The organism is Streptomyces sp. NPDC055955, from assembly GCF_042270245.1.
GTDB lineage: Bacteria > Actinomycetota > Actinomycetes > Streptomycetales > Streptomycetaceae > Streptomyces.
In genome coordinates, this window is the sequence record NZ_JBHJYS010000006.1 from 1 (window position 1) to 55841 (window position 55841).

At 68.0% G+C, this 55841-nt stretch carries 54 protein-coding genes (1 of these 54 running past the window's edge); 28 read left to right on the plus strand and 26 right to left on the minus strand.

The annotated features are described in order from the left end of the window. Window positions 1–173 precede the first annotated feature (173 nt). Window positions 174–1760: a methylmalonyl-CoA mutase gene (locus ACFC96_RS13665; RefSeq protein ID WP_376612318.1), complete on the minus strand. Its 1587-nt coding sequence runs from the start codon at window positions 1758–1760 to the stop codon at window positions 174–176. Between the two features lie 121 nt (window positions 1761–1881). On the opposite strand from ACFC96_RS13665, the gene ACFC96_RS13670 reads away from it, so the two are divergent. The 4 genes from ACFC96_RS13670 (at window position 1882) to ACFC96_RS13685 (ending at window position 6363) form a co-directional block, all read left to right on the plus strand. Continuing rightward, on the plus strand, window positions 1882–2568 hold the full coding sequence (locus ACFC96_RS13670) for a TetR/AcrR family transcriptional regulator (RefSeq protein ID WP_376266718.1): 687 nt from the start codon (window positions 1882–1884) through the stop codon (window positions 2566–2568). Between the two features lie 88 nt (window positions 2569–2656). Then, the gene (locus ACFC96_RS13675; RefSeq protein WP_376612319.1) at window positions 2657–3928 is read left to right on the plus strand and encodes an alpha/beta hydrolase family protein; all 1272 of its coding nucleotides are present in this window, start codon (window positions 2657–2659) and stop codon (window positions 3926–3928) included. Window positions 3929–4330: 402 nt separating this feature from the next. Further along, the gene (locus ACFC96_RS13680; RefSeq protein WP_376612321.1) at window positions 4331–4993 is read left to right on the plus strand and encodes a response regulator transcription factor; all 663 of its coding nucleotides are present in this window, start codon (window positions 4331–4333) and stop codon (window positions 4991–4993) included. After that, window positions 4990–6363, plus strand: a complete 1374-nt coding sequence (locus tag ACFC96_RS13685) for a sensor histidine kinase (protein ID WP_376612322.1) — start codon at window positions 4990–4992, stop codon at window positions 6361–6363. Before ACFC96_RS13680 ends, ACFC96_RS13685 begins: the two co-directional genes overlap by 4 nt. Before the next feature lie 6 nt (window positions 6364–6369). Here the strand turns inward: ACFC96_RS13685 and ACFC96_RS13690 are convergent, their stop codons facing one another. Further along, window positions 6370–7260: a hypothetical protein gene (locus ACFC96_RS13690; RefSeq protein ID WP_376612324.1), complete on the minus strand. Its 891-nt coding sequence runs from the start codon at window positions 7258–7260 to the stop codon at window positions 6370–6372. A gap of 152 nt (window positions 7261–7412) precedes the next feature. Beyond that, on the minus strand, window positions 7413–8252 hold the full coding sequence (locus ACFC96_RS13695; protein ID WP_376612326.1) for a hypothetical protein: 840 nt from the start codon (window positions 8250–8252) through the stop codon (window positions 7413–7415). 250 nt (window positions 8253–8502) lie between these two features. Between ACFC96_RS13695 and ACFC96_RS13700 the strand changes: the two genes are divergently transcribed. Next, the gene (locus tag ACFC96_RS13700; RefSeq protein WP_376612328.1) at window positions 8503–9300 is read left to right on the plus strand and encodes a hypothetical protein; all 798 of its coding nucleotides are present in this window, start codon (window positions 8503–8505) and stop codon (window positions 9298–9300) included. A gap of 76 nt (window positions 9301–9376) precedes the next feature. On the opposite strand, the gene ACFC96_RS13705 is transcribed toward ACFC96_RS13700, so the two are convergent. Then, window positions 9377–10534, minus strand: coding sequence for an RNA-guided endonuclease InsQ/TnpB family protein (locus tag ACFC96_RS13705; protein ID WP_376612330.1), 1158 nt, complete (start codon window positions 10532–10534; stop codon window positions 9377–9379). A 635-nt stretch (window positions 10535–11169) separates the two neighbouring features. Next, window positions 11170–11604, minus strand: coding sequence for a hypothetical protein (locus tag ACFC96_RS13710; protein WP_376612332.1), 435 nt, complete (start codon window positions 11602–11604; stop codon window positions 11170–11172). A gap of 562 nt (window positions 11605–12166) precedes the next feature. Between ACFC96_RS13710 and ACFC96_RS13715 the strand changes: the two genes are divergently transcribed. Beyond that, complete coding sequence (locus ACFC96_RS13715; RefSeq protein ID WP_376612333.1) at window positions 12167–12634, plus strand: hypothetical protein; 468 nt, start codon at window positions 12167–12169, stop codon at window positions 12632–12634. A 255-nt stretch (window positions 12635–12889) separates the two neighbouring features. On the opposite strand, the gene ACFC96_RS13720 is transcribed toward ACFC96_RS13715, so the two are convergent. Next, complete coding sequence (locus ACFC96_RS13720) at window positions 12890–14077, minus strand: PP2C family protein-serine/threonine phosphatase (protein WP_376612335.1); 1188 nt, start codon at window positions 14075–14077, stop codon at window positions 12890–12892. 510 nt (window positions 14078–14587) lie between these two features. Between ACFC96_RS13720 and ACFC96_RS13725 the strand changes: the two genes are divergently transcribed. From ACFC96_RS13725 to ACFC96_RS13745, 5 genes are all read left to right on the plus strand, one after another. Beyond that, complete coding sequence (locus ACFC96_RS13725; protein ID WP_340457928.1) at window positions 14588–14761, plus strand: CsbD family protein; 174 nt, start codon at window positions 14588–14590, stop codon at window positions 14759–14761. A 901-nt stretch (window positions 14762–15662) separates the two neighbouring features. After that, the gene (locus ACFC96_RS13730; protein ID WP_376226719.1) at window positions 15663–16067 is read left to right on the plus strand and encodes a YidB family protein; all 405 of its coding nucleotides are present in this window, start codon (window positions 15663–15665) and stop codon (window positions 16065–16067) included. Between the two features lie 512 nt (window positions 16068–16579). After that, on the plus strand, window positions 16580–16735 hold the full coding sequence (locus ACFC96_RS13735) for a DUF6131 family protein (RefSeq protein ID WP_326708308.1): 156 nt from the start codon (window positions 16580–16582) through the stop codon (window positions 16733–16735). A gap of 729 nt (window positions 16736–17464) precedes the next feature. Further along, window positions 17465–17791: a plasmid stabilization protein gene (locus ACFC96_RS13740; RefSeq protein ID WP_376226971.1), complete on the plus strand. Its 327-nt coding sequence runs from the start codon at window positions 17465–17467 to the stop codon at window positions 17789–17791. Between the two features lie 327 nt (window positions 17792–18118). Continuing rightward, the gene (locus ACFC96_RS13745; protein WP_376226969.1) at window positions 18119–18790 is read left to right on the plus strand and encodes an HAD family hydrolase; all 672 of its coding nucleotides are present in this window, start codon (window positions 18119–18121) and stop codon (window positions 18788–18790) included. A 50-nt stretch (window positions 18791–18840) separates the two neighbouring features. Here ACFC96_RS13745 and ACFC96_RS13750 read toward each other — a convergent pair whose 3' ends face one another. The 3 genes from ACFC96_RS13750 to ACFC96_RS13760 are packed head-to-tail and all read right to left on the minus strand — an operon-like array spanning window position 18841 to window position 20912. Further along, window positions 18841–19938 (minus strand): iron-containing redox enzyme family protein, encoded by a 1098-nt coding sequence (locus ACFC96_RS13750; protein WP_376612337.1) that lies wholly within the window; start codon window positions 19936–19938, stop codon window positions 18841–18843. Further along, complete coding sequence (locus ACFC96_RS13755) at window positions 19928–20281, minus strand: CDGSH iron-sulfur domain-containing protein (protein WP_376612339.1); 354 nt, start codon at window positions 20279–20281, stop codon at window positions 19928–19930. The genes ACFC96_RS13750 and ACFC96_RS13755 overlap by 11 nt, the downstream gene beginning before the upstream one ends. Continuing rightward, entirely contained in the window at window positions 20220–20912 is a 693-nt protein-coding gene (locus ACFC96_RS13760; protein WP_376612341.1) for a HemK2/MTQ2 family protein methyltransferase, read from the minus strand. The genes ACFC96_RS13755 and ACFC96_RS13760 overlap by 62 nt, the downstream gene beginning before the upstream one ends. A gap of 269 nt (window positions 20913–21181) precedes the next feature. On the opposite strand from ACFC96_RS13760, the gene ACFC96_RS13765 reads away from it, so the two are divergent. Beyond that, on the plus strand, window positions 21182–22234 hold the full coding sequence (locus tag ACFC96_RS13765) for a Ku protein (RefSeq protein ID WP_340457920.1): 1053 nt from the start codon (window positions 21182–21184) through the stop codon (window positions 22232–22234). 272 nt (window positions 22235–22506) lie between these two features. On the opposite strand, the gene ACFC96_RS13770 is transcribed toward ACFC96_RS13765, so the two are convergent. Continuing rightward, window positions 22507–23043 carry an isochorismatase family cysteine hydrolase gene (locus ACFC96_RS13770; RefSeq protein ID WP_340457919.1) on the minus strand — a complete coding sequence of 179 codons (537 nt, stop codon included), beginning with the start codon at window positions 23041–23043 and terminating at the stop codon, window positions 22507–22509. A 971-nt stretch (window positions 23044–24014) separates the two neighbouring features. Here ACFC96_RS13770 and ACFC96_RS13775 point away from each other — a divergent pair. Further along, entirely contained in the window at window positions 24015–24320 is a 306-nt protein-coding gene (locus ACFC96_RS13775; protein ID WP_340457918.1) for a 4a-hydroxytetrahydrobiopterin dehydratase, read from the plus strand. A 466-nt stretch (window positions 24321–24786) separates the two neighbouring features. Here ACFC96_RS13775 and ACFC96_RS13780 read toward each other — a convergent pair whose 3' ends face one another. The 8 genes from ACFC96_RS13780 to ACFC96_RS13815 are packed head-to-tail and all read right to left on the minus strand — an operon-like array spanning window position 24787 to window position 28624. Next, the gene (locus tag ACFC96_RS13780; protein WP_340457917.1) at window positions 24787–25194 is read right to left on the minus strand and encodes a gas vesicle protein K; all 408 of its coding nucleotides are present in this window, start codon (window positions 25192–25194) and stop codon (window positions 24787–24789) included. Then, window positions 25184–25426, minus strand: a complete 243-nt coding sequence (locus tag ACFC96_RS13785) for a gas vesicle protein (protein ID WP_340457916.1) — start codon at window positions 25424–25426, stop codon at window positions 25184–25186. Before ACFC96_RS13785 ends, ACFC96_RS13780 begins: the two co-directional genes overlap by 11 nt. Next, entirely contained in the window at window positions 25423–26238 is an 816-nt protein-coding gene (locus tag ACFC96_RS13790; protein WP_376266756.1) for a GvpL/GvpF family gas vesicle protein, read from the minus strand. Before ACFC96_RS13790 ends, ACFC96_RS13785 begins: the two co-directional genes overlap by 4 nt. Beyond that, entirely contained in the window at window positions 26231–26716 is a 486-nt protein-coding gene (locus ACFC96_RS13795; protein ID WP_340457914.1) for a gas vesicle protein, read from the minus strand. Before ACFC96_RS13795 ends, ACFC96_RS13790 begins: the two co-directional genes overlap by 8 nt. Window positions 26717–26749: 33 nt before the next feature. Further along, window positions 26750–27001, minus strand: a complete 252-nt coding sequence (locus ACFC96_RS13800) for a gas vesicle protein GvpG (RefSeq protein ID WP_340457913.1) — start codon at window positions 26999–27001, stop codon at window positions 26750–26752. 9 nt (window positions 27002–27010) lie between these two features. Then, a complete protein-coding gene (locus ACFC96_RS13805) occupies window positions 27011–27724 on the minus strand; it encodes a GvpL/GvpF family gas vesicle protein (RefSeq protein WP_376266765.1) in 714 nt (237 codons plus the stop codon). A gap of 21 nt (window positions 27725–27745) precedes the next feature. Beyond that, window positions 27746–28231, minus strand: coding sequence for a gas vesicle structural protein GvpA (locus ACFC96_RS13810; RefSeq protein ID WP_340457911.1), 486 nt, complete (start codon window positions 28229–28231; stop codon window positions 27746–27748). 33 nt (window positions 28232–28264) lie between these two features. Further along, window positions 28265–28624, minus strand: coding sequence for a gas vesicle protein (locus tag ACFC96_RS13815; protein WP_376227350.1), 360 nt, complete (start codon window positions 28622–28624; stop codon window positions 28265–28267). A 262-nt stretch (window positions 28625–28886) separates the two neighbouring features. Here ACFC96_RS13815 and ACFC96_RS13820 point away from each other — a divergent pair, with 262 nt between their 5' ends. The 3 genes from ACFC96_RS13820 (at window position 28887) to ACFC96_RS13830 (ending at window position 32245) form a co-directional block, all read left to right on the plus strand. After that, window positions 28887–29708 carry a histone H1-like repetitive region-containing protein gene (locus tag ACFC96_RS13820; protein WP_376266768.1) on the plus strand — a complete coding sequence of 274 codons (822 nt, stop codon included), beginning with the start codon at window positions 28887–28889 and terminating at the stop codon, window positions 29706–29708. Between the two features lie 3 nt (window positions 29709–29711). Beyond that, window positions 29712–30719 (plus strand): SRPBCC family protein, encoded by a 1008-nt coding sequence (locus ACFC96_RS13825; protein ID WP_340457908.1) that lies wholly within the window; start codon window positions 29712–29714, stop codon window positions 30717–30719. A gap of 368 nt (window positions 30720–31087) precedes the next feature. Beyond that, window positions 31088–32245 carry an RNA-guided endonuclease InsQ/TnpB family protein gene (locus ACFC96_RS13830; protein ID WP_376612344.1) on the plus strand — a complete coding sequence of 386 codons (1158 nt, stop codon included), beginning with the start codon at window positions 31088–31090 and terminating at the stop codon, window positions 32243–32245. Between the two features lie 164 nt (window positions 32246–32409). Here the strand turns inward: ACFC96_RS13830 and ACFC96_RS13835 are convergent, their stop codons facing one another. Then, complete coding sequence (locus tag ACFC96_RS13835; RefSeq protein ID WP_376612346.1) at window positions 32410–32892, minus strand: Asp23/Gls24 family envelope stress response protein; 483 nt, start codon at window positions 32890–32892, stop codon at window positions 32410–32412. Window positions 32893–33007: 115 nt separating this feature from the next. On the opposite strand from ACFC96_RS13835, the gene ACFC96_RS13840 reads away from it, so the two are divergent. Further along, a complete protein-coding gene (locus ACFC96_RS13840; RefSeq protein WP_340459286.1) occupies window positions 33008–33514 on the plus strand; it encodes an SDR family NAD(P)-dependent oxidoreductase in 507 nt (168 codons plus the stop codon). Window positions 33515–33744: 230 nt separating this feature from the next. On the opposite strand, the gene ACFC96_RS13845 is transcribed toward ACFC96_RS13840, so the two are convergent. The 3 genes from ACFC96_RS13845 to ACFC96_RS13855 are packed head-to-tail and all read right to left on the minus strand — an operon-like array spanning window position 33745 to window position 36666. Then, a complete protein-coding gene (locus tag ACFC96_RS13845; protein WP_376612348.1) occupies window positions 33745–34542 on the minus strand; it encodes an SDR family NAD(P)-dependent oxidoreductase in 798 nt (265 codons plus the stop codon). Window positions 34543–34547: 5 nt separating this feature from the next. After that, window positions 34548–36041 (minus strand): aldehyde dehydrogenase family protein, encoded by a 1494-nt coding sequence (locus ACFC96_RS13850; protein WP_376612350.1) that lies wholly within the window; start codon window positions 36039–36041, stop codon window positions 34548–34550. Window positions 36042–36072: 31 nt separating this feature from the next. After that, complete coding sequence (locus tag ACFC96_RS13855) at window positions 36073–36666, minus strand: isocitrate/isopropylmalate family dehydrogenase (protein WP_376612351.1); 594 nt, start codon at window positions 36664–36666, stop codon at window positions 36073–36075. A gap of 124 nt (window positions 36667–36790) precedes the next feature. Between ACFC96_RS13855 and ACFC96_RS13860 the strand changes: the two genes are divergently transcribed. From ACFC96_RS13860 to ACFC96_RS13875, 4 genes are all read left to right on the plus strand, one after another. After that, complete coding sequence (locus ACFC96_RS13860) at window positions 36791–38224, plus strand: amidase (RefSeq protein ID WP_376612352.1); 1434 nt, start codon at window positions 36791–36793, stop codon at window positions 38222–38224. A 23-nt stretch (window positions 38225–38247) separates the two neighbouring features. Further along, on the plus strand, window positions 38248–39015 hold the full coding sequence (locus tag ACFC96_RS13865; protein WP_376612353.1) for a FadR/GntR family transcriptional regulator: 768 nt from the start codon (window positions 38248–38250) through the stop codon (window positions 39013–39015). A 502-nt stretch (window positions 39016–39517) separates the two neighbouring features. Further along, entirely contained in the window at window positions 39518–40000 is a 483-nt protein-coding gene (locus tag ACFC96_RS13870) for a GNAT family N-acetyltransferase (RefSeq protein WP_376227917.1), read from the plus strand. Window positions 40001–40164: 164 nt separating this feature from the next. Further along, complete coding sequence (locus tag ACFC96_RS13875; RefSeq protein ID WP_376612355.1) at window positions 40165–41034, plus strand: LLM class F420-dependent oxidoreductase; 870 nt, start codon at window positions 40165–40167, stop codon at window positions 41032–41034. Window positions 41035–41703: 669 nt separating this feature from the next. On the opposite strand, the gene ACFC96_RS13880 is transcribed toward ACFC96_RS13875, so the two are convergent. Next, entirely contained in the window at window positions 41704–42435 is a 732-nt protein-coding gene (locus tag ACFC96_RS13880) for an SDR family oxidoreductase (protein ID WP_340459118.1), read from the minus strand. Window positions 42436–42541: 106 nt separating this feature from the next. Here ACFC96_RS13880 and ACFC96_RS13885 point away from each other — a divergent pair, with 106 nt between their 5' ends. The 3 genes from ACFC96_RS13885 (at window position 42542) to rox (ending at window position 46656) form a co-directional block, all read left to right on the plus strand. Beyond that, entirely contained in the window at window positions 42542–43039 is a 498-nt protein-coding gene (locus ACFC96_RS13885) for an RrF2 family transcriptional regulator (protein WP_376226846.1), read from the plus strand. 557 nt (window positions 43040–43596) lie between these two features. After that, on the plus strand, window positions 43597–44568 hold the full coding sequence (locus tag ACFC96_RS13890; protein WP_376612357.1) for a DUF1259 domain-containing protein: 972 nt from the start codon (window positions 43597–43599) through the stop codon (window positions 44566–44568). Between the two features lie 543 nt (window positions 44569–45111). Continuing rightward, window positions 45112–46656, plus strand: a complete 1545-nt coding sequence (rox, locus tag ACFC96_RS13895) for a rifampin monooxygenase (protein ID WP_376227244.1) — start codon at window positions 45112–45114, stop codon at window positions 46654–46656. Between the two features lie 159 nt (window positions 46657–46815). Here rox and ACFC96_RS13900 read toward each other — a convergent pair whose 3' ends face one another. Then, complete coding sequence (locus ACFC96_RS13900; RefSeq protein WP_376266803.1) at window positions 46816–47232, minus strand: SseB family protein; 417 nt, start codon at window positions 47230–47232, stop codon at window positions 46816–46818. 527 nt (window positions 47233–47759) lie between these two features. On the opposite strand from ACFC96_RS13900, the gene ACFC96_RS13905 reads away from it, so the two are divergent. Further along, window positions 47760–47978, plus strand: a complete 219-nt coding sequence (locus ACFC96_RS13905) for an ANTAR domain-containing protein (RefSeq protein ID WP_376612359.1) — start codon at window positions 47760–47762, stop codon at window positions 47976–47978. A gap of 266 nt (window positions 47979–48244) precedes the next feature. On the opposite strand, the gene ACFC96_RS13910 is transcribed toward ACFC96_RS13905, so the two are convergent. Together ACFC96_RS13910 and ACFC96_RS13915 are read right to left on the minus strand one after the other, a co-directional pair. Next, the gene (locus tag ACFC96_RS13910) at window positions 48245–49087 is read right to left on the minus strand and encodes a SigB/SigF/SigG family RNA polymerase sigma factor (RefSeq protein ID WP_376612361.1); all 843 of its coding nucleotides are present in this window, start codon (window positions 49085–49087) and stop codon (window positions 48245–48247) included. A gap of 657 nt (window positions 49088–49744) precedes the next feature. Next, a complete protein-coding gene (locus ACFC96_RS13915) occupies window positions 49745–49966 on the minus strand; it encodes a hypothetical protein (protein WP_340458541.1) in 222 nt (73 codons plus the stop codon). 659 nt (window positions 49967–50625) lie between these two features. On the opposite strand from ACFC96_RS13915, the gene ACFC96_RS13920 reads away from it, so the two are divergent. The 3 genes from ACFC96_RS13920 to ACFC96_RS13930 form a co-directional block, all read left to right on the plus strand. Then, the gene (locus tag ACFC96_RS13920; RefSeq protein ID WP_376612688.1) at window positions 50626–53376 is read left to right on the plus strand and encodes a family 20 glycosylhydrolase; all 2751 of its coding nucleotides are present in this window, start codon (window positions 50626–50628) and stop codon (window positions 53374–53376) included. A gap of 44 nt (window positions 53377–53420) precedes the next feature. Continuing rightward, window positions 53421–55655: a right-handed parallel beta-helix repeat-containing protein gene (locus tag ACFC96_RS13925; RefSeq protein WP_376612363.1), complete on the plus strand. Its 2235-nt coding sequence runs from the start codon at window positions 53421–53423 to the stop codon at window positions 55653–55655. Between the two features lie 121 nt (window positions 55656–55776). Continuing rightward, window positions 55777–55841 carry the start of a hypothetical protein gene (locus ACFC96_RS13930; RefSeq protein WP_376612365.1) on the plus strand. Its footprint extends 154 nt past the window's final position, so 65 of the gene's 219 nt are visible here — the first part of the coding sequence; the start codon lies at window positions 55777–55779; its stop codon lies off the right edge, out of view.

The window sequence follows — 55841 nt, forward strand, 5'->3', positions numbered from 1 at the left end:
TGCTTCTCCACCGCGCGTGCGGAGCCGGCGTGCGTGGCCTCTTCGATCCGGCGCTGCAGATCCGCGAGCTTTCCCGCGGTCGTGTGGATGTCGATTTCGTTCACTGGTTGCTCCACCGGGGCTGGCTGGTCATGGAAATGATCTGACGGATCGAAGGGGGACAGGAGGAAGGATCAGAACGTGTCGTGGGGGACGTGCACGCCCCACACGTCGCGCAGGGCGTGAGAGACCTCGCCGACCGTGGCGCGCAGGCGCAGGGCCTCGCGCATCGGAGGGAGGACGTTGGCGGTGCCGCGCGCCGCGTCGCGCAGCGCCTCGAGGGCTCGCTCGACGGCGTCGTTGTCGCGGTCCTTGCGCAGAGCCGCGAGGCGTTCGCACTGGTCGATCTCGATCTGGGGGTCGACCCGCAGCGGCTCGTACGGCTCCTCCTCGTCGAGGGCGTACTTGTTGACGCCGACCACGGTGCGCTCCTCGTGGTCGATCTCCAGCGCGATCCGGTACGCGGACTTCTCGATCTCGGACTTCTGGAAGCCCTGCTCGATCGCCGCCACCGCGCCGCCGCGGTCCTCGACGGCCTGGATCAGCTCGAGCGCCGCCGCCTCGACGTCGTCCGTCATCGACTCCATGACGTAGGACCCGGCGAACGGGTCGACGGTCTTGGTCACGTCGGTCTCGTAGGCGATGACCTGCTGGGTGCGCAGGGCGAGCCGCGCCGCCTTCTGCGTGGGCAGGGCGATGGCCTCGTCGTAGGAGTTGGTGTGCAGGGACTGCGTCCCGCCGAGGACCGCGCCCAGGCCCTGAAGGGCGACCCGTACGAGGTTGACCTCGGGCTGCTGCGCGGTCAGCTGAACCCCGGCGGTCTGGGTGTGGAAACGCAGCATCTGCGACTTGGGGTTCTTGGCCTTGAACTCGTCGCGCATGATGCGGGCCCAGATGCGGCGGGCGGCGCGGAACTTGGCGATTTCCTCGAGGAGCGTGGTCCGGGCGACGAAGAAGAACGACAGGCGCGGTGCGAAGTCGTCGACGTCGAGGCCGGCGGCGATCGCGGCGCGCACGTATTCCTTCGCGTTGGCGAGAGTGAAGGCGATCTCCTGTGCGGGCGTGGCACCCGCCTCGGCCATGTGGTACCCCGAGATGGAGATCGTGTTCCAGCGGGGCAGCTCCTTGTGGCAGTAGGCGAAGATGTCGCTGATCAGCCGGAGGGACTGCTTCGGCGGGAAGATGTACGTGCCGCGGGCGATGTACTCCTTGAGCACGTCGTTCTGGATGGTGCCGGTGAGCTGGTCACCGGAGATGCCCTGCTCGGCCGCGACGAGCTGGTAGAGCAGGAGCAGCGTCGAGGCGGGGGCGTTGATCGTCATCGACGTGGACACCTTGTCCAGCGGCAGACCCTGGAACAGCGTGCGCATGTCCTCGATCGAGTCGATGGCGACGCCGACCTTGCCCACCTCGCCGCGGGCGATCGGCTCGTCGGAGTCGTAGCCCATCTGCGTCGGCAGGTCGAAGGCGACGCTCAGGCCGCCCGTGCCGGCGCCGACCAACTCGTGGTAGCGCTCGTTGGACTCCTTCGCCGTACCGAAACCGGCGTACTGCCGCATCGTCCACGGCCGGCCGGTGTACATCGACGGATACACGCCACGCGTGTACGGAAACTTTCCCGGGGCGCCCAGCTTGGCGTCCGCGTCGAAATCCGTCAGCGACCAGCCGTCGTAGAGCGGCTGGATGGGCAGACCGGACTCGCTCTGTGCCACGGAACCCACGGCGGGCCTCCTTCGGTACTCGATGTCATGACAACGGTACTCAGTACCGGTAGCTTGGGCAAGTGGCTCCCGAGCACCGAGACAGGGAAGGATGGGCGGTCATGAGTGAGGATGGGTGGTCATGAGTAAGCCAACCGCGCGGATCCGACTCGCGGACGCCGCCTTCGCGCTCTTCGACGAGCGCGGATACGAGCAGACCACCGTCGACGAGATCGCCGAGCGGGCCGGAGCGGGACGCACGACGTTCTTCCGGCACTACCGGTCGAAGGAAGACGTGATCTTCCCCGACCATGACCGGCTGCTCGCGCTGATCAAGGACAGGCTGGCCACCTCCAGCCACAGCACCGGGCTGATCGCCGTGTCCGACGCGGTGCGTCTGGTGCTGATGCACTACATCGAAGAGGGTGACCTCGCGCGGCGGCGGTACAGGCTGACCAGCAAGGTCGCGGTCCTGCGGGACCGTGAGATCGCCAGTGTGGCCAGGTACCAGCGACTGTTCCGCGAGTTCATCGCGGAGTGGATGGGCGACCCCACGGAGTCGGCGTCACTACGGGCCGAACTGATGGCGGCGGCCGTGGTCGCGGCCCACAACCACGTCCTGCGCCGGTGGCTCCGGGGCGAGACCTCCGACCCGGTGGCCGAGATGGACGAGGCGATGAGCGAGGTGCTCGCGCTCTTCCCCGCGCCGTCCGGCACCGGTGATTCCGGGGACGGCGGCACCACCGTCGTGGCCTTCCGGACCGGACAGGACCTCGACGCGTTGCTCCCCTCGCTGAGGCGACTCGTCGAGGACGGCACGGTGCGCTGAGCGCTGGTGAGGGGTGGGGATTTCCCCCAACTGGATGCTCCGGCCTGCCGGATGGTGACGTGGGCGGGCCACCGGTGAAGCTTGCGGCATGCACATCGACGGCGACACCAAGACCACCATGACGAGCAGGCGCCGCGTGCTGGCCGCGTCCGCGTTCGGCCTCGCCTGGGCGGTGACGGGCGGACCCGGCACCGGCGCGACAGCGACGGCGATGGGAGCGCACGGAACGCCCCGCACGGCGGGTATGCAACTGCCCGCGCCGACCGGGCCGTACGGCGTGGGGACGGTGTCGCTGCGCCTGGTGGACCGGGGACGTGCCGATCCGTGGGTGCCCGGGCGCAGGCGCGAGTTGATGGTGGATGTGCGGTACCCGGCCCGCTCCGTCGCCGCGCACCCGCGTGTGCCGCAGATGACGAAGGGAGAGGCTGCCGGCTTCGACCGTGTGAACAACTTCGGCGACCTGCCGAAGGGCCGCATCGACTGGAGCGGGACGTGGACCTACGCCCACCTCGCCGCGCCGCCGGACCGGCGCGGGGAGCGGCCGGTCGTCCTGTACTCGCCGGGAGTGGGTGACCCGCGCACCCTGGGCACGACGCTGACGGACGAGCTGGCGTCGCACGGGTACGTAGTAGTGGCGATCGACCACACCTATGACGCGTCGGCGGTGGAGTTCCCCGGTGGGCGGGTGGAGGTGACTCTGCTTCCGCAGGAGTTCGAACGGGCGCAGCGGGAAGGGCCCGCAGCGGTCGTCGCCCTGATGCGGAAGACCTGTGCGGTTCGGGTGGCCGATACGCGGTTCGTACTGGACGAGGTGGAGCGGGCGTTCGCCGCGGGCCGCCTGGAGCGCGTACCGATCGGCATGTTCGGGCAGTCGGCGGGCGGCTTCGCGGCGCTGCAGACCATGCATGACGACGGACGCATCGCGGCGGCCGCGAATCTGGACGGGGTGCTCGCCTACGTGTCGGACGACCATGACGAGGGAGAGCTGTCGACGGTGGCCCGCGACGGGGTGGACGGGCCGTTCCTCCTGATGGGCATGGACGGTGACGACCGTACGAACGTGCCGTCCTGGCGCGCGGTGTGGGAGCACAGCGACGGCTGGCGCCGGGACCTGGTGCTGCGTGGTGCGCAGCATGCGACGTACACCGATGCGATGTCGCTGATCCCGCAGATCGCCCGGCAGCTGGGGCTGCCGCGTGAGACGGTGACCGGCCTGGTGGGGACGGTCCCGGCGGCGCGGGCGATCGCCGCGCAGCGGGCGTATGTCACCGCGTTCTTCGACCGCTGGCTTCGCGGACGCGCGGACGGCCACTTCCTGGACGGCCCCTCGTCCAGGTACCCCGAGGTGCGGTTCGTGTAGGACCCGACTCGGGTCTCCCGGCCGCGCTGCGGAACGCGCAGCGCGGCCGGGGCCGCGCCGCAAGGCCGCGGGATGCCGCCATGGCCGCATGGACTCATAGGGCACGTAGGGCACGAACGGCCACCATCGAGATCGCTTGATCGCCGCGCTCGCGCCGTATGACGACATCGGCCCGTCCGCATCGGCGAGGGGTCGCGTCGAGCGCACCAGCCCGCGGCCTCCCTTCGCGACCCTCGTTCGCGGTGTTCATCCGCGGCGTTCGGACGTCGGTCCGTCTTCGGAACGGACCCCACTTCACTATCGTCTACAGTTCAGTAGACCGTCTACAGAATTGTAGTCACTGGGCGGGTGCTGCTTCGGCGCGGCAGCACGACCCATCGCCGGAAGATCCGACGGAGGACCATGCACCACAAGATCCTGGTCGTCGAGGACGATCACGCCCTGCGTGATGTGCTGCGCCGCGGCCTGTCGGACGAGGATTTCGCGCCCGTGCTCGCCGTCGACGGTGCCACCGCCCTGCGGCTGGCCACCGACGACATCGCCGCGGTCGTCCTGGACGTGGGGCTGCCCGACGCGGACGGGCGGGACGTGTGCCAGGCGCTGCGCGCCAACGGCTTCGCCGCCCCGGTCATCTTCCTGACAGCCCGCCACCACCTCACCGACCGGCTGTCCGGGTTCTCCGCCGGGGCCGACGACTATCTGCCCAAACCATTCCATTTCGCCGAACTCGTCGCCCGGCTGAGGGCCGCGCTCAAACGCGCCGGGCCGCCGGCCGTGGCCACGGCCGGAGATGTGGTCCTGGACGCGACCCGGCACAGTGCGAGGGTCGGAGACGTCCACGTAGACCTGTCGCCGACGGAGTTCCGGCTGCTGGCGACGCTCGTGGGCGCATACGGCAGCATCGTGAGCCGGCGCGACCTGGTGAGGGCCGCCTGGCCGGACGGCGCGCAAGTCAGCGACAACACCCTCGATCAGTACCTGAGCCGGCTGCGTCGCAAGCTGCGCCAAGTCGGCAGCGACCTGAGCCTCACGACGGCGCGCGGGATCGGACACCGCCTGTCATGAACCGTCTCCCGCGCCGACTGGCTCCCCGCACCCTGCGCGGCCGGCTCTCCCTCGTGGCGCTGACCACCGCCGCGCTCCTGATGACCGTGCTGACCGTTGCGTTCAACACCGTGATGGACCGGCACCTGCAGCACCAGGCGGACGACGAACTGCGCAACCGCGCGGCTGCCGTCGCCACGACCATCGACACCAGCGGTCCCCGAGTGCGGGTCCTGGAGACCGTCAACGACCACCTCCTCGACGCCAACGCATGGATCTACGCCGGGACACGAGTGCTGGAGCAGCCCCCTGCCACCACGGCAAACAGCGCGCCGGCCCGGGCCGCCGGTCGGCTCGCCGCGCAACGGAAGCGAGCCTGTTCGACCGTCGACCCCGAAAGCCCGCACGCCGTACGCCTGTGCTCGGACCTCGTGGGCGGCCGTCACGGCGCCACCGTGGTCACGGCCCTGGACCTGGGGCCGTACCGCAGTTCAGCCGACACGCTGCTGGTGGGCTCCCTGATCCTGGACGCCGTCATGCTCGCGTGCACCTACGCGCTGACACGCCTGGCCGTCGGGCGAGCGCTGCGACCTGTCCGCACCATGACCGACCAGGCCACCCAGTGGAGCGCCGTCGCCGCCGACGAGCGCTTCGGTGTCGAGGGCCATCCGGCCGAACTCGCCCGCCTGGGGGCCTCGTTGGACACTCTGCTGGACCGCATACGCACCGTGCTGCGGCACGAGCAGCAGCTGACCGGCGAACTGTCCCACGAACTGCGCACCCCGCTCACCCGGATCGTCATCGAGCTCGACTGGTGGAAGGCGCGCCCCCGCACCGCCGCCGAAACCCGCGCCACCCATGAGGTGATCGCCGAGGCCGCCCGGTCCATGCGCACCATCTGCGACACACTTCTCAGCGACGCCCGGGACAGAACTCAGAACTCCTCGGCGGCCCCCGGCACCACGACCGTCGACCCCGTCCTGCAACGGCTGGTCGACAGCTTCGACGAGAGGCAGCACGTGAAGACCTTCGTCGACGTGGCGGATCCAGAGCTGCAGGCGGGAGTCGCGCCCGCCCTCCTCGAACGCATCGTCAGCCCGCTGCTGACCAACGCGGTCCGGTTCGCGCACTCCGCGGTGACCGTGTCCGCGCGGCGGCTGCCCGGCAGGGTGCGTATCGACGTCACCGACGACGGTCCCGGCGTGCCGGCGATGTTCGTCGGTGACCTCTTCCAACCCGGCCGCCGCGCCGACCCGGACGACGGGCACGACGGCGCGGGCCTCGGACTGCCGCTCGCGCGGCGCCTGGCCCGCGCCGTCGGTGGCGACGTGTCCCACGACCCCGGGTACACCGACGGCGCGCGCTTCCGGGTCGACCTGCCTGTCGGGTGACCGGACTCAGTCGGCCCGCTGAGTGACCGGCTCCCGCCCCGTCGGCCGCGCTGCGGCGGTCCGGCGTTCCTGGACCTGCGCGTACGCCACCAGGCCGAGCAGGACGGCCAGGAGTACGGCCGACGAACCAGGCGTGCCGAGGTTCAGGCCGCCCTTGGCGACCGGCTTGGTCAGGAAGTCGCCCGCGGTGGCGCCCAACGGGCGGGTGAGGACGAAGGCGATCCAGAAAAGCAGCACGTTCGGCACCACCGGCACCTTCATCAGGGCGACGAGAACGCCGAGTGCCCCGCTCACGAGCAGCGCGCCTCCGGCGTAACCGAGCCCGGAGCTGTCCGACAGGAAGTCACCCATCGACGTGCCGAGGGTGTTGGAGACGAGGATCGCCGACCAGAACAGCGCCTCGCCGCGGAAGGTGACGATGTCACGGATCTGGAAGGTCATCCCGGTGGCCTTCCAGACCGCGAAGATGACCAGCAGGATCGAGATGAGGATCGCTGCCCCGGTCGGGTAGCCAAGGCCCAGGCCCTGCGGGCCCCAGCCGAGTGAAGTGGCGTCGCCGGACAGGTACTTGGCCCCCGCGTCACGGTTCATGAAGTCGGACATCGTGGTACCGGCCATGCTGGTCGACAGGATCACGGTCCAGTAGAAGAACGGGTTGTAGCGGCTGGACCTCAGCTGCATGACCAAGGTCACCACGAAGATCAGGAACAGCCCGATCGTGGTGAGGAAGTAGCCGAGTCGGAGGGTCTGTGCGAAGAGGTCACCGGCGGTCTCGCCGAGCGTGGTCGCGGCGATCTTCATGATCCAGAACGCCAGAGTGACCTCGGGAAGCTTCTTCATCACCGATCTGGTCGTGCTCGTGACGTCCAGATCGGTGAACATCTCGGGTTGCTGCAAGGTGGGGGCTCCGATTCGGTCGTACGGCAGGACGCCCGCCCCCCGCGGGAGGCGAGCGCCCTGTGTCACGAGGCGACCCCGAAGAGTGATCGCCCGCACCGACGGTGCCAGTATCAGCCTGAATACATCCTGAACATCGCCTGCGCGCCTGCTCAGACCGCGTGCCGGGCTGCGCGCTGCGGCTGCGTCACGTCCTTCCGGGTCACCGACAGATACACGACCAGGCCGAGGATGACCGCGAGGAACAGTCCACTGGTGACCACCGTGCCCATGCCCAGGCCGCCGTCACCGGTGGGCTGGGAGAGGTAGTCACCGATGGACGCGCCGAGCGGACGGGTGAGGATGTAGGCGATCCAGAAGCTCCAGACCGCGTCCAGGCCGAGCTTGAAGTGCGCGAGGGCGACCGCGGCGATGGCCAGGCCGAACAGCGCCGCGGCGAGCCAGTAACCGAGGTCCATGCGCTCGGAGACCAGGTCACCGGCCGCGGTGCCGAGGGCGAAGGTGAACAGGACGGCGAGCCAGTAGAAGGACTCCCGGCTGGTGCTGTCGATGCTGTGGATCGACAGCGTCCGCTCGCGCCGGTACCAGAACACGAAGACGATCGCGAGGATGATCGCGAAGACGGTGGTACTGGTCTCCAGCGGCACGCCCATGTTGTCGGTGAGGTTGTCGCTGATCAGCGTGCCGACGACGCTGATCAGGGCGACCGCGAGCCAGTACACGCCCGCGCGGTATGCGCTGGTGCGGAACTGGACGACGAGGACGACGGCCAGGAGCGCGCTCATCAGCACCGACACACCGGTCAGGCCGAGGCCTGCCTTCTCGTTGAGCAGGTCGGCAGCTGTCTCGCCCACGGTGGTGCAGAGCACCTTGATGATCCAGAAGTAGGCGGTGACTTCGGGCACTTTGTTCCAGCGTGGCCGGGGGCCGGAGGACAGCGCCTGGCTGTCGGCCGCCGGCGCTGCGGAGGTCTTTGACATCTCGTTTGTCATGAGGCCCGACCGTGCCACGGGATACCTGAACGCATCCTGACCGCCGTACGGCATCGCCTATCGCGCCCCCTTTGCATCCCCTCTACGTCCCCTCCGCGTCCGCATCTGCCCCACCCGAGCACCACGCGTGCCATGACGAACAACTTCAGCGCCCGGCCGTGGCCCACTCGCCCCGCGGTACTACGTCGCACCGCTGCCGCACACACGCCATTCAGGATGCATTCAGGAACCAAGTGCCAACGTGCGGATCATGACCACAGAGCGCGTCCTCGACGACCGGCCCCTCATCCCCGTACGCCACTTGGCGAACAAGGTGCCGGAGGTGACCGCCTACTTCTGGATCATCAAGGTGCTGACCACGGGCATGGGCGAGACAGCGTCGGACCTCCTGGCCCGAACCCTCGGCCCGATACCGGCGGTCGCGCTCGGCGGCCTCGCCCTGGCGGCGTCCCTGGCCCTTCAGCTCACCCGTCGCCGGTACGTCGCCTGGGCCTACTGGACCGCCGTCGTCATGGTCAGTGTGTTCGGCACCATGGCCGCCGACGTTCTGCACGTCGGCCTGGGCGTGCCGTACGTGGTGTCGGCCCCGGCCTTCCTCGTCCTGCTGGCCGCGGTCTTCGTCCTCTGGTACGTGAGCGAGCGGACCCTGTCCATCCACACCATCCGAACGCGCCGCCGCGAGGCGTTCTACTGGGCGGCCGTACTCGCCACCTTCGCCCTCGGCACCGCCGCGGGCGACCTCACCGCCGCTGACGGCCTCGGCTACCTGGGCTCGGTCGTCCTCTTCGCGGCCGGCATCTGCGTGCCCGCCCTGGCCCACCGGTTCGGCGGCATCAGCGCGGTGACCGCGTTCTGGACCGCGTACGTCATCACCCGCCCCCTCGGTGCCTCCCTCGCGGACTGGATGGCACTCGGACGCACCCGCGGTGCCCTGGGCCTCGGACTGGCGCCGGTCACGCTGGCGTGGACGGCCGCGATCATCGGATTCGTCGGCTACCTCGCCGTGTCACAGCGCGACAGGCGTACCCCCACCACAGCGTCAGCTTGACCCGGCCCTGAAAGGACCGGGTTTGGAGGTAGTTCCCGGCTGGCTGCTGGGTGGGCTCCTCCGTCCAGACACCCCGTTATGGGGTGGCAGGGACGCGTGACTCACGCCCCGCAGTCCACACAGCCTCGCCCTTGCGGGCGATGTTGTGGGAAGCGTTCCGGTCGGCGTGGGCAACGACCCCGCACCCCCGGCAGATGAAAAGCCCTCGGTCGACCCGGTTGCGCTTGTCGATGTGCTGGCATTCGCAGCACGTCTGCGACGTGTACGCGGGATCGACGTAGACCAGGGGCACACCGGCCCTGCGGGCCTTGTAGACGATGAAGTCTCCGAGCTGGGCGAAGGCCCAGGAGTGGAGCGTGACCCGTTGGGGCTTACGGAGCCGTACCCTCTGCCGGATTCCCTTGAGTTCTTCCAGGGAGATCCCGGCAGAGGTGCGTTCAGCCTCGGTCACGATCGTCTTGGCGATGATGTGGTTGGTGTTCTTGACGTGCCGCTGCTCGCGGCGGGAGCGTTCTTTCAACCGGCGTTTGGCGGACTTGGTGCGCTTCTTCTGGAGCTTGGCGCGCAGCGTGAGCTGGCGTTTGCGGTAGCGGCCCGGTCCGCGCCCGGCGGCCTGGTAGCCGGTGGACGTGGTGGCGATGTTGACGATGCCGAGGTCCACGCCGATGAAACCGTCCGGCTCGTACTGCTCTGCCTCGGGCACGTCACAGGTGGCGATCAGATAGAACACGCCGTCGCGCTCGATCAGATCGGACTCGCCCTTGCGGTAGTCGCGGAGCGTCTTGAGCGTGTCGGCGGCGCACACGAACGAGACGTTCTTGATGCGCCCGGCCATCGTCCAGATGGACACCGTCTGTTGGTCGTACTGCCAGCTCAGACACCGGTCGTCATACGGCTGCGCGGCCTCGGGCCGGAACACGATCGGCTTGGACTCCGCCTTGACCCGACGCCTCGACTTCGGCCTGCCGAGATGTCCGGCACGCAGGTTGGCGTGCAGCGTGGTGTACACGTCACGCACCTTCTTGATCACATGCTGCGCGGCCTGCGCCCCCAGCCCCACGGCCTTGAGATGCAAATACGTGTGCCTACGCAACTCATACTCACGCGGCACCCCGCGAGCGAACGCCACCTGGGACACCCAGCACGCCAGATCGTTGACCGTGCGCAGCGTGGAGCGCAGCGCGGCGGCCTGTTCGGCCTCCGGCATCAGCTTCACCTGCACCACGATCTTCATACCGAAACCCTATGCGGGGGCACTGACAACAAAGCAGACCCGTGCGTACACGCAGGCCACCCCCATTTCGAGAAGTGATTCCTCCCCGGCCCGAAGGCCCGGGGATCTCACTAGATTCCGCTGAAAGGTCAGGGACGCGCCCGGCGAGGTGGCGGAAGCCGAGCCATGCGTAGGGACTGCGGATCAGCTCGGGGAGGACGTACTTTCCCGGGCGATGGGGTGTTCTGTCAGCAACGCGCCTAGTCGGGGCACGAGTTGACCGACCCGTGCGCGTGGCGTCTGCCACTCGACCGGCCCGCTCCCGCACTCGCCCGCCGGGCCTGGCAGTGCGACTCGCCGCCTCGTCGAACAATGGCCGCACAGAGCACGGAGCCCCGCCAGAGAGGAGCAGCGGGCCAGGCTCCGGAATGCGTGACTCCGCACAACAATGCACCCCACTCCCGTCACGAGGACCGGGGCGCAGTCGTATGCGCTCGGGCACGCGCCCACCAGGGCCAACTGCCCACAAGGTGAGCCTTCACGCACGGTTGGCGGGCGCTCCTGCTGGGCGACGCCGCCGGAACACGGTTCGGTGCCGCTCCCGACGGCACCGACGCTCTCCTGCTCGGCCGGCGGACGTACGACATCTGCGCCTGCTACACCCGGACCCCGTGCACATGCCGCGGCTCGGCCAACAGGCCGTAGATCACCAGCAGGGACACGAGCATCGTGAACAGCGACCAGAACGGGTAGACCGGAAGGAAGATCATTTGCCCGACCAGGCAGAACGCGGCCAGGCAGACGCCTGTCAGTCGCGCCGCCCTGGAGCCCACGAACACGCCGATACCCGCCAGGGCCATCAGGATGCCGATGACGACGAAGATCCAGCCCCAGGCCGTGTAGTTCAGGATGAGCAGCCGGTTGCCCTGGGAGTACACCTTCGAGTAGTAGCCGTGGTTCAAGATCGCCACGAAGCCGGTGAGAAGGTTGAACAGGGCGCTGACCATCAGCAGGATCCCGGCGAAGGCCACCCAGTGCGAACGCTCTATCGGAGGTACGAGGTCGTCCGACCCCGAGTCTTGTCGCTGCATGGAAACCATGAGATCCAGCCATGCGGCAGACCGCAATCCGTACTGACCCGTCGGTGTCCGGACCCCCGGCCGGCCGCTGTCGTCTGTCCGCTTGAGCCGGGCCGGGCGTCCGGGGCCGCACCGAGCGGGCCCGCGGCTTGGGCCCCCGGCTGCGGGGCGCTCGTCGCATCCGTCGTGGCGGGGGTGCAGGAGTGGCGCTGTACGCCGTTGCCGCGCCAGGCTTCCGCATCCGCACGAACGCGAGTGGCAGCACCCTCTCCGGCAATTCCAGCCACACCTGGACCAGTTGGCTCTGTGTCCGTCGGAAGGCACGGCGTCTGCCCTCAACGGGACATCGAAAGTGGGTGCGTTCGCGGGCTCTGAACGTGGTCGATCAGCACAGCCGGTGGTGATCTGAGGCGACGACCGGATGGAGAGCAAGTGCGGGCCGTTCGTCTGCGACATGGGAGGCCGATGAACTGCGGCCGTGTCGGGTCGTAGGGTCTCGTTCATGCAAGCAGTCAGTTCTCTGGAGCCGCGTGCTCTCCTGATCAACGGCACTGTAGGTGTTGGCAAGACGTCCGTGGCTGAGAGCGTCGGAGGCCTGCTCGCCGCTGCCCGGATACCCAGTGCCGTCATCGACCTCGACGGGCTGCGCCAGTCCTGGCCCGCCCCGTCGGGAGACCGCTTCAACTTCGGGATGATGGTGCGGAACCTGCGCAGCATGTCCGGCAACTACCTCGCTGCCGGGGCGACTCGGCTGGTCCTCGCCGGTGTGATCGAGGATCTGGACGACCGGAAACTGTGCGCCGAAGCGGTCGGTATCGAGCTTTCGGTGTGTCGGCTCACGGTCGATCTGCCCGTCAATCACCAGCGGCTCGTGCGCCGACATGAGAGCGAGCCCGAAGCGCTGCGATGGCACTTGGCCAGGGCCGGCGAACTGGCGGGAATTCTCGACCGAGCAGCAGTCGATGACTTCACCGTTGACGCCACCCGGCGCTCGGTCGGCGAGGTCGCTGCCGACGTGATCACGAAGGTCGGCTGGCTGTAACGCTGCTTCCACGCCTGTGTCGGACCTGGCCTGGGTGTTCGTGGCCGCGAACACGCACACCGCATCGCGGTACAGGCGGAGCGGCGGATCCGTTAGGTCACCTGATGGTCGCTGATGCCTGAGCGGCTTCGAAGTGAGGCAGGTGGGCCGGAGGTCTGTTCCGTCCCGCCTGCCTCGCCGAGGACGCATGAGCCTTCGGCGCCTGCGTCAGGGCACATGACCGATGTGCGTTGCTGGGGTGGTCGTGCGGCCGGCCTAGGGGGTCTGGGGCGTCTGCCGCCATTCGAACATGAGGATGGTTGCGTCGTCGCGGAGACGGTTTTCCTGGGCGTTCAGGATCGCCTGAATGAGGCGCCGCAGTGTCTCCGGCGCCAGTTCGCCTGACGCGGCGGCCCGGACGACGTAGTCGGCGAACCGTTCGAGACCCATCTCGCCGCCGTCCTCCGTCCGGGCTTCCGTGACGCCATCGGTGAACATCAGCACGCGATCACCCGGTTCCAGGGATATCTCGTGCACGCGCCGGGGCCGTGAGGCGAAGACGGCCGGCATCCCCATGGGCGGATCTGCTTCGCGGTCCATGGCTCCGGCGACCAGGCGATGGTCACGGATGAGGAGCGGTGCGGGGTGTCCGCAGTTGATCCAGCGCAGCTTGCCGGTGCTCAGGTTCAGTTGGGAGACGACCGCGGTGCAGAACTGGTCCGGCAGCCACTTGGACAGGGCGGCATCGACGCACTCCACGAGTTCGGGGAGGTCCGCTCCGGTGCGGCGCGCGTTACGGCAGGCGGCCAGTGACACGACCGATGTCAGCCCCGAGGCCAGATCGTGTCCCATGGCGTCCAGGATCGCCGTATGGAGGGTCGAGTCCGTCAGGGCATGATCGAACGCGTCCCCGCCGATCTCGTAAGCCGGTTCCAGGACAGCGGTCGACACGGCGCGCGTGGAGCCGATCGTGCGGGGCGGGAGAAAGGCGCGCAGCATCTCGGCCGCCAGCTGCATCGGTTCCGTAAGGGTATGGCGAACGTACGTGTCTTTGTACGCCCGCTTGGACGTGATCATCATGGCGAACAGGGAAGCGAGCGTCTTGCCACGCCGCAGTGACAGCGCATCGAAGGCCGGGGCCCGTACAGCGAGGACGCCAAGGCGCTCGGCCCCGTCCACAAGTGGCAGCCACGCCGTCATCCCCCCGAAATCGGACTCCTCGATGCGCAGGTCCTGGGTGCGGTACGTCCAGCCGGCGAGTGAATCGTCGATAGGGAGCGTCCCTACCAGGTCGTTGAGCGGGGTCAGCTGTCGTTGTTGCAGGTCGGCCAGGTACACGACGGAATGCTCAAGGCCCATGGCCTTGGTGCAACGTGCCATGGTGGTGGTGAGGTCGAGCGTCGAGTTGCCGACATCCGCGAGGAACTCGGAGAGGGCAACCTCAGGGATCTCCGGAACGGCCACCTCATCACCCCTCGTCCGGACCCTGGTCCAGGGCCGCTACGTACCTGTGCAGTCTCACACCGCGACCTAGGGCTTGCCCGTAGGGGACGGGGCCGGATCCTTCTGGTCGTGGGCGACACGGTGCTGTCCGCCGTGACTTCCTCGGCCAGGGTCGTGTGCACCGGCGCCGACGCCGCCTGAGCGGCACCGGCGCAAGAATCCTTCCCGAGGCAGGCGGCGCAGCACATTGGGTGCAGCGATAACCCTCAGTGCGCTTCGGTGGCCGGCGGTGTCCGTCCGTGCTGGGGGGGCATATGTCGCCTGTGATCCCGAGGGAATCGGCACAAGACCAAGCCACGGCCGGTCCGCAACGCACACACGGTCTTTTGCCCAGCGTAGTGGAACGAGCCCCGTTATTGAATTTCTGAGCAAAAGCCGCGACTGCGGGCTTGACAATGGCTCTGAGGGGTACTTTGCGGTTAGGCCCAGAGAAGGACAACTGCCTCGACGGGGTTGGGACGGGAGCGCGCTGTGGCTGGAAACGAGAAGGCCAAAGCCAAGAAGGAGCAAGTGAAGGGTAAGTTGAAGGAAACGACCGGGCGCACGATAGGCAATGAAGAGATGACCGCCAAGGGTCGCGCGGAGAAGGCCAAGGGGGACGCGCGCCAGGCCAAGGAGAAGGGGAAGGACATCTTCCGCGGTTAATGAAAACGACCTGTGTGCCTGCCGCACGGTATCGCGCGGCAGGCACAAGGCGTGCGCAAGACCGGAACTGCCGACAGGACGACAGACCCCTGCCCCTTGTCCGGGGTATTTGAGGTATCCGGGGCCTCGGATCAGCGGACGACCGTCGAAGCCAATTCCATGTGGCGGCTACCCCACGGCGGGTCCTCCCGCTGAGTCGGGGGGCGTTGGCACGGTGCTCACCGATGGGCTGCCCGTCTGCCTGGGCGCCTCATCCTCAGGTTCCGTACCACGCCGATCCTGCTCAAGGACGACGACCGGAACGAACGGCACGAGCAGCCCCCTGCGAGCTTCCGACGCCATCCGAAGCAGCCAGAGCGAAGGCCACTTCCATCCCGACCAAGGCATCGGCCGATGAGAGGTTCTCCGATGAGTCGCTCTTGTCCGGGCTATCGATCAGCGCCATGTCGGCCTCCCGCGCCGTGCCTCGCTGGCCGGTGGCTCGCGGGTGTCCCTTGTGCCGGGGGAGTGCCCTTGCGCCGGGCGCGGCGGGGCGCGCGGACCTGCTCGCACCGTTCACGTCCAGCCGCAGTAAGTGCGGCCGCGTTGGGTCGTCGAGTGCGCGCAACACCCCGGCCAACTGGAAGCCGTCGACGGTCGGTTGCGGGATCTATAGACCCTCGCCGCCGTCCCCAATAGGGGCCGATCCCGTGCACCGTCGGCGTGTCAGCCTGTTCTTCTCACCCTTCACCAACGAGGTGCCGGTTCAAGCGACTCGACATCCCTTGCCTCTACGGCCTGCGTCCGCTGAAAGAGTGTGTGCGTCTGCCTGTCCCAGTTCCTGGCGGCGGCTCGGTCGTTGGATGGGGCACGGCGGCCGACCGTTCCGGGCGGTGGCGTACCGCGAAGAAGGGAACGCGTGATGGCGGACAATGATTTGGGGAGTCTGCTGGGGAACCTCCTGGGCAGGGGTAGTTCCTCCGGGTCGGGGAAAATGCTCGGCGCGCTGTTCGACGGCGCCAGGAGCGAGGCCGGCAATGCGCTGGAAGGGCTGCTCGGCCGGCTCAGGGATGGCGGGTTGGGGGCAAAAGTCGCCTCCTGGACCGGCACCGGGGAGAACGAGGACATCAGCGGCGCGGAGATTGCCCAGGCACTTCCCCCCGGTCTGCTGGCCTCGGCCGCGCGGACATGTGGGCTCCGTGAGGTGGACGCGGCAGACCAGATCGCTGAAACGTTGCCCGTGGCTGTCGACAAGCTCACCCCCGAGGGGGAGATCCCCGACGAGGCACTTGAGGAACTGATCGCCCAACAGCTGCAACGACGGTGAGGCAGCGGACGGGCGATGCGACGAGGCCGGCCAACTGCCGACCGGTTCTCAGGGTTCGCACGCCAACGTGCCCAGGTGCAAGGCCGTCGCGCGCCGCGTGCGCGCGCCGGCCGGACAGATGGCGGCGAGAGCTGCGTCGTGTTGGGGGATGGACATACGGCGGGCGAGCGTGCAGTCGTAAGGATCCTGAGATCGATGGCTCCGCTGACGCTGCATCATCCGGGGTCTCCCGCCGCGGCATCGATTGTTCCGAGCGCGTTCGGACGGTACCGGTCGTGGACCGCTCCCTTGCCCGCTACCGAAGGCTGCCTGCCGCCAGGAATGCAAGGACTAACACTTCTTCCTTTCGATGCCGTTACCGTTGCCGTCGCCCCGACACGCATCTGCGACCTCAGACTCCGCAACTGGAATTACTTCATAGCTGAAGCAAATTCCTATCAGGATGACAGTCAGCCCCGAATCGCAGGGAGAGGCGCATAATTGAGAGTGTCCGGCTCGGATTGGAGAGCGTCATGGTCATCCTCGGTGTCATCCTGCTTGTCATCGGACTTGTGACTGGAATTTCCATACTGTGGACCATCGGGGTTGTCCTGTTGGTGATAGGCGCCATCTTGTGGGTGCTCGGAGCTGTTGGTCACTCTGTGGGTGGCAGGCGGCACTATTGGTGATGGCCGCCCGAGCGGCTCAAAGCGGGTGCACGACAGCGCTTCTGTGCAGCAGGCAGCGCAGGGCTGGATTGCAAAGCTTGCGCTCTCTTTGAGGCAAGGCAAGGAATCGCCCATAGCCGTTCCTGGCGCTGTGGGGGAGGAAGTAAGGCGGGGGATGCAAAGCGCGCGTCATCGCAGTGTTGTGCCTTCTCGGCACGCGGCACGCCACCCCTGGTCTTGACCACCGTCCGGCGAGTGTTGCGCTCGTCGGACGGTGGCAGGAGGCAGACGCCACCGAACCGACCTACACCCTGATGGCAGCGACGCGGGCTTCCGCGTCTGTTCCGCGAGTGAGGTGGACCTGGGCGCGTTCGGGGCGACAAGTTCTGATGCCTGCTCGCCATGCCATCAAGATGTGCAAGCTTCCCACTCGAGTGGCCCAGGGACGCGAGACGAAGTCTGACAGAGCGGCTGTGCAGGCAAGTGAGCCTTTCGCCGACGAAGAACGATCAGCGGGCGGCTCTTGACGGAGACGCAACGCCGGTGTCTTGGGGGTAGTTCGTCGAGACGAAGTGGTCGCCGTGGGGCGGTCGGTGCTTCTGCGCGAGGGCTGCACTCAGAAGGTATTCAGGACCCCAGTTGGTGTGCTGTTGCGGCGCACGCTCCGTTGGCGTGTTCTTGATGCCGATGGACCCCGACGTATCGGGTACCCGGCGCTGAGACGTCACTTGAGCGGCAAGGAGACAGATGATGCCCCGAGGTTCAAGTCCCAAGCGGGAACGGCAGTATGAGCACATCAAGGAGAGCGCCGAAGAGCGTGGTGCATCGAAGGGTCGTGCCGAAGAGATCGCTGCGCGTACCGTCAACAAGGAACGCGCGCGGTCGGGCGAATCGAAGACGGCGAGCAAGACCTCCACACAGGACAAGAAGTCGGCCTACCAGCGTGGCGGCGAACGCTCGCACAGCGGCGCGCAGGGGCCGACAAAGGATCAGCTGTACGAGGAGGCGAAGAAGCGCAACATCGACGGACGTTCGTCGATGAACAAGCAGGAGCTGCGCAAGGCTCTCGGCCGCTGACGACTCGGCGACATGGAGTGCCCAGCATCGGCTCTCGACGGTCTCGTCGCGGTGCTTCGAAGCGAGACACCGTGACCGTCCGTTTCGCGTCGCGGGAGATCCGAGGAGCAGCACGAGCTGTGGTACGCGGAGCGAGCCGGGCTCAGCAAGTGGGTACCCCGTGCGCCCCCGGGGTGCGACACCCGGTCGCGCCGGCCCCTGGCTACCGCCACGTACCCGCCGTCTGGCGCCACCGGGCGGGAGCTGCGAGATGTCGCGGGCCTCGGCCGGGGAATGCACGGAAGGTCGGTCGATCCCGGAGCGGACGCATCGAAGGACGTGGAACACATGGCACGCGCGGCTCTGTTCGACGTCGACGGCACGCTCGTCGACACCAATCACCTGCATGTGGTGACGTGGTGGGAAGCGCTGCGACAGGCCGGACACGACGTCACGATGCATGACGTCCACGGGGCGATCGGCCTCGGCTCCGATGACCTGCTCGCGCACCTCCTCGGCGAAGACCGTGACCAGGACCAGGACGCGCAGCTCACCGCCGCGCACACCGCGTTGTACGGAACCTACTTCGACCGACTGCCGTCGTTCGAAGGCGCCCAGGATCTGCTGAGGGAGCTGGCCGCCCGGGACTGGCGCATCGTCCTTGCGACCTCGGCCGGGGGACCGGAACTGAAGGCGCTGCGCCGTGCCATCGACGCGGACGACGTCATCACCGGGGTGGCGAGCGCCGACGACGTGTCCGAGGGCAAGCCGGCTCCCGATCCGGTTCACCGGGCACTGGAGCTGGCGGAGGCCGACGCTTCCGACGCGGTGTTCGTGGGGGACACGGTCTGGGACATGAAGGCGGCCGCCAGGGCTGGTGTGCGCGCCGTCGGCGTACTGTGCGGCGGCATTCCGCGTACGGCCCTCGAAGAGGCGGGAGCCGAGGCCGTGTACGACGGTCCTGCGGATCTGCTCGGCCTCCTGGACACGAGTGTCCTGGCCCAGATGCATCGCACGTAGGTGTGACGCACGCGCGGACCCGCCGGAGAGAAGTGCACCGTACTCAGGCGCTATGAGTTCCTCCCCGCGGGTCCGGGCGCCCAGCCGCGAGGCGCTGATGCCGTTGTGTGACGTGGCGTCGGCCTCGCCGGAGCCGGATCCAATGGCGTGCGCAGTGCGCTGAGGCCGTTCCGCCAGGCTCCGAGGAGGCGGCGGGCGAGGCGTTCCTCGAGAAAGACGGTGGCATCGACTCCGTGGGCGACATCGGGGGCGAGTTCCGGTTCGTCGGACAGCAGACCGGCGACGACCTCGCGGCGCACCACCTGTTCGTGGACGGCGTCGGCCTCCACGTGCTCGTCGTAGAAATGTGTCGCAGCCGCACCCGCGCCGGTGCGCCGCAGGGCCGCGGCCAGTCGTCGCGAGCCGGGTGAGGAGGTCACCTCGACAGCGGCGAAATGACCCACGAGGGCCCCGCGCAGAACACGGTGCAGTCCGAACAGGGACATGACGTTGACGGTGGCCAGCGCCTGAGCGGGAGCGACGTCGGTGTAGTGGCCATAGCCGGGTTCCAGGCCGAGGTCGGTCATGAGGTCGGCGAAGAGTTGAGCGTGGATGTTCTCGGGCCGTCCGGCGCCGAACTCGTCGAACTCGACGGCCACCATGCCGGCCTTGGCGCGTCCGCGCAGGCGCGGGATGACCCACGCATGCGGATCGGCTTCTTTGAGGTGGTAGAGCGATCGCAGCGCGGCGTATTCCCTGAGCTGTTCCGCTGTGCCGTCCCTCTGCAGGAAGTGGGTCACGCTCGATTCGTCGTGGCCGACGGGTTCCAGGAGGAGAGGTGCGAGTGCGGCGTCTGCATCGGCCTGCGACGGAACGTCGGCCCGCAGCGCATGGTGGAAACGCGCTTCGAGCTGACCGCGCAGGGCCAGGAGATCGGCGTCCCATTCGAGATCGTCCCTGACACCGGTGAACCCCTGGTAGTGCATTTCGTAGAGCACGTACAGGGCGAGCTGGAGGTCGTCCCCGTACGGGTCGGTGGTCCGCGGCAGTGACCCGATGCCTGGTGTGGCGGTGGCACCGCGAAGTGTGTCGATGACGTGGTGCGAGATGTCGCCGCGCGGCAGGGGGAGCGTCGGTCGACGTCGGGGCTCCCGGCTGTCACGAGTCATGATCGTATCGCTCTCGGCCACGTGAATCGGCCGACGGCTCCATGGTGGAAGAAGCGCCTGTGGACAGTGCGCTTTCGGCCTCAGCGTCCGCCGTCGTCCGTGCCTTGGCGCGACGGCGATGGCTGGTGTCACACCACGGGTAGGTGCGGCTGCGCCGACAGGTGCAGATCGCGACGGTGAAGCGGTGTGAGACGGACACGGTCCCGTCTTCGGCTACGACCTCGACGGGACCCTCCACGAGCAGTGGTCCGTCCGGATCGACGGTGACACGGCGCGGTCGCTCAGATGCGTGCGGCACGGATGACCACCAGCTCTTCCCTGTTCTCCTCGCCCATGAGTCCACGCCCGCGCAGCCAGGGTGTACGCGAACGGAGCACCGGTCCGAAAGGGATGCGCGCCCGGTCGACGACCTCGGCGTACAGCCCGGCTCCGGTGAGCCGATCCAGGGTGCGGTCGATTCCGGACAGGGCCGACTGCACGAGCAGCAGAACACCGTCGTGTCTCAAGGAGCCGGGGGCGGTGTCGCAGATGCGGTCGAGCAAGGCCCGCCCGTCGGTCCCCGCGTCCCATGCACGGGCCCTGCCACGACTTGGTGGCCCGTCCGACGGAGACGGGACGTAGGGCGGATTGCTGAGAACGAGGTCGTAAGTGTGTCCGCGGACCGCGGCGGTCAGGTCCCCGTGCCGTACGGTGACGCGCTGCCGGGACAGCAGCGCGTTAAGGCGGGTGGTCCACACGGCGGCCCACGAGATGTCGATGGCGGTCACTCGGGCACCCCGCCGCGCGGCCTGCAGAGCCAGCGCCCCACTCCCGCTCCCCATGTCCAGTACGTCGGTGCCGGGACCTATGGGCTCCCGGTACAGCGCGCTGGTGAGTATCCGGGTGTCGCACTGCGGTGCGTACACACCGGGCGGGCGGAGCAGGCGGGGCGCGGCGGTGGGCGCCGGGGCACGTGCGGGTGCCTGTGGAGCCATCGGCTGTCTCCGATCCCTGGGACGCGCGACCACGGCGGTCAGATAGGCGTCGTTCACGCTCGGTGGATGCGCTGTCTGTGTCTGGTGTGACACCGAGTGCCCTACGAGACGAGATCCACACGTGAGAAGAACTGGCAGGAGGGCTTGATGGGCGTTCGACTGTACGGGCGTCGTTGCTCCGAGCGTCGCGGCTGATCCGGGCGTGCTCGCCGACGTGCGATCCGCCGCAAGCGGCGGTGCCATGGAGGGGTGAGGAGGTGACGACTGCCATGGCACGTGCGGTGTGGGGTGGCGCTCTGACCTTCGGGTTGGTGTCTTTGCCGGTGCAGCTGTTCACAGCGACGGACCACCACGCCATCCATTTCCACCAACTGGAGCGCGGCACCTCGGACCGGGTGCGGAACCAGAGGGTGAACGAACGCACGGGCCAGGAAGTGCCGCTCGACGCGATCGTGAAAGGCTACGACGTCGGGGACGAGTACGTACTCGTCGAACCCGGGGAACTTGAAGACATAGCCCCAGGACGTTCGAAGGTCTTGGAGGTGGTGGGTTTTGTCGCTCTGGACGATGTCGAGCCGATCTTTTTCGACAAGACCTACTACCTGGGTCCGAAAGGCAAGGACTACGCCAAGACCTACGGGCTCCTCGCTCAGGCGATGGAGAGTCAGGGGAAGGTCGCGATCGCCACGTTCGTGATGCGTAACCGTGAGTACCTTGTCGCGGTGAAGGCGGAAGCGGGCATGCTCACCCTGCACACCCTTCACTGGGCCGATGAGATCCGGGACCCGGCAACGATCGACGCCCTCCCCGGCCAGGTCGAGGTGGCCGAGCGTGAGGTGCGGATGGCCGAACAGCTCATCGAAGCGCTGAGCATGGAGTGGAAGCCGGAGGAGTTCCACGACACCTACCAGGAAGAGGTCGCCAAGCTCGTCGAAGCGAAGCGGACCGGGAAGACGGCGGGGAAGGCGGAGCCCCCGGCGGAGTCCACCAACGTCGTCGACCTGATGGACGCCCTGCGCGCGAGCCTGGACAGGGCCAGGGAGCGGGAAGACCACGAGGGGAAGCAGAAGACCGGCGACCCGGGAGGCGCTCCGAGGGATATCAAGGAGGGCGCGAACAAGCGCGGGTCCCGGAAGGGGTCGAAAGCGAAGCGGCAGGCGTCGCACAGCTCGTCGAAGTCGTCCGGCCTTGAGTCCCTGACCAAGGCGGAGCTCTACCAGAGAGCCGCCGAGGAGGATGTCCCAGGGCGCTCCTCCATGAGCCGCGACGAACTAGTCAAATCGCTCTCCGGTGAGCGCCACCGGCGCAAGTCTTCCGCCTGACGAGCGAGCCCAGCGAGGCCGAGTAGGATCTGGGCTTTGTCTGTTACAAGACGTCAGGACGTCGTCAGGGCGCGGTCAGGACGCCCTGGGTGCCGACCGGGCACGGATCCAGCCCGCCGCCCCGTCGGGGGCTACGCGTAGTTGGTTGCCGACACCTTGTGCGCCCTCTGCCGGCCTCGACCTACCTACCCTTCGGCAAAGCCGGGTTCTTGACGTGCCGTGGAGGTGGCGTGCCGGTAACGCCCGCCGTGGTTCCCGACGAGCAGGCGGGGTCAGAAGGACAGTTCGTCGACCTTGCGGATGTCCGCCGACATGTTTCGCGCCATCATGCGTAGCGCCGCCTCGGCCAGATCGGGATAGATGTGTGCGACGGCGTCGTCGACCACCGTCACATGTAGGTGACGAATGTGCGCGTCCAGCGCGGAGTACAGAACACACTGTTCGGTGACCTGTCCGCACAGGACGATGTGATCGACGTCCAGCTGGGTCAGGAGATAGCTGAGGGGGGTCTCGAAGAAGATCGAGTGCCGTGCTTTGACGATGAAAAGAGAGTCCTCGTCCGGACGGATCGGATCGACGAGATCTGCGTGGGGCCCTGCCAGCGCGGTGTCGACGATCTCCCCGTGGTGGGAGCGCCACTCACCGAAATTGTCGTTCACGTAGATCACGGGGACGCCCCCTTCACGCGCGTTGCTGATCAGCCGGACCACGGCGGGCAGCACCTCGCGGGCCGAGGAGAGGAGGAGGTCGGCGTCGGCGTGATCGTAGGAGTTGATCATGTCGATGACGATGAGAGCGGTCTTTCCCATGATTGACAGGTACCACTCGCCCGACGTCACGGCCTGGCGGGATCTCCGCGGCCGGCAGACAAGCACCCCTGTCCCTTGGCCTCGAGCGGTCCACCTGCGCCTGCGACAGCATCGAACTCTTCCTTCGGCGTGCCCGACCCAGCGGAGTCTGTGGCGTAGGCCCCGCTGCGGCCATGCCCAGCCGGTACTCCCCGGCTACACGGTGGCTCAGGACCTCTTCCGGCGGCGGTACGACCAGCTCGTCGAGCCAGAGAACGGGCGCATGTGCGGAATCTGCCGTCTCGTCCTCGCTCCGGCTTCCGGGCTTCATGGTTGCCTCCGCCATCAGGCCGTATTCGGGCCGCGCAGCTCTCGGGCTGGTTCTGGCCTGGCGCCGACAGTCTCTAAAAGGCGCGTGACTACGGTGCAAACTACTGAAGACGTAAGTCACGTGCCGTCGACGACTGTCACGCAGCGCAGCGGGACGCCCCCAGGTCACTGCGCATCGTGCGAACCTACGAGGCTCGGGTATCGGCTGGGCGCGTAAGACGCCCGCCCTGGGCGGTGAATGCGATCGTCCACGGCCGGATCTTCCAGGGGAGAGTGACATGGGCGCGCAGGTGTTGAAGGCTCGCCGAGGAACTCGCAGGTGCACGCCGACTGAACAGCAGAGCATTATGGAAGAAGCAGCTGGTCGCATCCATCACCACCCGATCTGCGGCACAGAGGAAAGGGCGCCGTCACTCCGCAGAAGAATGAAGCTGTCAAGCAATCGCAGCCCCGACATCGCGGGGCGCGAGCAGCCAGACGCACGGAACTGAGCGCGGGAAGAAGGGCGGCAGGAGGCCGCCGACCGCGCGCGAACTCCTCACCGGCCGAGGCGCCTCGGCGATCGGAGGCGGGTGGGTCCCGGATTCCGGCCGTGTCGTGACGGCTCGGCACACATGGGGGAGGGCACCGTATGCGGTGACCGCACCTTTAGGAGAGACATCGTGGCAAACCGACTCGACGACGCCGAAATTGACAAGAGAATGTCCGGCGCCCACATGGTGTACTGGCTCCGCGAAGGCAACACATTGCGCCGCACCGTCGAGGTGTACGACTTCGCCACAGCTGTCAACGTCGTCGGAGATATCGTCTACGACGTCAAAACTCTTGAATGCTTCCCCGACGTCGACATTCGCGGCAAGCAAGTGACTTTCGTGATTCGCGGCGATGACGGCCTCACTGATGTGGACGTCGAACTGGCTCAGCGCATCGAGACCGCAGCAGGCTCGCACGTCCGGGGAAACGCGTAACCCCCGCGTCCGGGGAACCGGTTCGCCCGGGAGGAACGGTCCAGGCGGCGTAGTCACGAGCCGGTAGGTGGCACTGCATGGCTGACGGCACACACCGGGGAGGCAAAAACGACTGCCTCCCCGAGTCTGGCCCCGGAGGTACCCCGCCCAGCCGCTCGGAGTATGCGCCGTCCTCCGGATGGCGTATGGTCCGAGCCTCTCTGGGCCTGATTGGTTTCGTGCGGATCCATACGAAAGAACGGCGGCGGCCGTCGAGAGCGCGAAGATTCTGCCCCTGTCTCGCGTCGCGACCAGGAACCCCGCGGTGTTCCCTGGCCGTACCACCCCTGCCTGCCTGCCTGCCTGCCTGCGTGGCGCCGGACGAGTCGGGACGGCCTCCGTCCCGCCCATCAGCGGGGGAGGTCCCGGTGCTCTGCCGGCCGCCGCATTGCCTGCCGTCGTGCCGGAGGGCCGAGCCCCTGCGGGTTCAGTCGGACGGCGGCAGCAACGTGCCCAGCGGACCCAGGTCGAGGTTGAGGTCCTCCATGGTCAGCCCGTACTGGGCGCACAGTTCACTCATTCGCTCATGGAGAACCATGAGCGTGGCCCCCAGGTGCTCCTCCTGCTCGTCGGTGAGATCTCCCTGATCGACCCGATGCAGCGCCTGCCGCTCCATGAGCTGGCGCAGTAGCTCCACCAAGGTGAGGACCAGCCTGATGAGGTCTCGCTCCACGGTGTCGGGATCGGAGCTGATCCGACGTGCGGATGCGTGTGAACGCTTGCCCGACGGTGACAGATCGCGAGGCGCTGCCGGCAGAAGTCGGAAGGCGCGCTCAGCGGCCTCTGCGACCTCTTCACGGCGGCGGGCCGGCCCGCGCCCGTCCTCAGCCGTCATGGTCGTCTCCATACGGCGTCGCCTCAGCCCAGGGCGAAGGGTTCTGTTCGCTGATGGACACGATCAACGCCCTGAGCGAGACCCGCACCAGATCGATGTCGGCGATGGACAGTACGACGTCGCCGGTGAGGACCACGCCGCCGCTGAGGAGGCGGTCCAGCAGGTCGATGAGCGCGACTTGCCGCTGGGCCAGTGGCTCGACCGCGGACGATGGTTCGTCGGGAGTCGTCATGGTCGCGGACCAGTCGAGGCGTCATCGGTCTCGGTGGGTGGCATGGCGAAGGAATAGGGGGCCCAGGGCCCAGTGACCTCTATCCGAACGCCCTGCAGTCCGTCAGCGGCTCGCTCCACCCCGGCTCGGAACTCCTCACACTGAGCGAGAGGCACAAGGTATGCGTCATTGACGACGTTCTCGCCCGCTGCGTCGGCGAGAAGGCCCTGCTGCACTCGGTGGCGTGCCCTGTCGGCGGCGTACCTGCGCCCTACGTCCTCGACTGCATCGGCGGCCCGTTGAGCAGCCTGGTAGACGCTGTCCCGAACGCTCTGCTGTTGCCTGCGGTTGCGCAGGTACGCGCGCCCCGGGGACAGATCTGCCCCTCGCCGGGGCTCAGGGGCGGCCGGTGCAGCGGACGGCTCGACGTAGATCTTGACTCCCCATTCGACGTGCTCGGCCAGGCGCGCCAGACGGTCCGTGAACACGGCCTGCCCACCATCGAGGACGTCGCGCGCCCTGGTGTCGTCGAGATACACCGTTGCCAGACGCAGTGGAAGCACCGTCGTGCGGGCAGCCACGGTCTCGATGACGGCGTGGTGCGCGCGGGCAACCGACTCGAGCCAGTCCAGGTCTTCCAGGCGTTGCTTGAGGGCGTCCTCCTGGAAGTCCTGCGCGGGCACGTGACTTGCCACGAGTACCAGGGTGTTGTCGTGACTGCCGGGCACGAGACGGACCGGGGTGTCGGCGACGCCGTTGAGCGCGGTGATGAACTCCTCGAGCCGGTCGGCGTTGCGGGCCACGGCATACACGTAGGTGACGAGGTCATTCATCGCGAGCACGTCCTCGTCGACGCCTGTCGCGTGGTCGGTCCGTCCCTGTCTCTTCTTCCGCTTCCGCTTCTGCTTCTGCCTCCGCGTCCTGGTCTTCGTCCGAGCGCTCGTGTTCGTGCTCGTGCTCTTGCTCGGGCAGTGCCTCGCGGCTCCGGAGCGCATCGATCTCCGCACGGAGCCGCCGGTTCTCCTCGGTGAGTGACCGGTCGTTCCTGCTCCGTGACGACAGTGAGGGGTCGTGCTCCCACCAGTCGATGCCCATTTCCTTTGCTTTGTCGACCGACGCGACGATGAGCCGGAGCTTGATGGTCAGCAGCTCGATGTCGAGGAGATTGATCTGAATGTCGCCCGCGATCACGATGCCCTTGTCGAGCACGCGCTCCAGGATGTCGGCGAGATTGGCGGAAGAGCCCTGCCCGTAAGGCGGAGCTGCTCTGGAAGGGTAGGAGACGGGCCTGTTGGCCAGAGGTTCAGTCACGGTGGTGGCCTCGTGTTCCCTCGTCGTGCCGGGTCAGGGTTGCCCGCCCCGCCAATGGGCCCGAATCTCTTCCAGTCGGTCGAGCAGTTCGTCCTCGCGTCGGTCGAAGGTCTCCTCGTCAATCTGCCCCGAGAGCAACTGCCGCTCGAGCTCTGCGAGTTCGGCTTGCACGGGGGCCGGGTCGTAGTACTCCTTCTCCGCTGCTTCCAGGACGCGGTCGACCGTCCATATGACACCGCGCACCGGTGCAAGGGGGAGAGTGACGAGCTGCGTGAAGAGACCCATGACTACTCCTCAGACGAAACTGTAGGGCGGGAGAGGAGCGCTCAGCCGCAGCTCGAAGTCATCGCCCAACTGATTCGCCACGCTCAACTCTGTGGTCAGGAAGCCCTCTTCTTGGTCGTCGGTCACAAGGAACGAGACGCTGAGGAAGTCCGATCCGGTCGGGGCAGAGGAGTCAAACTCTCGGGCGAAGGGGCGCAGGGCTTCGATCACTCCTGCGGCCAGGGCCTCTTGACGAGTCTGCACCTCGTGGGCCACCAGCTCACCGAGTTGGACGGGTGCATCCGGACCGGCCGTACCCGCGCGTATCGCCTCGTTGAGCTGCCGCGCAGTGGCCGAGTCCTGAAGAATCTCACGCAACAGGGAGTCCTCATCCTGCGACGCTTTGAGGTGGTACTCGGTGCAACCCTCGAGTGCGCGAAGTCTGTCCGCATACTCCTCGGCACGTTCCTCCAGTGCGGCCCGTACGGCTTCGTCGTCCGCAGCCATGAGCCCGAATCTCAGAGGAAGCACCGTGCCGTCCGCCATGAGCCGCTCCTGCACCGCCTGGTGCGCGTTGATGTCGCGACGTTTGGGCCGAAGGTCCTCCGGGGCGTCGCTGACGACAGCACACAGCAATCCGGCCGTCACTACGCGCAGCTCTGCCGGCGTCTCGCCGACGCCTTGGAGGTCGCCGAGGTGCAGAGGGTGCTGCTTGCCGGTGATGGAGTAGATGTAAACGGCCATGGCTTACTCCTCCTCGCGGGGCTAGCCCCGCTCCCGCCGGGAGGCACGCCGGGCAGGCCGTCGACGCCTCTCCACGGGTTCCCTTTCCTTCTCCTCCTCTGCCTCCCCCTCGTCCTCATCCTCCTCCTCTTCCTCGGAGTTACCCTCCGTGACACCTTTGACGGTATCGGTGATGGCTTCGACGGCACCCGAGAGGGCGCCCTTGGACTTTCCCTTGGCTCCGCTCTCGATCGAATCGCCGACGATGTCGGTGAGCTGGCTCGGTGCTTTTCGCCCGGACTCGAGATCGAGACGGTTACATGCCTCTGCGAATCGCAGATACGTGTCTACGCTGGCCACGACGATGCGAGCGTCGATCTTCAGTATTTCGATGCCGACCAGTGAGACGCGGACGAAGACGTCGATCACAAGTCCGCGATCAAGAATGAGTTCCAGGACGTCGTAGAGGCTGCCGCTGCTGCCACCGCCTTGAGCGACGGCGCCTCCACCTTGCGGCACCACAGTCATGGTGCCTCCCTTCACCGGCAATTCGGCTGTATCTCAGCCTCGCCGATCGATCTGTCCTCGGGTGTAGCGGCGCGTCCTTTCGTAGGCCACGAGATCGCCCTCCTTGTCGAGAGTCACTCGGTAGCTGGCCATCACGCTGGTGGTGTCGGGGACGCGTTCCAATTCGAGTACCTCGACATCGGCTTCCCATCCGTCATCGGTGGGTTTTAGTGCCGAAACCGACTCCGGGGCTCGTCCGAGAAGCTCCTGCAATTGCTCTGCTGCGGCACGCATGGCCCCTGCGGCACCACCCTTGCCGCCTTTGCCTGAACGGCGTCGGGTTTCACCGCCGGCGCCCCGGGTGGTGCTGCGGCTACCGGTGGAGCGCCGCTTGGCGGGTTCTGCCGGGGCCATGGTCACTCCCGTCGTCGGTGAGGGCGCCAGATCCCACGCGCGAACGTAGAATTTCATCATATACGGCCACATCTCGCAGTGGTGGTGGGCGGCTTCGAGGAAGCCTGCCGGACGAGGATGTGAGGCTCCGGGGGGTGCAGGGTGCTGTGTGAGGCGGCGCATGCGGTCTCTCTCCTCGATCCGGGCTGGGCCGGGTGGTGTTGGCCCTGAACCGGGGTTCCTTGGGTTCCTTGCCTCTGCCCTTTCCGAAGGGGACCGGTTCATGAACGACACGACCAAGATCGCTCTTGCCACCGCGGTAGCGGGCGGCTACGTGCTAGGGCGTACCAAGAAAGCGCGTCTCGCGTTCGGGGTGGCGACGTATCTCGCCGGACGCCGCTTCGGGCTCAATCCTCAGCAGCTCCTGACCCAAGGCCTGCAAAAACTCGGAGATGTTCCAGGGGTCGGCGAGCTGAACGAGCAGGTACGTGGCCAACTGCTGGACGCGGGACGTGGAGCTCTGGTTGCTGCGGCCGATCGTAGCCTCGTCGGCCTCGCTGACTCCCTCCATGAACGCACGCTGCGCATCGGTGAGAAGGACGAGGACGAGGACGAAGAGGAGGAAGAGCCGGAGGAAGAGGAAGAGGAGGAGCCGGAGGAAGAAGAGGAGGAAGAGGAAGAAGAACCGGAGGAAGAGGAGGAAGAGGAAGAGCTGGAGGGCGAGGAGGAAGAGCCGGAGGAAGAGGAAGAAGAGGCCGAGGAGGAACCACCGCGGCGCCGCCGTTCAGCGGGAACGACTGGGAGGCGGCAGGCGGCCAAACCCAGCCCTCGGAAGACCGCGGCAAAGAGGACTGCTCCCGCCAAGAAGCGAGCACCGGCGAAGAAGACGGCTGCGAAGAAAGCGCCGGCCAAGAAAACGGCAGCGAAGAAGGCGCCGGCCAAGAAGGCTGCAGCGAAGAAGACACCGGCGAAGAAGACGGCAGCGAAGAAGACGGCAGCGAAGAAGGCGCCGGCCAAGAAAGCGACGTCGAAGAGGACTTCGTCCAAGAAGTCGGCTCCAGCGAAGAAGTCGACTGCCAAGAAGACTGCTGCGCGGCGGAGGTAGGTCATGGCCACCAAAGATCGCGGCGCCGACCGCGAAGAAGGAACGGGCCTGGAAATCCTGCGCGACGAGCTTGGCGCCTACCTCAGTGCGCAGGCCGAGCACCTCGTCGAGCGTGCCGGCGACAAGCTGGAGGATGTGACCGATCAACTCCTCGACGTAGCCGAGAACGGTGGGTCCCTCGCCGGACTCGGTGGGTCCCTGCCCGCTATAGGCGGACGCATTCTTCAGGGTGAATCCCCGCTGAAGGCGTTCGTCGGCGAGAAGGCCAAGGGCGTGAAGGACAGCGTGGTGGACAAGGTTCAGCAGGTCTTCGGGGGCGGAGGCGGAAAGAAGTCCGGCGGCAACAAGTCCATGAACATGGTCGAAGTGCTGGACGTGGGCGTTCCGATTCGCACCGCTTACAACCACTGGACCCAGTACGAGGAGTTCAGCAGTTTCACCAAAGGCGTACGCAGCGTCTCCAAGAGTGACGAGGCGACCAGCGACTGGAAGCTGAAGGTCGGCCCGTCGAGCCGCAGTTGGAAGGCAACCGTCCAGGAACAGGTTCCGGACGAGCGGATCATCTGGACCTCGGAAGGCGCGAAGGGCACCACCCGCGGCTGCGTGAGCTTCCATGAGCTGACGCCCACGTTGACCCGTCTCGTGCTCGTCGTCGAGTACTACCCCTCGGGGCTCTTCGAGAAGACCGGCAACCTCTGGCGCGCTCAAGGGCGGCGTCTGCGTCTGGACTTCAAGCACTTCCAGCGTTACGTCACGTTCGCCGACGAGGATCCCGAGGGCTGGCGCGGTGAAATTCGCGACGGCGAGGTGGTCCGGTCCCATGAGGAAGTTCTGGAAGAGGAGGAAGCGGCGGACGAAGAAGACGAAGCGGATGAGGACACGGGAGAGAACGGCGAAGAAGAGTACGAGGACGAAGAGGAGCCCGATGAGGAGGAAGAGGAGGGAGAGTACGAAGAGGGCCCCGACGAGGAGGAGGACGACGAAGAGGCATACGAAGACGACGAAGAGTGAGCCCTTTCCAGCGTGCGGCGTCTGAGGGATCTGAGGGGTCTGCGGGCGAGTTGGGCCGCTGTATGTCGCAGCGTTGTCGTCCCACGCCGCAGAAGCTCCTGGAAGACGGGTTCACGACTAAGTTCGTCCGTACTCCCAAGAGCTTCTCGGCGGTTGCCCCCAGACCGCATTGCCCGCCGACAGCGCGTACTGCTCTGGGAAGTGCACGCGCAGGCGCCACGGCATCCGCGGCACGGTGAACATTCAGCGGGATCTAGTGAGGATCCCCGGGCCTTCGGGCCCGGGAGGAATCACTTCTCGAAATGGGGGTGAGCTGCGCGTACGCGCGGGTCTGCTGTGTTGTCAGTGCTCCCGCATAGGGTTTCGGTATGAAGATCGTGGTGCAGGTGAAGCTGTTGCCGGAGGCCGAACAGGTCGCCGCGCTGCGCTCCACGCTGCGTACGGTCAACGATCTGGCGTGCTGGGTGTCCCAGGTGGCGTTCGCTCGCGGCGTGCCGCGTGAGTATGAGCTGCGTAGGCACACGTATTTGCATCTCAAGGCCGAAGGGCTGGGGGCGCAGGCCGCGCAGCATGTGATCAAGAAGGTGCGTGACGCGTACACCACGCTGCACGCCAACCTGCGCGCCGGACATCTCGGCAAGCCGAAGTCGAGGCGTCGGGTCAAGGCGGAGTCCAAGCCGATCGCGTTCCGGCCCGAGGCCGCGCAGCCGTACGACGACCGGTGTCTGAGCTGGCAGTACGACCAGCAGACGGTGTCCATCTGGACGGTGGCCGGGCGCATCAAGAACGTCTCGTTCGTGTGCTCCGCCGACGCGCTCAAGACGCTCCGCGACTACCGCAAGGGTGAGTCCGATCTGATCGAGCGCGACGGCGTGTTCTACCTGATCGCCACCTGTGACGTGCCCGAGGCAGAGGCGTACGAGCCGGACGGTTTCATCGGCGTGGACCTCGGCATCGTCAACATCGCTACCACGTCCACCGGCTACCGGGCCGCCGGGCGCGGTCTGGGCCGCTACCGCAAACGCCAGCTGGCCCTGCGGCGGAAGTTGCAGAAGAAGCGCACCAAGTCCGCCAAACGCCGGTTGAAAGAACGCTCCCGCCGCGAGCAGCGGCACGTCAAGAACACCAACCACATCATCGCCAAGACGATCGTGACCGAGGCTGAACGCACCTTGGCCGGGATCTCCCTGGAAGAACTCAAGGGAATCCGGCAGAGGGTACGGCTCCGTAAGCCCCAACGGGTCACGCTCCACTCCTGGGCCTTCGCCCAGCTCGGAGACTTCATCGTCTACAAGGCCCGCAGGGCCGGTGTGCCCCTGGTCTACGTCGATCCCGCGTACACGTCGCAGATGTGCTCGCAGTGCCGGCACGTCGACAAGCGCAACCGGGTCGACCAGGGGCTTTTCATCTGCCGGGGGTGCGGGGTCGTTGCCCACGCCGACCGGAACGCTTCCCACAACATCGCCCAACGCGGCGAGAACGTGTGGACTGCGGGGCGTGAGTCACGCGTCCCTGCCACCCCATAACGGGGTGTCTGGACGGAGGAGCCCACCCAGCAGCCAGTTGGGCACTACCTCCAAACCCGGTCCTTCAGGGCCGGTCAAGTTGACTTCCTGACCGGTCCCCTTGGGCGTTGGGCCCACCCTGTCTCAGCGCCGATCGCGGCGAAGGCCGTCGGGGCGCCGTGGATTCATCGGGTGCGGGATCCGCTGCCGGCACTGTCTTCGTCAGCGCTGTCGTCGCCGGGGACGTGCACGGCGGAGACGTTGATGTTGATCTCGACCACGTCCAGACCGGTCATCGTCTCCACCGCGTCGGAGATGTGGGTCCGCAGCTGGCCGGCGAGTTCATGGATCGGGATCCCGTATTCGACTTCGATGTCCGCGTCGATCGCGGCCTGCGTCTCACCCACCTCCACCTTGACCGCCCGGCTGAGGCTCGACGATGCGGACATTCGGCCCGTTACCGCGCCCAGAGCCTTGGAGGAACCCTTGCCGACAGAGTGGACACCATCGGTATCGCGGATGGCGATCCCGCCGATCACGGCCACCACACTGTCGGCGATGGTCGTCCTGCCACCCGCGTCCGCTGGTTGCGCGCTCCGTCGTGACGGGGTGCCCGCGATGGTGCCGCCGGAGGCTGTTCTCTCGCCTGTGTGCTCGATGTCGGCCATGGCTGCCTCACAGAGAGTTGCTGGCACAAGCGGCTTTCGCGCTCGCTCGGGCCCCCGGTTCTCACTCTGCGCTCGGCGACCGCCCTCCGCCATTCGAGTGGATCGGCCCTGTCCGATGAAAGGCCCGACCCTCGGCGGCCACGGATTCGACGTCGTCCTGATCTCCCGTAACCAGAACAAGCTCGACGCCCTCGCCGGTGCACTCGCGGAGTCCGGGATCACTGCAGAGGGTTTCGCCGCCGGCATCGCCGACGCGGATCAGCTCACCGGCGCCCTCAAGGTGGCCGCGGAGCAACTGGGGCGCATCGACGTCCTGGAGGTCTCGCCGCACGCCGGTCTGTCCGTGGCTCAGCCGGAAGCCGTGACCCTCGACCATCTGCGTCCGCAGGCCGACAACTTGCTCTCCGGCGCGGTCACCGCCGTCCAGGCGGTGTTGCCCGCGATGCTCGATGCCGGTTCCGGCACCGTGCTGTTCGCCACAGGCGGCGGTGCCATCCACCCGTACGCGATGCTCGCGGACACCAACGTCGCCCAGGCCTGGCAGCGCAACTGGGCGCTCACTCTCCACAACTCCCTTGCTGTCAGGGGTATTTATGCCGCCAGCATCGCTATCAACTCTTGATCGGCGCACGGGCTCCGGAGGACGTCCCGCACCGTGCCCCGGAGGACATCGCCTTGGACTACCGGGACCTTTCCATCAACCGTGACAAGGCCGAACACCTCGTCCGCTGACCTGCGAGCTCACGGACGGATCTCCTGAGTGCTCGCCCTCCCCAGGAGGCAGAGCAGTTCGCCTCGGCATGCGAAGGCCCGCCACCCATTCGGTGGCGGGCCTTCGCATGCCGAACTCTTTCAGCTGGGCGGCGTATAGCGTCCGTCGATCGCCGTCCAGCCCCCGTCCACGAAGAGCTGGCTCCCCGTCACGAAGGACGACGCGTCCGACGCCAGATAGACGACGGCGCCGGCCAGTTCGTCGGGCCGGGACCAGCGGCCTAGGGCACTCTTGGACGCGTAGGCCTGCGACCACTGGGGCACGGACCTGATCTGCGCGGTCAGCGGTGTTTCCACGACGCCCGGAGCGACGGCGTTGACCCGCACACCCGACGGTCCCAGCTCGGCCGCCGCGGTGCGCAGCAGTTGGACGAGGCCGGCCTTCGTGGCCGCGTACACGCCCTGGCCCGGCTCGACGGCCACCGAACGGATCGAGCTGAAGCCGATGATGCTCCCGCGGCCGCGGTCGGCCATGCCCCGGCCGAAGGCCCGTACGAGGTCGAAGGAGGCGCGCAGATTGAGCGACACGACTCGGTCGAACTCGTCCGCCGTGTAGTCGAGCAGATGCTTGCGCACGTTCGTCGCGGCGGTGAAGACGAGCACGTCGACGGCGCCGAGTTCCTCGGCGGCGCGTGCGACCGCCTCGCCGTCCAGCACGTCGAGGGCGTACGCCAACATCTCCTTGCCCATCGACGCCGTCTGCGTGGCCGCCTCCAGGTCGCGGTCGGCGCACACCACCGTGGCGCCGTGCGCGGCGAGCGCGAGGGCGCTCTCGCGGCCGATTCCGCTGCCGGCGCCCACCACTACGGCCTTGCGGCCGTCGAGCCGGAACAGGCGGGAGTAGGTGTCCATCGCATCGGTGTGGTCGTTGTCGTGCATGGTCCTCACGGCTTCTTCGTCGTCGGGCGGATCACTGCCATGCGGGTCACGGTGAGCTCTTCGATGGCGAACCTCGGGCCTTCCCGTCCGGCCCCGGAGTCCTTCACACCGCCGTACGGCATGACGTCGGAGCGGAAGCCGGGAACTTCGTTGACGACCACGCCGCCCACCTCCAGACGGTCGAGAGCGGCGAACGCGCTGTCGAGGGCGCTGGTGTAGACGCTCGCGTGCAGTCCGTAGCGCGAGTCGTTGACCAGGTCGAAGGCCTTCTCCAGATCGGGGACCGAGCGGATCGCGACGACAGGGCCGAAGACCTCCTCGTCCCACAGGGGGAGGCCGCGGTCCACGTCGAGCAGCACTGCGGGCTCGATCACCCCGTCGGTCACTTTGCCCCCGGCCAGCAGCGACGCGCCCGCCGCCACCGCCTCCTCCAGCCATGCGCACACCCGCTCGGTCGACCGCTCGTCGATGAGGGCCGAGACACGTGTGTGCGGATCGCGGGGATCGCCCACGGTCACCTCGGCCACCCGCTCCTTCACGCGGGCCACGAACTCCTCGCGCACGGCGTCCACCACGACGACCCGCTGCACGCTGATGCAGGCCTGGCCGGACGCGTAGAAGCCGCCGCGTACCACCGCGTCGGCTGCGGCGTCGAGGTCGGCGTCGGCGGCCACCACCAATGCGGCGTTGGAACCGAGTTCGAGCAGCACCTTGGTGGGGGCCGCGTCCTTGGCGATCCGGTGGCCCACGGCGGCGGAGCCGGTGAAGGACACCGCTCCGATCCGGCGGTCGGTGGTCAGCACGGCGCCGAGCTCCGGGCCGCCGGTCACCAGCTGCACCGCGGCCTGCGGTGCGCCGCAGGCGAGCAGGGATTCGCGGAGGAGGTGCACCAGCCACAGGGTGGCCAGCGGTGTCTGTGGCGCGGGCTTGACGATGATCGGGCAGCCCGCGGCCAGGGCGGGCGCGATCTTGTGCGTGGCAAGCAGCAGGGGGTAGTTGAAGCCCGCGATGCCCACCACGACACCGATCGGCCTGCGCGTCCAGAAGCCGAGCAGCCCGTCGCCCGAAGGCAGCAGGTCGAGCGGTACCGTCTCGCCGTGCAGCCGTGCCACTTCCTCGGCCGCGGTCAGCAGGGTCAGCAAGGTGCGGTCCACCTCGACGCGGCAGTCGACGAGCGGCTTGCCGGTCTCCAGGACCAGGAGCCGCTCGAAGTCGTCACGGCGGGCGGTGACGGCTTCGTGTGTCGCGAGCAGCGCCGCTCTGCGGGTGTGTGAGGGCAGTCGGCCGACCTGGTGGCGGACCGCGACCGCCGCGTCCAGGGCCTGGCGCGCGAGGTCGGTGTCCCCGACCGGCGCCGAGGCGACGAGCGTCCCGTCGTAGGGGAAGCGGACATGATCGGCTGCGGGGGCCACCACCCAGGTGTCGCCGATGGGAAGGCCCTCGGGAAACTCCTTCACCAACAGGCCTTCGTCGCTGGTGGGTTTGTCGTGCGTAGTCACGGTCGGTACTCCCGGTCGAGGTCGATCGCCGTCATTCCGGACAGCGCATCGCGTTGGACTTGGTCACCAGGCACAGGCGGCCCGATCGCCGCCCGGCCGGCGCGCAGGCCTGGTGCGCCGCTCGTTCGATGGCGCGGCGGGAGCGCGCGGCGAGCTCGAGGCCGAGATCATGGCCGCTGTCCGCGTGTCCCACCCCGCCGGCGCCAACGTACTCGCCCTCGGTGTCTCCCGGACGATCACCAGATCCACGTCGTCGGTGTCGTACACCTTGGTGGGAATGCCGTGGAACGCGCGCACCGGGCGGATGTTCACGGCGGGGGCGAAGATGCGACCGCAGGTCGTTGATCCGTCCCCGGATCAGTTCGTGCCCGGGCACACCGGGCCGTCGGACGGTGCCGGAGAGTGCGGCGTCCGACGGCTCGACGAGGTCGGCCACGTCGGACGGCATGGCCGCGCCCTCCCGGAGGAACCGCTCGCCGCCCCGGTCGAGGTCGGTCACGTCGAGCCGATGACCGTCACTTTCCCGCGCGGCCCGCAGCGTGGGCACGGTCGCCGCGACGACCTCGGGACCGATTCCGTCGTCCGGAAGGACGGCGAGACCATCCGTCTCGGTGTCTCGCGGCATGCACGCCACCCTTTCGCTGCAACTGGCCTGACCAGTAAGCTCACTTGCCAGGTACCGTGACGATGGAAACTGTCGTTGTCAAGGGTTCGCCTACCTCAGACATCGCGAGCGAAGGAGAGTGCGGGTGCTCAGGGGACAGAGCCTGGCCGCCATGTCGGCCGTCGAGATGGTGGCCGGATTCGCCGACCGCACGTTGTCGCCGGTCGATGTCCACGACGCCGTCCAGTCGGTGATCGAGGCACGTGAGGGCGTGCTTAACGCGTTCTGGGTGCGGGACCCGGACGCGTCCCGCAAGGCGGCTCAGGCGAGCGAGGCCCGATGGTCGGCGGGCGAACCCCTCGGGCCCATCGACGGCGTGCCCGTGACGCTGAAGGAGAACGTCGCGCGCCGGGGCGTGCCCATGTCTTCGGGCAACGCCGGGGCCGAACCGGTGGTCCCCGACGCGGACGCGCCGATCACCGCGCGGGTCCTCGAATCCGGTGGAGTGGTCCTCGGCTCGACCGTCATGCCCGACTGGGGCATGCTCTCCTCGGGCGTCTCCAGCCGGCACGGCATCACCCGCAGCCCCTGGAACCCCGGCTGGACCACGGGCGGTTCGAGCTCCGGCGCGGGCGCCGCGGCCGCCGGGGGGTACGGGCCGCTGCACGTCGGCACCGACATCGGCGGATCGATCCGGCTGCCGGGCACCTGGCTGGGGCTCGCCACGCTCAAACCCAGCTACGGGCGGATCCCGCTGGACGCCCCGTACCAGGGGCGCTGCGCCGGTCCCCTGACGCGCACCGTCGCGGACGCCGCCCTGCTCATGCGGGTCCTGAGCCAACCGGACGCCCGGGACTGGTCGAGCCTGCCGCCGCAGGACATCGACTGGTCGGCCCTGGACGTCGACGTCCACGGACTGCGCGTGGGGGTGCAGCTGGACGCCGGGTGCGGGGAGCCGGCCGACGCGGAGATTGTCGCCGCGGTGCGACATGCTGCCGAGGTCTTCGAGGCGGCGGGAGCCGTCGTGGAGCCGGTCGGGCCGTTCATGACCCAGGATCTCCTGGACGACCTGGATCTGTTCTGGCGCGTGCGGTCCTGGAACGACTTCCGCGCGCTGGCGCCCGAAGCCCGTCAGCGCGTCCTGCCCTACATCGTCCAGTGGTGCCAGGAAGGCGCGGACGTGCCGGGCACGCAGGTGCTCCGGTGCCATCAGCAGATCATGCGGATCCAGGAGCGGACCGTGGCGGCGACGCTCCCGTACGATCTGGTGCTCTCGCCGACCGCTCCGGTGGCGGCGTTCCCCGCTGAGCAGCCGATGCCGTTCATGGGGGACGGGAAGACGATGCACCACATCGGATTCACCGCGCCGTACAACATGTCGGGGCAGCCCGCCGCGACCGTCAACTGCGGTTTCACGACGGACCGTCGGCCCATCGGCGTGCAGATCTCGGGTCGCCGCTTCGACGATCTCGGGGTCCTGAGGGGGGCGGCGTGGTACGAACGGAACCGTCCTGCAGAGGCGGTTCCGCACTGGCCGGACAGCGTCCCCGGGACGCTCACGGGGGAGAGGACGACATGAATCACGCTCGAGGGGAAACAGCCGTGAGCAGCGGCGCACAGTTCCGGCAGGTAGCGCCGGTACGGCTCTACCAGCGCATCGTGGAGCAGATCGAGCAGGCGATCACGCGAGGTGACCTGAAGCCCGGCCAACGGCTGCCGAGCGAGCGGGAGCTGGTGACACAGTTCGGGGCGAGCCGGCCCACCGTGCGGGAGGCCTTGCGTGTCCTGGAGAGCAGCGGGCTCGTCCGCTCGCGACCGGGCGACCCGAACGGCCCGGAGATCCTGCCGTTCTCGCCGGCCGGCCTGACCAAGGAGATGACCCGGCTCGTCCAGTTCGACAACATGTCGATGGCCGAGCTGATCTCGTTCCGCATGATGCTCGACGGCTCGGCGAGCCAACTGGCGGCCCGGCTGAGGTCCGAGGAGGAACTGTCCGCCATGGAGCGCACGCTCGCCGTCATGTCGGACGCGATCGACGAAGGTTACGAGGAGTTCAGCAGGGCCGATGTCGCCTTCCACGAGGCGGTGGCCGTGGCCAGCCGCAATTCCCTCATCGAGGTGTGCAACCAGGTCGTCAGGGGTGCCGTCCTGTCGCTGATCTCGGACAAGGTCGCCCACGCGAGCAACAGCAAGGCGCTCATGCGGGAGTCGCTCCATCACCATCAGGATGTGCTGGAGGCGATCCGCGTACGGGACGGCCTGGCGGCGGCACGCCTCTCACGACGCTCGCTCTACGACTACTACGCTGGCTACGTCCCCGAGGACGAACAGGGTCTGCTGACCGCGCTGGTGGACGACGAAGACGCCTGAGCATGCCTTTGTCCCGCTCGCGCCCCCGGAGATGTTCTCCGGGGGCGCGAGCGTTTTCTGCCTCTGGATATGAGGAAGGTGCAGTCAGGTTGTGGTCAGGACACGGGAGTTCTCGGGGGCCACGAGGCGACGGCGGTGTTTGGCACGATCACTTCCCGAGGGTCGGCTTGCCTATGCCTATGCCGTTTCCGCCGCGGAGGCGATCTCCGCGCTGAAGCGTCCGTGAGGCAGGCAGGTGTCCTGTCGCACTGAAGCAGGCAGGTCCTCATGATGTCTCATCGGACTGACGGGTTCTCAACTGACCCTGTACTCAAGGCAAATGAACGCATCACTCCCCGGAGAAGCCCCGCCCCGCGGTGAGGTAGCGTGAAGCGCATGGAGTGCTTCGCAGCCCGGCGCATTCGCCACTGAGGGGCGGCCCGCCGCCGCGCCCGCGGCCGCGCGAGCCAGTCGACGACTGTTCTGTTCAGCGTTCGACCCCTCGCCCAGAGAGACATCTTCCATGCTCATTCGCCCCTTCGCCCAACGCGATCAGGCACGTCTGATCGAGCTGACCATCGAGACGTTCCGGCCGTTCTTCGAGGATTCCTTCCGCCCACTCGTGGGCGAGGCCATCTTCACCCTCCAGCACGGCAACTGGCGCGACGACTACCGCAAGCAGCTCGCCGAGCTCCACCATCCCAGCCGGCACAAGTACGTCGCGGTCGCCGAAACCGAGGGCGACATCGCCGGGTATGTGGGATGGAGCGTCGACCCGGCCCGCAGGCACGGAACCATCACGATCCTGGCCATCGCGACCGGGCACCGCCGCGACCACGCGGGCACTGCGCTCTGCCGGCACGCATTCGACGCGATGAAATCGCTAGGAGCCGAGATGGTCGAGATCGGCACCGGGGGTGACCCGTTCCACGCGCCGGCCAGAGCCCTGTACGAGAGCCTCGGGTGCGTCCAAGTCCCGGCCGCCGTGTACTTCCGCCGGCTCTGACAAGCGTGCGCGCTGGAGCAGACCTGGGGCCACTCTCACTCCCAGTGTCTCCGCCTCCCCCATTGGCGGGTCACGCTCCCGCCGCGCCACCGCCCGCGCGCGCCGGGCGCCACATCACGTGTGCGCGTCCGGCGCGCACTTAAGGTGACGCCCGGAGGTGGAACATGCGAGTGGGGTTGCACGCGCTCGGTATCGGAGACGGTGCCCGTCCCGAGGTGATCCGTACGGTGGCCACAGCCGCGGAGACGCACGGCTTCGCGAGGCTCTGGTGCGGCGAGCACGTGGTGCTCGTGGACGCGCCCGCGTCGCGCTACCCCTACTCCGCGGACGGCCGGATCGCCGTGCCCGCGGACGCGGACTGGCTGGACCCGCTGCTTGCCCTGACCTTCGCGGCGGCGGTCACCAGCCGGATCGAGCTCGCCTCCGGCGTGCTCCTGCTGCCCGAGCACAACCCGGTCCTGGTCGCCAAACAGGCCGCCACACTCGACGTGCTCTCCGCCGGGCGGTTCAGCCTCGGGGTCGGGGTCGGCTGGTCGGCCGAGGAATTCGCGGCGCTCGGAGTCCCCTTCGCCGAGCGCGGGCGGCGCGCCGAAGAGTACCTAGCCGCGATGCGCGCGCTTTGGGGCGAGGACCCGGCCTCCTTCACGGGGGAGTTCACGCGCTTCGACGCGATCCGGGTCAACCCGAAGCCCCTGCGCGGCGGCCGGCTCCCGGTCGTGGTCGGTGGCAACAGCGACGCCGCGTTGCGCCGCGCGGCCACGCTCGCCGACGGCTGGTACGGCTTCAACGTCGCGGCGGCCGACGTCCCGGCGCGCATCGCCGTTCTCGCCGATGAGTGTGCCCGTCATGGTCGGGCCTTTGACGAGCTCACGGTCGCCGTCGCGCTGAGCGACGGCACCCCGGAGCACCTCCCCGCACTCGATGCGGCGGGCGTCACCGAACTCGTCGTCGTCGGCGCACCTCCGCCCGCGCCCGACGCGGCAGCCGCCTGGGTCGCGGAACTTGCCCGGACGTGGATTCGCTCTGAGGGATAGCCAGGGCCGACCGGAGCCCCAGCCGCACCCTTGTACGGCCGCAAGTTGTCTCCCAGGGGGACTGCGGGGTCGACCTGGGCCCCGAGGGCACGCAACTTGGTCGCGTAGCAGGGAGAAGGCCTGCCACCGAGTGAGGGCGTCCGAGCGCTCCACCATGTCGCGTGGCACCGAACAACAGAGGTCGTGGGACAGGCCGAATTCCCGCGCCGGCCCGTCGCATCCGGATACGGGCCAGGCGGCGGGTGGTCAGCGCGTCGAAGCACAGCTCAGGGTGCTCCCCCCCGCCCCCAGCTGGCCTGCTCCCTCCCTCATCAGAACGACTACGGTCAACTCATCCACGGGGAGCCGTGGTTCGCTGCTCGTCATGAGGGGGACCGAGGCTTGCGGACGAGCAGTAGAAGCGGACGGCGCACCAGGCGATGCGGTCGGCCGGTGTGCGCTGTGACGCGTTGTGGGTGGCTCGGTCACTGGCGCGGACCGCGCGGCAGGAGCTGCGCGACCAGGCCGACAGGTGCCGATCGTCGAGGGGATCTGTGATCGGCGCCCGGTGTGCCGTCTCCTTGCCGAGCCCGCTACCGCCAAGTCCGGGTCGCGTGAGCTGGACGCGGCCAGGGTGCGCGGGGGCGGGCGTCGAGGGGACCGTTTCCGGCCCGCATCGGCGAGGGGAGCTCAGCCGTTGAGCCAGGTCCGGTAGTGCGTGGGCGCCAGGCGGGCGTCCGGGCCGGGGGTGAGGACGTCACCCTGGACGGCGGCGAACAGGCCGGCCTGATCGTCGACGACGACGGGCCGCTCGTCCCCACGTGCGGCCAGTGTGATGCGGCCGAGCTCGTCGAGCGTGAACCTGTCGGGGCCTGCGACGTTGAGGATGCCGCCGAGGGGCGATCCGGTGGCCACGTCCGCGAGGGCGTTGACCACGTCGGCGCTGGCGATCGGCTGGATGGGGGTGGCGGGCAGCCGTACGGCGGTCTCGTCCGAGGTCCACGACATGGTCGGCTCCATGAACTCGAAGAACTGCGTGGCGCGCACGATCGAGTACGGAGTGGGGCCGTTGCGCAGCAGCTCTTCCTGCAGCGCCTTGGCGCGGTAGTAGTCCAGCTGGGGCACCTGGTCCACGCCGACGATGGAGAGCGCGACCTGATGACGTACGCCGGCTCGCTTGCCCGCGTCGAGCAGGTTGCCCACCGAAGTGCGGAAGAAGTCGAGGGACTGCTCGTCGAACGTGGGGGAGTTGGTCACGTTGACGACGGTGTGGGCGCCGGCGAGGGCCTGGTCGAGGCCGGTCCCGGTGAGCAGGTTGACGCCGGACGACAGTGACGCCGTGGTCACGTCGTCGCCACGGTCGGTGAGCTTCGTGGCGAGCTGAGAGCCGATGAGGCCCGTGCCGATGACGGTGATCTTCATGGTGTGCCTTCTTTCGTGAGTCGAGCGTCCCCGCAAACTCGGATAACTGATGTCCGAGATAATACTCGGATAGTCTATGTCCGAGTCAAATGGAGGTGGGCGGAGCATGAAGATGTCCGGTGGCGTGGAGTGGGCGCTGCACTGTTGTGTGGTGCTGACCGTGGCGGACGAGCCCGTGCCGGCGGCCCGGCTGGCCGAGCTCCACGACGTGTCGCCGAGCTACCTGGCCAAGCAGATGCAGGCGCTGGCCCGGGCGGGCCTGGTCCGTTCGATCCAGGGCAAGACCGGCGGCTACGTACTCATGAAGAGCGCCCATGACATCACTCTGCTGGACGTGGTCCAGGCTGTCGACGGGACGACTCCCGCATTCGTGTGCACCGAGATCCGCCAGCGCGGACCATTTGCAACCCCTCCGGAACAGTGCACGAAGCAGTGCCCGATCGCCCGGGCGATGGGTGCCGCCGACGCGGCATGGCGGGCATCCCTGGCGGCCGTCACCGTCGCCGGTCTCGTCACGTCAGTGGAGGGCGACAGCGGCCCCGAGGCGCTGCCGAGGATCGGCTCCTGGCTGACCGACGGCCCCGGCGCGCGCGGAGAGGGATGAGCTCATCGGACCCGCTTCTCACGGCGCGACGTGTTGGCGGGCGAAGTCGACGAGCCGGCCTGGCGCTGGCGACCATCGCGAGCGTCCATGACCCCGACACCCGCATCCCGCTGCTGAAACGACTCCACTGCTACCGGGTGGGTATCTGGCGGTGCTTGGCGTGGCGGCATGGCTGATCATCAGCTTCTTCTGATGCCCGAAACACCGCGCAACCGCCTTCGTTTCACACGAGCGTGATCCTGAGGTGGAATTGGCGGAGTTGTTCGAGTAGAGCGTGGTGCGCTGGCGTGTGAAACGCGGTTGTTCGTGCCGAGCTTGTCCGGTGCAATTCCGGGCGGGTCTTGAGAGTCGTTCCCACGCCGATCGGCGGTGCATCAAGCGCTTCACCCGCACGGTCAGAGGGCGTACCGCGCGGCGAGTCTCGCCGTCCCATGAGCGAAGCTCGTCGTCGACCTGGTGATGCGTCATGGAGAGGCGGGGCATTTGGCCCATATGCGAGCAGTCATTGTCAATAATGCAGATTTCCCATGGTTTTATCTCGCCATGGAGGAGATCGGATGATGACTGGAGACGAACAGGCGGCCACGTCCAGGCGACGCGTGCTGGCCGCCGCCGCAGTGGCGCCGGTGCTGATCGGGGCGGGGCCGGCCTGCGCTCGCGCGATGCCCGACGGGGCGTTGGTCAAGCCGCTGACCACCACCGTGTCGGACTGGGCAGCCGTAGCGAAGGTGCTGGGCCGCAGGGGCACCTTGCTGCGAGGGACGACTTACCACACCCCCTATCCGCGCGACGATCTTCGCGTCGTCGTCGAGGGCGACATCGTCATCACCCCGGAACTCGCACTGGGTGCGCACGTGGCCTTCGTCCGCTACGCCGACGGCAGCAGGATGTGCATGGGCGATGTGGCAGTCACCGAGAAGGAGCTGCAGCGGGTGATCGATGCCTGGCAGGCGCATGGGATCGCGGTGACCGCGCTCCACAAGCACCTGCCTGCCCACAGCCCCGACGTCTGGTGGGTCCACGTCCACGGACACGGCCACGACGAACTGGCCCTGGCGCGCGGCCTGCGCGCGGGATTCGACCGCACCGGCATCCCGCCGGCCACACCGTCCGGCCCGCCGAGCCCCGTCGCCCTGAACACGGCCGGAATCGATGCCGCGCTGGGCGCCAAGGGTTCCAGCGACGGCGTGGTCTACAAGGCGGTCTTCGCCCGCCGCGAGACGATCTGCGACGGCAATCTGGTACTGCCCGCCGGTCTGGGCGCGACCAGCGCGTTCATTTTCCAGCCTCTGGGACACGGCAGGGCAGCGCTCAGCGGCGACTGCGTCATGCTCGCCGAGGAGGTCCATAACGTACTGCGAGCATTGCGGCGGGGCCGGATCCAGCTCGTCGAGCTGCACAACCACCACTTGACGGAGAGCCCCCGCCTGTTCTTCACCCATTTCTGGGCCGTGGGCGACGCCGTCGAGCTCGCCAAAGCGCTGCGCCCCGCAGTGGATGCCACCAACGTGGTGCCGACCACGTCCTAGTTTTCGTCAGGATCGCCTGCCCCCTCACCTGCTGTGACTGGGTTCGTCGACAGCATGTGCGCGATGTCAACGACCTTGTGAGCACGGCGTTTTCGGGCTTGGGTCCTTGAGAAGGTCGAGGATGTGGTCGACGGCGGCGAGGGGAGTGCGGCTCACGTGTCGATCGGCGCGCGGCGCCTGACCGCGTGCGGTGCAGGAGCTCCGGGCGGCTGGATCTCGCGCCACCCGCTGCTCCAGATACTCCACCGGCGTCATCGTGAAGGTGGAAGGGCGGGAGGGCCCCCCGTGTTGCGGCTGGTGCGCGGGCCGGTTCGCCTCGTCCTCCGCCCGAGCCCGTTCGGAGTCGGATCACCTGCCTGGGAAAGGATTGGACGGAGTGATGCCCCGGCTTGTAGCTTGCAGTTGACCGTGACACCACCAAGGAGGTGAGACCCATGAACGCTGTATCGACGTGGGTGCTCCCCCTTCCTGTCATGGCCGGCGACTGACGTAGGTGTCGCCGGGAGCGCCTGGACAACAAGGCACTCCCGAAAGGCAACACCTATGAACTCTCCCCGGTTCACCGCCGAGCCGTCGCCGAAGGATACGGTCGAGCGAGACGTCACCGAGGGTGACGTCTCCAGGCTTCAGTCGCAGACCTCCGGCACCGATCGCGCGCCCCTCATGTTCGACGTCATCATTGCCGGGTGCGGGCCGACGGGCGCGATGCTGGCCGCCGAACTGCGGCTGCACGATCTGCGGGTGCTCGTTCTGGAGAAGGAAACCGAGCCCGCGCCGTTCGTCCGCATCGTCAGTCTGCACATCCGCAGTCTCGAGCTGATGGCGATGCGCGGACTGCTGGATCGCATCCTCGAACACGGAAGGCGGCGTCCGGCCGGCGGATTCTTCGCCGCCATCCCCAAACCCGCGCCAGAGGGACTGGATTCCGCGCACGACTATCTGCTGGGCATTCCGCAGCCCGTCCTCGTTCGCCTGCTCGAAGAACATGCGATCGAAAGAGGTGTACAGGTCCGGCGCGGTTGCGCGGCGGTCGGTTTCGAGCAGGACGACGAAGGCGTGACCGTCGAGCTGGCCGACGGCGAACAGCTGCGTGCGCGCTACCTCGTCGGCTGTGACGGCGGGCGCAGTACGGTGCGCAAACTGCTCGGCGTCGGCTTCCCCGGCGAGCCCTCACGGACCGAGACGCTGATGGGCGAGATGGCGGTGGGCCTGCCGCCGGAGGAGATCGCCGCCAAGGTGACCGAAATCCGCGAGACCCATCAGCGATTCTGGCTCCGGCCCGTCGGCCCAGGGGCCTACAGCGTCGTAGTCCCCGCCGCGGGAGTCAGCGATCGCGCGGAACCGCCCACCCTCGATGATTTCAAGCAACAACTGCGCACCGTCGCCGGAACCGATTTCGGCGTGCACTCCCCGCGCTGGTTGTCCCGCTTCGGGGACGCCACCCGCCTGGCCGAACGTTATCGGGTCGGCCGGGTGCTACTGGCCGGCGATGCGGCACACATCCATCCGCCCACCGGCGGACAGGGCCTCAACCTGGGCGTTCAGGACGCCTTCAACCTCGGCTGGAAACTGGCCGCACACATCCGCGGCTGGGCGCCGGAAACGCTGTTGGACACCTACCAGGCCGAACGTCGTCCGGTGGCCGAGGACGTGCTGGACAACACCCGCGCCCAGATGGAACTGCACTCCACCGAACCGGGCCCGCAGGCCCTGCGCAGACTGCTCACCGAACTCATGGATTTCGATGACGTGAACCGCCATCTGATCGAGAAGATCACCGCGATCGGCATCCGCTACGACTTCGGCGAGGGTCCCGACCTGCTCGGCCGCCGCCTGCGTGACATCGACCTGAAACAGGGCAACCTCTACGGTCTGCTGCATCATGGTCGGGGCCTGCTGCTGGACCGCACCGAACGCCTGACCGTCGGCGGCTGGTCAGACCGGGTCGACCTCCTCGTGGATCCCGCCGCGGCACTGGACGTTCCGTGCGTCCTGCTCCGCCCCGACGGCCACGTCGCCTGGATCGGCGACGATCAGCAGGACCTGGACGGCCACCTCTCGCGCTGGTTCGGCAAGCCCGCCAACTGAACTCGCCCGAGGACCGAAACGACTCGTGAGGAGGGTCGAACGGTCAGTAGCGACTGACCGTCGGAAGGCTTGAGGCGCCTGCGCCCGTGGTGCCCCGGCGCCACGGGCGCGGGAGCACACACATCAGCGAGCCACCTGACTCGGAACAGCTTTCTGCGCTCATGGCCGCGGCGGGGCGAGCAGGGATCGTACGCCCTTGCTGGTGAGGATCACGCCGTCGTGGTGGCCGGGGTCGATGAGCAGTGCCAGGTCTTCGTCGGTGGGCCAGTTGGCCGCCAGCAGTCCGAGTTGTACCTGGTGACTTGCGAGAACGTCAGGGAGTGCCTGGCCCATTCGTTCCGCTGAGGTGAAGACGGGGACGGCACGCAGGCGTGGCGGGTCGTCGATCACGGGAAGCGTCAGTCCGCCGTCTTCCTGGTGGTCGTGAGTGTCGAGTTCGGTAGGTTCAGGCACGAAAATGTCGCACCCGGCCAGTGTGTCCAGCGCGGCCAGGTCGTCGGGTGCTCGGTGTAGGTCGCGTAGGGCGTCCTGGGCGGCGGCCGCGAACAGTTCCTCGGGGATGTTGTTGTCACACATCGTTTGTCCCCTCATGGCTCTGAGTGGGCCGCCCGACGGGGGTTCGCCGGGTGGGGGTCTGCCGTCTCCGCTGTCCGGTACCCAGAGGAGACCCAACTATGCGGCATCACAGCGTGGGGCGGGGAGGACGCGCTGTCACGCCTGCCTTCCGGCAGCCCGGCGCTCCAGAGACGGGCGTGCCTGCTCGTTCTCGTGGGTTCCATGATGCTCGGAACCTGTTCCGTGGGAAGCGCTGCGGCGGTGCTGCGACACGGGTGGCCGTCGGGGCAAGAACGACACGTGCGGCTCGTGAGGTGACTGTGGTTGCGCCATGTCCAACGCAAGGCGAACGGCTCTCCGCGGGTTGTCGCGTCACCCGAGGACGGTGAAAGTAGTGGCTACATTTGTCGCCGATTGTCCTGGAGGCACCTTTGAGGCACCACTCCTATGAGCAGCACAGCGATGAGCTTGTGGCCGAAAGCCCTGAGGCACCCGTACTGGACCGGGAGGGCGAAGCCGGTCGGCCGCAACCGGGGGCTTTCGACGCCGTGGTCGATCAAGCGGCCGGCGTGCTCATCGCCGTAGGGCGGATGTCGTCGGCGGAAGCCTGGGACGTCCTGCGGGAGACGTCCATGCGCACGGACATCAAGCTCCGCCACGTCGCCGAGCTACTGGTCGAATGGGGTCGCACAGGCGCCTTGTGCGCGGACATCCGCATCGAACTGGACCGCCAGCTCGCCCAGCGCCGGCCGGCGCCCGGACTCTGACCAAGAGCAGAGCCGGCGCCACGGATCGGGAACTCGGAGGCCCTCGGCACTCCGACGCCGACACGAGAAGAACGGCTTCGCGTGCAGGTGCGCGTGAGTGACCGTTGTCGGACGACATGGCACACGAGTTCCCGAGCCGGTGGAGTCGATCGGGCCCTTCGGCGTCCGCGCGAGCATCCGGTTGGGCGTATGCGGGTGCGGGTGTTCAGGGCGGGAAGACCTGAGGCCCGCGCCGACTGCGCACGCCGAAGCCGGGCCGCTTCGTTTCAGGCTGCCGGGTCGTCCGGGCCCTGCGCTCCGTCGCAAGTGGCTTCCTCGCGTACGCGCCGGCAGCTGGTCTGGATGAGACGGGAGACGTGCATCTGTGAGATCCCGAAGTGCTCAGCGATCCGGCTCTGCGTCATGTCCTCGAAGAATCGCAGGTAGAGAATGGTGCGTTCGCGTTCGGGGAGGTGTTCCAGGCCGGCCTTGGCGGCTTCCCGGTCGGTGATCACGTCGTAGGACTCGTCGGATGCGCCGAGCGCGTCCGCGAGGCTGAAAGCGTCGTCGCCTGAGGACAGCAGTCCCGCGTCCAGGGACAGTGCGCTGAAGCCGTCGATCGCCTTGAGGCCGTCGCGGACCTCGTCGTCGGACAGACCCGTGTGGGTGGCGATGGCGGTCACGCCGGGTTCCGAGCTGCCGTCGGGCTGCTGGGCGAGGTCGCGGCGGGCGAGGCGGACCTTGTTGCGCAGGTCCTGCACGCGCCGGGGGACATGGACGTCCCACATGTGGTCGCGGAAGTGGCGGCGCAGCTCGCCCCTGATGGTGGGGACGGCGTAGGGCTCGAACCGGCCACGTCGCGGGTCGTAGTTGTTGACCGCCTTGAGCAGTCCCATGGCCGCGACCTGCCGGAGGTCCTCGACGCTTTCGCCCTTGCCGTGGAAGCGCACGGCGATACGGTGCGCCACGGGCAGCCACGCCTCGACGACCTCTTCACGCAACAGGTCCCGCTCGGGCCCTTCGCTCAGCCCCGCGAGGTGGGTGAAGGCAGCCGTGGTGTCTGGACTGTCGTCGTGAAAGCGACGGGACCGCGCGTGCCGGGAGGGTGGTACGCGTTTGTGGGTGAGCATGAAATTCGCTCCTCAACGGTCTGCTGCGGGCCGCCGCGAGAAGCGAACAAAGCGCACCCGACCATCATCGAACAGGGAGCGGTACGCCGCTCGCGGCGGATGCCTCTGGGTCCGAAGCATCGTTGTTGTTCGCCTGTCCTGTGGTTCTCTCCTCAAACGCCCCCTCGAGCGGGGCCCGCGTGCACGTGCGGCACGGTCACGTCCGCTGGAGGGGTGTATCGACGGCGGAGGAGAGCCTGTTCGGCCCGCCGACGCCGTTTGAGGAGCTGGCCTGGGAAGTAACTGCCCGGCCGCAGCTGGGGAGTTCGACGGTGCCGGCGTGGGAGCCCCACTCGCGCCGGCATCGGTCGTGGTAACGGGCGACTCGCACGTCGCTGACATGAGCGTTTTCGTCGCTCATGTCAGCGGCCGCGGAACGAGTGCAGCTCCGACAGCAGTGGGGGCGAGCCGGAGAGGAGCCCGGCGAACACGTAGAGGACGGCTGTGAGGAGTTCGTGCGAGCCGGCACCAGGACAGTCAGCTGGTTTTGCGGTCCGTGGGTTTCGGTACTACCTGCCGGTGTCTCAACTTGTCGTGTGAGCAGGCCTATTGGGGCCTTGGGCGCCGGAGGTGCGGAGAGCTGCCTGTGACCTACCGGTGGCTTCCGGTCGCCTCGCGTCAGAGGCGGTGATCTCGTTCTTCCTCGATGACCGACGTGGACGACGGCACGACGACCCGCCTGCGTTTGGCGATGCTGGTGAAGGCCAGTACGCCGATGACGCCGACGATCATCATGATCACGCCGACCACATCGAGGTTGACGCTCCGCATCTGCCAGTCGGTGCCGAACGTGAGAATGGCGCCTGCGGCGATGAGCAGAATGCATCCGCCTAAGCCCATGGGATTCGCCTCCTGTGTCGGACGGTGGTGGTGCACTGCGGCCTCGGGTACCCGCGGCGTCCGCGGTCATGCACGGCCCGGGTGCCTCTTGGTGAGTGCTCGGATGCGTGCATGTCCCGAGCCGGGAGGGGAACCAAGTACGCCCGGCCTGGGACGGAGTGGGGGAGTGGCGCGTTCGGTGGGTGGACGTCCGTCGCCTGTGCCGTGGGACCAGGCCCTCACGATGGATCACAGCATCGTCGCCGAGATGGCCGAGCCGGCGGCAGCACTCTGACGGAATGGTTTGTGGCTCGTGGCGACGCGGCGGAGGCCGCGAGCGCAGGAGAGGCGTCCTGTCCGTCCGACTGCCCCTGCAAGGTCGGCCGGGTTCCTTTCGACGAGGGGGTTCTCGGTCCAGCCTGTCGCTGTCTGGTCTGTCCGATTGATCGGAGGTCTTGAGGAGGTTTCTCTGTCTCCGCTCTGGCGCTGCCCGCCCTGACTCAGTAACCTCCCCTCCAGTTCACGTGGTCTACACCACGAGCCTCGGAGGTGGCCAAGTGCCGCGCAGGGCAAGTCGGTTGATCTATGCGGCTGCGGCCGCACTCGCGGTCATCGGGGCGTTGTCGGCCCCGAACGGTGCCTCCGCGGCGGCTCCTGCGGAGGTCGCTGCGGCCCCCGCTGTGGTTCCGCCTCTGCAGAACTGGTCAGGCGGAAGCGGCCAGTTCACGCTCACCCAGCGGTCCCGGATCGTGGTTGACGGTGCGCCCGGCTCCCGGCTGGTGGCCGACGCGCGTACGTTCGCCGACGATCTGGCCGCGTCGGGCGCCCGGCGGCTGCCGGTCGTCGTCGGCGGCTCGGCGCACAACGGTGACGTCGAGGTCACCGCGCGGGACGGTGACGGTGAGGGGTTCGCAATCGACGTGACTCGGGAATCGGTCCGTCTCTCCGGCGACGGGTCGGCCGGTGCCTTCTATGCGGAGCAGTCGGTCGAGCAGATGCTGAAGACCTCCGATGACCATGCCTCGCTCCCTGTCGGCTCCACCCGGGATGTCCCCGCGCAGCGGACCCGAGGCCTCATGATCGACACCGCTCGCACGTACTGGTCGGTGGAGTCCATCCAGCAGACGATCCGTCAGCTGGCGTGGACGAAGTTCAACACCCTGCACTGGCATCTGACCGACTCCGAGTTCTTCCGGCTCGACCTGCCCGGATACGAAGGGCTGGCGGCAGCGCAGTCGTACACTCCCGCCGATCTCCGCGCCGTGCAGGACTACGCCGCCCGCTACCACGTCACCGTGCTCCCGGAGTTCGACATCCCCGGACATGCCACCGCGATGTCGAAGTACTGGCCGAGCCTGCGCTGGGACTGTGCCTCGATGAACGCGATCATCGACACCGCCCGGGTCGACCCCGGGTTCACCGTCGACATCACCAAGCCGCAGAACGTGGCCTGGCTCGACGGACTCGCCGAGGAGATCGTCGGCCTCTTCGACTCGCCGGTCGTCCACCTCGGTGGCGACGAGACACCACGCGCCGCCACACAGGACAAGTGCCCCGAGCTCGTGTCGTACGCGAAGGCGCAGGGCTATGCCAAGACCCAGGACGTCTTCCTCGCGTACGAGAACCACCTGCACGCGCTGCTCGCCCGGCACGGCAAGAAGATGCAGATCTGGGGATGGTGGCCGCAGGCCGGCGGAGCGGGTTCGGTCACCGTCGACAAGGACATCCGTATCCAGGCGTGGCTGGGCGACGAGCAGACTTTCATCGACCAGGGCTACGACGTCGTGGTGAGCAACGAGTTCTCGCGCCTGTACGTCGTCCCCAAGGCCATGCCGGGCACGGCCAACGGTCAGTACATCCCGGACGACGACGCGCTTTACCGCACGTACGCCGTGAGCACCTCGCAACGGGTGCAGGGCCTTGAGATGGCGCAGTGGGGCGACCGCCAGTTCACGGCGCCGGAGGCGTACTCCCTGTCCTATCTGCGGCGCCCGCTGCAGATCCTCGCCTCCACCGCCTGGGGCAGTCCGCGCAGCGGGAGCTATCTCGACTACGAAGCGATGGCGGACACCGTCGGTACCGCTCCTGGTGTCGCCGAGCAGGCAGACCCCGACGCGCGGCCGGTGAGCGCCACGGCGTACGGCCCAGATGGTGTGGCGAACGCCGCCGACGGCGACCCGGCGACCGCGTTCGCCGCGGACACCGCGGGGGCGGCCGTCGGCCTCGATCTCGGCGAGCACGGCGCGGTGCGTCCGGCCGCGGTGCGGCTGCTGCCCCGCAGTACGTCGACGGCCGACCTGTCCTCGCTGGTCGGAGCCAGGATCGAGGGCTGCTCGGCAGGACCCGACAGCGGGTGCACGACGCTGACGAGCGTGGAGTGGACGCCTACCCGTGACTGGCAGACGCTGCCCGTGGACACCTCACACGCCTACCGGTGGGTGCGGCTCGTCGGCGCCGCGAAAGCCAAGCCGGTCGTGGCCGAACTGGAGGTGCTCGCCGCCCCGCAGGACGTACACGTCACGGTGACCGCGCCGCGCGATCTGCCGCAGGGGCAACGCGGCGTGGTCGAGGCCGAGGTGACGAACACGACGGGCCGGGCCCTGCCCCGCGTCGAGGTGCGCCTGACCGGGCAGCACACCCGCGACAACACCGCCTTGGCGCACGCGATTCCGGCGCACTACGTCACCGTGCCGCCCCATCAGCGCCGCACCGTGCGATTCACCGTCACACCGGACGCGGCCGCGCACGCGGGACTCTACCGACTCACCGCGACGGCCGACTTCGCCGCCGGCGAGGGCAGCCGAAGAGTGCGCGGTTCGGCGCTGTCGGCGCTGCCCCTGCGGAGCCTGACCGAGGCCTACGACAACATCGGCATCACGCAGGACGGCAACCCTCAGCCCGGCGACATCGACGGCGCGCAGTCGAGCCTGTCCGCCGAGGGCCTCGCGGCGGCGGGCGTCGAGCGGGGCCGCACGGTCTCGGCCGACGGATTCGCCTTCGCCCTGCCGTCGCAGGCCGCCACCGACCGGGACAACGCCGTGGCCGACGGCCAGCGCATCCCGCTGACCGGCCACGCGGCCCGCGTCGGACTCCTGGTCACCGGAACGTACGGAACCTCCGCGGGAATCACCGGCAAGGTCACGCTCACCTACGCCGACGGCACCACCGCCACCAGCGAGGTGACGGTGCCCGACTGGAGTGCCGCGACGGGTTCGGCCGCCGTGATCGCCGCCGACGCGGGAACGGTCAACGGCAGCGGCCGTGCCCAGACCAGCCGTGCGGCGCGGCTGTACGCCGTCGCCGTCGACGCCGACCCCGCCAAGCGTCTTGTCTTCGTCACACTGCCCACCGCGTCGGGCCCTCTCGGCGCCAAGGCTCCGCTGATCCACGTGTTCGCCCTCGCCACCGACGACCGACAGGGGACCTCCTGATGCGTCACCGTGTCATGCCAAGTCTGAGACGCGCAAAGACCGTTGTGCCTCTGGCCTTCGCCACGGTCCTCGCGGGAGTCCTGCTTCCCGCGGGCGCCGCCACAGCCGGCGAACCGCCGGCCGTCGTAGTGCACGCGGCCCCCGACGGCCGCGGCAGCGCGTGCTCGTCGGGGCGCCCCTGCTCGGTGGAGGGTGCCAAGGACCGGGTGCGGCATCTGCTTCCGTCGGGGCGGGCGCGCGACATCGTGGTGGAACTGGCCGACGGTACGTACCGCCTCGACAAACCCCTGGAATTCGGGCCCGAGGACTCAGGCCGCGGCGCTCACCGGGTCACATGGACGGCGGCGCGCGGCGCGCATCCCGTGCTCAGCGGGGCGCTCAAGGTCACCCACTGGACTCAGCGCGACAAGGACAAGAACATCTGGGAGGCACCGCTGCCCAAGGGCCTCGACACCCGTCAGGTGTACGTCGACGGCGAGCGTGCGCCCATCTCCCAGGTGACCCCGGCCGACCTGAATCTGTCCTTCGCCGCGGCGAGCGGCGGCTACACCACCTCGCCCGCCACCTGGGGACAGAACCTTCTCGACGCCGTCGGCGCGGACGCACTGCGCAGGGTCGAGTTCGTCTACACCGGCGGCAACGGCCCCTGGACCCAGTCGCGCTGCCGCATCGAGTCGGCACAGGGGGCAACTCTGCTGATGCAGCAGCCCTGCTGGGGCAATGTCACGAAGCGGCCGACGTTCACCCAGGCGTCGGGTTCACTGCCGTCCATGAAGGCGGGCACGGCGCCGACCCGCATCGAGAACGCCTACCCGTTCCTGCATCCCGGGCAGTGGTACGTGGACCAGGAGCGCGGCGTCCTCGACTACATCCCCGCCGCCGGTGCCGACATCCACTCCCTCGACGTGGAAGTGCCCCGTCTCAGCACTCTGGTGAAGGGCGCCGGCACGCTCGACGCGCCGGTGCGCAACGTCACGTTCTCCGGCCTCGGCTTCGCGTACGCCACCTGGCTGGAACCGAGCAGCCCCGCCGGATTCGCCGACGTGCAGGACAACTTGCGTCTCACCGGGGACGACCCCGCCCGGCCGCAGGGCACCTGCACCTTCGGCACACCGCCGGGCACGTGCCCGTTCGGCGCGCTCACCCGGCAGCCCGGAAATGTGCAGTTCACCGCCGCGCGCGACATCGTCCTGCGCGGCAACACCTTCACCCACCTCGGCGCGGCCGGACTCGTCCTCGAACACGGCAGCCGCGACAACACGGTCGAAGGTAACACCTTCGCCGACATCTCCGGGAACGGCATCATCCTCGGCAGCACCACCGACCCGAACCCCTCCGACGTCGGCGCCGACGACCGTGAGATCAACTCGGGCAACACCCTGGCGAACAACCTCATCCACCACGCCGGCGCCGACTACCCCAGTGCGGCCGGCATCACCCTCTTCTTCACCCGGCACACCCTCGTCACCCACAACGAACTGCGCGACCTGCCCTACACCGGCATCTCCGCAGGAGTCATCCAGGGTCACGTCGACAACGCCGCACACCCCGAGAACACCACCAACATCAACAGTGACAACACCATCAGCCACAACCTGATCCACCGCTACATGCAGGTCCTCAAGGACGGTGGCGCGGTGTACGTCGAGGGGCATCAGGGCCAGACCGTCAAGGCCGCCGACGGTTCGGTGGACCGGGCCGCGAGCATCGCGCACGGCCTGACCGTGGCGGGCAACGTCGCCTACGACCAGGGCAACGTCAACTTCACCTGGTACGACGACGCCGGCGCCCAGTGGCTGAACTGGACCGGAAATCTGGAGTGGGGCGCCAAACAGGCGCAGGGCGGCTGCCAGACCACCGGCCATCTCGACTACGTCGCCAACGTCCAGTCCGGCCTGACCGGCGAGTTCCACTGCTCACCACCCGTACCGGTGGACACCCGCATCGAAGGCAACCGGACCATTCCCAGTACCCCGGACGCCTCCGACCTGCCCGCCGACACCGTCGCACAGGCCGGGCTGACCGGTCGATGGCAGCACCTGACGACATCGACGGCGCCCGGCGTCGGCTACGCCCACGAGGCGACGGACGGCGGTGCTGTCCTGGTGGCCGGCCATGGCTTCGGCCCCGGCACCCGGGTCGACTTCGACGGTGTACCCGCTGCCCGGATCACCGTCCTGTCCAACGGCGTGCTCCAAGCCGAGCCATCGTCAGGCACCGACCCGGTGCGGGTGACGGTGACCACGCACGCCGGCAGTGCCACCGCCGCGTTGTCGTGACCGGCGGCACCGTGGACGTGCCCTGAAAGGGCACCAGCCGATCCATTCATGCACGGGGCTCGGGCCGGATCTGCGCCCGTGCCTCGTGGCGCTCCCGAGCCGAAACCCAGAGGAGGACAATGTGCAGGAAAACGGGATGTCACGCCGCGGCCTCATCCGTACCGTGGGCGCGGCCGGGGTCGTCGC

Coding starts and splice junctions, on each gene's coding strand:
- ACFC96_RS13670 (WP_376266718.1), top strand. CDS start 1,882: ATGAGTAAGCCAACCGCGCGGATCCGACTCGCGGACGCCGCCTTCGCG.
- ACFC96_RS13675 (WP_376612319.1), top strand. CDS start 2,657: ATGCACATCGACGGCGACACCAAGACCACCATGACGAGCAGGCGCCGC.
- ACFC96_RS13680 (WP_376612321.1), top strand. CDS start 4,331: ATGCACCACAAGATCCTGGTCGTCGAGGACGATCACGCCCTGCGTGAT.
- ACFC96_RS13685 (WP_376612322.1), top strand. CDS start 4,990: ATGAACCGTCTCCCGCGCCGACTGGCTCCCCGCACCCTGCGCGGCCGG.
- ACFC96_RS13695 (WP_376612326.1), bottom strand. CDS start 8,252: ATGACAAACGAGATGTCAAAGACCTCCGCAGCGCCGGCGGCCGACAGC.
- ACFC96_RS13700 (WP_376612328.1), top strand. CDS start 8,503: ATGACCACAGAGCGCGTCCTCGACGACCGGCCCCTCATCCCCGTACGC.
- ACFC96_RS13705 (WP_376612330.1), bottom strand. CDS start 10,534: ATGAAGATCGTGGTGCAGGTGAAGCTGATGCCGGAGGCCGAACAGGCC.
- ACFC96_RS13710 (WP_376612332.1), bottom strand. CDS start 11,604: ATGCAGCGACAAGACTCGGGGTCGGACGACCTCGTACCTCCGATAGAG.
- ACFC96_RS13730 (WP_376226719.1), top strand. CDS start 15,663: ATGGCGGACAATGATTTGGGGAGTCTGCTGGGGAACCTCCTGGGCAGG.
- ACFC96_RS13735 (WP_326708308.1), top strand. CDS start 16,580: ATGGTCATCCTCGGTGTCATCCTGCTTGTCATCGGACTTGTGACTGGA.
- ACFC96_RS13740 (WP_376226971.1), top strand. CDS start 17,465: ATGCCCCGAGGTTCAAGTCCCAAGCGGGAACGGCAGTATGAGCACATC.
- ACFC96_RS13745 (WP_376226969.1), top strand. CDS start 18,119: ATGGCACGCGCGGCTCTGTTCGACGTCGACGGCACGCTCGTCGACACC.
- ACFC96_RS13750 (WP_376612337.1), bottom strand. CDS start 19,938: ATGACTCGTGACAGCCGGGAGCCCCGACGTCGACCGACGCTCCCCCTG.
- ACFC96_RS13760 (WP_376612341.1), bottom strand. CDS start 20,912: ATGGCTCCACAGGCACCCGCACGTGCCCCGGCGCCCACCGCCGCGCCC.
- ACFC96_RS13765 (WP_340457920.1), top strand. CDS start 21,182: ATGGCACGTGCGGTGTGGGGTGGCGCTCTGACCTTCGGGTTGGTGTCT.
- ACFC96_RS13770 (WP_340457919.1), bottom strand. CDS start 23,043: ATGGGAAAGACCGCTCTCATCGTCATCGACATGATCAACTCCTACGAT.
- ACFC96_RS13780 (WP_340457917.1), bottom strand. CDS start 25,194: ATGACGGCTGAGGACGGGCGCGGGCCGGCCCGCCGCCGTGAAGAGGTC.
- ACFC96_RS13785 (WP_340457916.1), bottom strand. CDS start 25,426: ATGACGACTCCCGACGAACCATCGTCCGCGGTCGAGCCACTGGCCCAG.
- ACFC96_RS13790 (WP_376266756.1), bottom strand. CDS start 26,238: ATGAATGACCTCGTCACCTACGTGTATGCCGTGGCCCGCAACGCCGAC.
- ACFC96_RS13800 (WP_340457913.1), bottom strand. CDS start 27,001: ATGGGTCTCTTCACGCAGCTCGTCACTCTCCCCCTTGCACCGGTGCGC.
- ACFC96_RS13805 (WP_376266765.1), bottom strand. CDS start 27,724: ATGGCCGTTTACATCTACTCCATCACCGGCAAGCAGCACCCTCTGCAC.
- ACFC96_RS13810 (WP_340457911.1), bottom strand. CDS start 28,231: ATGACTGTGGTGCCGCAAGGTGGAGGCGCCGTCGCTCAAGGCGGTGGC.
- ACFC96_RS13815 (WP_376227350.1), bottom strand. CDS start 28,624: ATGGCCCCGGCAGAACCCGCCAAGCGGCGCTCCACCGGTAGCCGCAGC.
- ACFC96_RS13820 (WP_376266768.1), top strand. CDS start 28,887: ATGAACGACACGACCAAGATCGCTCTTGCCACCGCGGTAGCGGGCGGC.
- ACFC96_RS13825 (WP_340457908.1), top strand. CDS start 29,712: ATGGCCACCAAAGATCGCGGCGCCGACCGCGAAGAAGGAACGGGCCTG.
- ACFC96_RS13830 (WP_376612344.1), top strand. CDS start 31,088: ATGAAGATCGTGGTGCAGGTGAAGCTGTTGCCGGAGGCCGAACAGGTC.
- ACFC96_RS13835 (WP_376612346.1), bottom strand. CDS start 32,892: ATGGCCGACATCGAGCACACAGGCGAGAGAACAGCCTCCGGCGGCACC.
- ACFC96_RS13840 (WP_340459286.1), top strand. CDS start 33,008: ATGAAAGGCCCGACCCTCGGCGGCCACGGATTCGACGTCGTCCTGATC.
- ACFC96_RS13845 (WP_376612348.1), bottom strand. CDS start 34,542: ATGCACGACAACGACCACACCGATGCGATGGACACCTACTCCCGCCTG.
- ACFC96_RS13855 (WP_376612351.1), bottom strand. CDS start 36,666: ATGCCGCGAGACACCGAGACGGATGGTCTCGCCGTCCTTCCGGACGAC.
- ACFC96_RS13870 (WP_376227917.1), top strand. CDS start 39,518: ATGCTCATTCGCCCCTTCGCCCAACGCGATCAGGCACGTCTGATCGAG.
- ACFC96_RS13875 (WP_376612355.1), top strand. CDS start 40,165: ATGCGAGTGGGGTTGCACGCGCTCGGTATCGGAGACGGTGCCCGTCCC.
- ACFC96_RS13880 (WP_340459118.1), bottom strand. CDS start 42,435: ATGAAGATCACCGTCATCGGCACGGGCCTCATCGGCTCTCAGCTCGCC.
- ACFC96_RS13885 (WP_376226846.1), top strand. CDS start 42,542: ATGAAGATGTCCGGTGGCGTGGAGTGGGCGCTGCACTGTTGTGTGGTG.
- ACFC96_RS13890 (WP_376612357.1), top strand. CDS start 43,597: ATGATGACTGGAGACGAACAGGCGGCCACGTCCAGGCGACGCGTGCTG.
- rox (WP_376227244.1), top strand. CDS start 45,112: ATGAACTCTCCCCGGTTCACCGCCGAGCCGTCGCCGAAGGATACGGTC.
- ACFC96_RS13900 (WP_376266803.1), bottom strand. CDS start 47,232: ATGTGTGACAACAACATCCCCGAGGAACTGTTCGCGGCCGCCGCCCAG.
- ACFC96_RS13910 (WP_376612361.1), bottom strand. CDS start 49,087: ATGCTCACCCACAAACGCGTACCACCCTCCCGGCACGCGCGGTCCCGT.
- ACFC96_RS13915 (WP_340458541.1), bottom strand. CDS start 49,966: ATGGGCTTAGGCGGATGCATTCTGCTCATCGCCGCAGGCGCCATTCTC.